55 protein-coding genes and 1 riboswitch (1 of these 56 running past the window's edge) are annotated in these 56,810 nt (G+C 67.8%); of the genes, 28 read left to right on the plus strand and 27 right to left on the minus strand.

What is annotated here, in order from left to right; translation table 11 throughout:
- Positions 1-91, minus strand: the start of a protein-coding gene (gene thiC, locus ABZ532_RS10850; protein ID WP_361281003.1) for a phosphomethylpyrimidine synthase ThiC. It extends 1,694 nt beyond the left edge of the window; only the first 91 of its 1,785 coding nucleotides appear in the window; it begins with the start codon at positions 89-91; its stop codon lies off the left edge, out of view.
- Positions 85-197, minus strand: a riboswitch (TPP riboswitch). It overlaps the preceding gene by 7 nt.
- A 71-nt stretch (positions 198-268) precedes the next feature.
- On the opposite strand from thiC, the gene ABZ532_RS10855 reads away from it, so the two are divergent.
- A complete protein-coding gene (locus tag ABZ532_RS10855) occupies positions 269-1,630 on the plus strand; it encodes a YibE/F family protein (protein ID WP_361281004.1) in 1,362 nt (453 codons plus the stop codon).
- A 14-nt stretch (positions 1,631-1,644) separates the two neighbouring features.
- Here the strand turns inward: ABZ532_RS10855 and ABZ532_RS10860 are convergent, their stop codons facing one another.
- The 3 genes from ABZ532_RS10860 to ABZ532_RS10870 all read right to left on the minus strand — a co-directional run bounded on the left by ABZ532_RS10860 (position 1,645) and on the right by ABZ532_RS10870 (position 2,981).
- The gene (locus tag ABZ532_RS10860; protein WP_361281005.1) at positions 1,645-2,079 is read right to left on the minus strand and encodes an SsgA family sporulation/cell division regulator; all 435 of its coding nucleotides are present in this window, start codon (positions 2,077-2,079) and stop codon (positions 1,645-1,647) included.
- Between the two features lie 238 nt (positions 2,080-2,317).
- Positions 2,318-2,533 (minus strand): DUF5326 family protein, encoded by a 216-nt coding sequence (locus tag ABZ532_RS10865; RefSeq protein ID WP_361281169.1) that lies wholly within the window; start codon positions 2,531-2,533, stop codon positions 2,318-2,320.
- 130 nt (positions 2,534-2,663) lie between these two features.
- Positions 2,664-2,981, minus strand: a complete 318-nt coding sequence (locus ABZ532_RS10870; RefSeq protein ID WP_361281006.1) for a cupin domain-containing protein — start codon at positions 2,979-2,981, stop codon at positions 2,664-2,666.
- Between the two features lie 60 nt (positions 2,982-3,041).
- On the opposite strand from ABZ532_RS10870, the gene ABZ532_RS10875 reads away from it, so the two are divergent.
- The 7 genes from ABZ532_RS10875 (at position 3,042) to ABZ532_RS10905 (ending at position 8,799) form a co-directional block, all read left to right on the plus strand.
- Positions 3,042-3,419: a phage holin family protein gene (locus ABZ532_RS10875; RefSeq protein WP_361281007.1), complete on the plus strand. Its 378-nt coding sequence runs from the start codon at positions 3,042-3,044 to the stop codon at positions 3,417-3,419.
- A gap of 51 nt (positions 3,420-3,470) precedes the next feature.
- The gene (locus ABZ532_RS10880) at positions 3,471-4,610 is read left to right on the plus strand and encodes a cystathionine gamma-lyase (RefSeq protein ID WP_361281172.1); all 1,140 of its coding nucleotides are present in this window, start codon (positions 3,471-3,473) and stop codon (positions 4,608-4,610) included.
- Positions 4,611-4,692: 82 nt separating this feature from the next.
- Positions 4,693-5,082, plus strand: coding sequence for a hypothetical protein (locus ABZ532_RS10885; RefSeq protein WP_361281008.1), 390 nt, complete (start codon positions 4,693-4,695; stop codon positions 5,080-5,082).
- A gap of 114 nt (positions 5,083-5,196) precedes the next feature.
- Positions 5,197-6,654, plus strand: a complete 1,458-nt coding sequence (locus tag ABZ532_RS10890) for a hypothetical protein (RefSeq protein WP_361281009.1) — start codon at positions 5,197-5,199, stop codon at positions 6,652-6,654.
- Complete coding sequence (locus ABZ532_RS10895; protein WP_361281010.1) at positions 6,654-7,160, plus strand: hypothetical protein; 507 nt, start codon at positions 6,654-6,656, stop codon at positions 7,158-7,160. Before ABZ532_RS10890 ends, ABZ532_RS10895 begins: the two co-directional genes overlap by 1 nt.
- Positions 7,161-7,326: 166 nt before the next feature.
- Entirely contained in the window at positions 7,327-8,235 is a 909-nt protein-coding gene (locus ABZ532_RS10900) for a LysR family transcriptional regulator (protein WP_361281011.1), read from the plus strand.
- Between the two features lie 84 nt (positions 8,236-8,319).
- Positions 8,320-8,799 carry an NUDIX hydrolase gene (locus ABZ532_RS10905; protein WP_361281013.1) on the plus strand — a complete coding sequence of 160 codons (480 nt, stop codon included), beginning with the start codon at positions 8,320-8,322 and terminating at the stop codon, positions 8,797-8,799.
- A 35-nt stretch (positions 8,800-8,834) separates the two neighbouring features.
- On the opposite strand, the gene ABZ532_RS10910 is transcribed toward ABZ532_RS10905, so the two are convergent.
- A complete protein-coding gene (locus ABZ532_RS10910) occupies positions 8,835-10,403 on the minus strand; it encodes a globin domain-containing protein (RefSeq protein WP_361281014.1) in 1,569 nt (522 codons plus the stop codon).
- Positions 10,404-10,767: 364 nt separating this feature from the next.
- On the opposite strand from ABZ532_RS10910, the gene ABZ532_RS10915 reads away from it, so the two are divergent.
- The gene (locus ABZ532_RS10915; RefSeq protein WP_361281015.1) at positions 10,768-11,640 is read left to right on the plus strand and encodes a GNAT family N-acetyltransferase; all 873 of its coding nucleotides are present in this window, start codon (positions 10,768-10,770) and stop codon (positions 11,638-11,640) included.
- A 47-nt stretch (positions 11,641-11,687) separates the two neighbouring features.
- Here the strand turns inward: ABZ532_RS10915 and ABZ532_RS10920 are convergent, their stop codons facing one another.
- Positions 11,688-12,950, minus strand: coding sequence for an MFS transporter (locus ABZ532_RS10920; protein ID WP_361281016.1), 1,263 nt, complete (start codon positions 12,948-12,950; stop codon positions 11,688-11,690).
- Positions 12,951-13,104: 154 nt separating this feature from the next.
- Here ABZ532_RS10920 and ABZ532_RS10925 point away from each other — a divergent pair, with 154 nt between their 5' ends.
- A complete protein-coding gene (locus tag ABZ532_RS10925; protein WP_361281017.1) occupies positions 13,105-13,572 on the plus strand; it encodes a MarR family transcriptional regulator in 468 nt (155 codons plus the stop codon).
- A 20-nt stretch (positions 13,573-13,592) separates the two neighbouring features.
- The gene (locus ABZ532_RS10930) at positions 13,593-14,045 is read left to right on the plus strand and encodes a GNAT family N-acetyltransferase (protein WP_361281018.1); all 453 of its coding nucleotides are present in this window, start codon (positions 13,593-13,595) and stop codon (positions 14,043-14,045) included.
- A 95-nt stretch (positions 14,046-14,140) separates the two neighbouring features.
- On the opposite strand, the gene ABZ532_RS10935 is transcribed toward ABZ532_RS10930, so the two are convergent.
- Positions 14,141-15,526 (minus strand): serine hydrolase domain-containing protein, encoded by a 1,386-nt coding sequence (locus ABZ532_RS10935; RefSeq protein WP_361281019.1) that lies wholly within the window; start codon positions 15,524-15,526, stop codon positions 14,141-14,143.
- A gap of 122 nt (positions 15,527-15,648) precedes the next feature.
- Between ABZ532_RS10935 and ABZ532_RS10940 the strand changes: the two genes are divergently transcribed.
- Positions 15,649-16,482 (plus strand): alpha/beta hydrolase, encoded by an 834-nt coding sequence (locus tag ABZ532_RS10940; protein ID WP_361281020.1) that lies wholly within the window; start codon positions 15,649-15,651, stop codon positions 16,480-16,482.
- 189 nt (positions 16,483-16,671) lie between these two features.
- On the opposite strand, the gene ABZ532_RS10945 is transcribed toward ABZ532_RS10940, so the two are convergent.
- From ABZ532_RS10945 to dnaB, 4 genes are all read right to left on the minus strand, one after another.
- Positions 16,672-16,869 (minus strand): hypothetical protein, encoded by a 198-nt coding sequence (locus tag ABZ532_RS10945; RefSeq protein ID WP_361281021.1) that lies wholly within the window; start codon positions 16,867-16,869, stop codon positions 16,672-16,674.
- 152 nt (positions 16,870-17,021) lie between these two features.
- Positions 17,022-17,357: a hypothetical protein gene (locus ABZ532_RS10950; RefSeq protein ID WP_361281175.1), complete on the minus strand. Its 336-nt coding sequence runs from the start codon at positions 17,355-17,357 to the stop codon at positions 17,022-17,024.
- Between the two features lie 196 nt (positions 17,358-17,553).
- Positions 17,554-17,970, minus strand: a complete 417-nt coding sequence (locus tag ABZ532_RS10955; RefSeq protein WP_361281022.1) for a hypothetical protein — start codon at positions 17,968-17,970, stop codon at positions 17,554-17,556.
- Positions 17,971-18,095: 125 nt separating this feature from the next.
- Complete coding sequence (gene dnaB / locus ABZ532_RS10960) at positions 18,096-19,583, minus strand: replicative DNA helicase (protein ID WP_361281023.1); 1,488 nt, start codon at positions 19,581-19,583, stop codon at positions 18,096-18,098.
- Positions 19,584-20,006: 423 nt separating this feature from the next.
- On the opposite strand from dnaB, the gene ABZ532_RS10965 reads away from it, so the two are divergent.
- The gene (locus tag ABZ532_RS10965) at positions 20,007-21,344 is read left to right on the plus strand and encodes an MATE family efflux transporter (protein ID WP_361281024.1); all 1,338 of its coding nucleotides are present in this window, start codon (positions 20,007-20,009) and stop codon (positions 21,342-21,344) included.
- Positions 21,345-21,484: 140 nt separating this feature from the next.
- Here ABZ532_RS10965 and rplI read toward each other — a convergent pair whose 3' ends face one another.
- From rplI to rpsF, 4 genes are all read right to left on the minus strand, one after another.
- Positions 21,485-21,931, minus strand: coding sequence for a 50S ribosomal protein L9 (gene rplI, locus ABZ532_RS10970; RefSeq protein ID WP_361281025.1), 447 nt, complete (start codon positions 21,929-21,931; stop codon positions 21,485-21,487).
- An 18-nt stretch (positions 21,932-21,949) separates the two neighbouring features.
- Complete coding sequence (gene rpsR, locus ABZ532_RS10975) at positions 21,950-22,186, minus strand: 30S ribosomal protein S18 (protein WP_003956534.1); 237 nt, start codon at positions 22,184-22,186, stop codon at positions 21,950-21,952.
- A 73-nt stretch (positions 22,187-22,259) separates the two neighbouring features.
- On the minus strand, positions 22,260-22,832 hold the full coding sequence (locus tag ABZ532_RS10980) for a single-stranded DNA-binding protein (protein WP_361281026.1): 573 nt from the start codon (positions 22,830-22,832) through the stop codon (positions 22,260-22,262).
- Between the two features lie 73 nt (positions 22,833-22,905).
- Positions 22,906-23,196, minus strand: a complete 291-nt coding sequence (gene rpsF, locus ABZ532_RS10985) for a 30S ribosomal protein S6 (protein WP_004950685.1) — start codon at positions 23,194-23,196, stop codon at positions 22,906-22,908.
- A gap of 297 nt (positions 23,197-23,493) precedes the next feature.
- Here rpsF and ABZ532_RS10990 point away from each other — a divergent pair, with 297 nt between their 5' ends.
- The 3 genes from ABZ532_RS10990 (at position 23,494) to ABZ532_RS11000 (ending at position 26,203) form a co-directional block, all read left to right on the plus strand.
- Complete coding sequence (locus ABZ532_RS10990) at positions 23,494-23,811, plus strand: hypothetical protein (protein WP_361281027.1); 318 nt, start codon at positions 23,494-23,496, stop codon at positions 23,809-23,811.
- A gap of 126 nt (positions 23,812-23,937) precedes the next feature.
- Positions 23,938-25,056, plus strand: coding sequence for a peptidoglycan bridge formation glycyltransferase FemA/FemB family protein (locus ABZ532_RS10995; RefSeq protein WP_361281028.1), 1,119 nt, complete (start codon positions 23,938-23,940; stop codon positions 25,054-25,056).
- 115 nt (positions 25,057-25,171) lie between these two features.
- Positions 25,172-26,203 carry an alanine racemase gene (locus tag ABZ532_RS11000; protein WP_361281029.1) on the plus strand — a complete coding sequence of 344 codons (1,032 nt, stop codon included), beginning with the start codon at positions 25,172-25,174 and terminating at the stop codon, positions 26,201-26,203.
- 28 nt (positions 26,204-26,231) lie between these two features.
- On the opposite strand, the gene ABZ532_RS11005 is transcribed toward ABZ532_RS11000, so the two are convergent.
- On the minus strand, positions 26,232-27,728 hold the full coding sequence (locus ABZ532_RS11005) for a glycosyltransferase 87 family protein (protein ID WP_361281031.1): 1,497 nt from the start codon (positions 27,726-27,728) through the stop codon (positions 26,232-26,234).
- Positions 27,729-27,899: 171 nt separating this feature from the next.
- Complete coding sequence (locus ABZ532_RS11010; protein ID WP_361281033.1) at positions 27,900-30,629, minus strand: transglycosylase domain-containing protein; 2,730 nt, start codon at positions 30,627-30,629, stop codon at positions 27,900-27,902.
- 381 nt (positions 30,630-31,010) lie between these two features.
- On the opposite strand from ABZ532_RS11010, the gene ABZ532_RS11015 reads away from it, so the two are divergent.
- The 3 genes from ABZ532_RS11015 (at position 31,011) to ABZ532_RS11025 (ending at position 34,215) form a co-directional block, all read left to right on the plus strand.
- Positions 31,011-31,733, plus strand: a complete 723-nt coding sequence (locus tag ABZ532_RS11015; RefSeq protein ID WP_361281034.1) for a PadR family transcriptional regulator — start codon at positions 31,011-31,013, stop codon at positions 31,731-31,733.
- 50 nt (positions 31,734-31,783) lie between these two features.
- On the plus strand, positions 31,784-32,866 hold the full coding sequence (locus ABZ532_RS11020) for an inositol-3-phosphate synthase (RefSeq protein ID WP_361281035.1): 1,083 nt from the start codon (positions 31,784-31,786) through the stop codon (positions 32,864-32,866).
- A gap of 86 nt (positions 32,867-32,952) precedes the next feature.
- Positions 32,953-34,215 carry an MFS transporter gene (locus ABZ532_RS11025; RefSeq protein WP_361281037.1) on the plus strand — a complete coding sequence of 421 codons (1,263 nt, stop codon included), beginning with the start codon at positions 32,953-32,955 and terminating at the stop codon, positions 34,213-34,215.
- 82 nt (positions 34,216-34,297) lie between these two features.
- Here the strand turns inward: ABZ532_RS11025 and ABZ532_RS11030 are convergent, their stop codons facing one another.
- The gene (locus tag ABZ532_RS11030) at positions 34,298-35,764 is read right to left on the minus strand and encodes a CCA tRNA nucleotidyltransferase (protein WP_361281038.1); all 1,467 of its coding nucleotides are present in this window, start codon (positions 35,762-35,764) and stop codon (positions 34,298-34,300) included.
- Between the two features lie 220 nt (positions 35,765-35,984).
- Between ABZ532_RS11030 and ABZ532_RS11035 the strand changes: the two genes are divergently transcribed.
- From ABZ532_RS11035 to trxA, 7 genes are all read left to right on the plus strand, one after another.
- Positions 35,985-38,345: a DUF6049 family protein gene (locus tag ABZ532_RS11035; RefSeq protein ID WP_361281039.1), complete on the plus strand. Its 2,361-nt coding sequence runs from the start codon at positions 35,985-35,987 to the stop codon at positions 38,343-38,345.
- Between the two features lie 46 nt (positions 38,346-38,391).
- Entirely contained in the window at positions 38,392-40,605 is a 2,214-nt protein-coding gene (murJ, locus tag ABZ532_RS11040) for a murein biosynthesis integral membrane protein MurJ (protein WP_361281041.1), read from the plus strand.
- Positions 40,606-40,735: 130 nt separating this feature from the next.
- On the plus strand, positions 40,736-42,463 hold the full coding sequence (locus ABZ532_RS11045; RefSeq protein WP_361281043.1) for a protein kinase family protein: 1,728 nt from the start codon (positions 40,736-40,738) through the stop codon (positions 42,461-42,463).
- Between the two features lie 32 nt (positions 42,464-42,495).
- Positions 42,496-43,221, plus strand: coding sequence for an RNA polymerase sigma factor SigM (gene sigM, locus ABZ532_RS11050; protein ID WP_361281044.1), 726 nt, complete (start codon positions 42,496-42,498; stop codon positions 43,219-43,221).
- Between the two features lie 452 nt (positions 43,222-43,673).
- Positions 43,674-44,114, plus strand: a complete 441-nt coding sequence (locus ABZ532_RS11055; protein ID WP_361281045.1) for a hypothetical protein — start codon at positions 43,674-43,676, stop codon at positions 44,112-44,114.
- Between the two features lie 140 nt (positions 44,115-44,254).
- Positions 44,255-45,220 (plus strand): thioredoxin-disulfide reductase, encoded by a 966-nt coding sequence (trxB, locus tag ABZ532_RS11060; RefSeq protein WP_361281046.1) that lies wholly within the window; start codon positions 44,255-44,257, stop codon positions 45,218-45,220.
- A gap of 62 nt (positions 45,221-45,282) precedes the next feature.
- On the plus strand, positions 45,283-45,624 hold the full coding sequence (trxA, locus tag ABZ532_RS11065) for a thioredoxin (RefSeq protein ID WP_361281048.1): 342 nt from the start codon (positions 45,283-45,285) through the stop codon (positions 45,622-45,624).
- A 77-nt stretch (positions 45,625-45,701) separates the two neighbouring features.
- Here trxA and ABZ532_RS11070 read toward each other — a convergent pair whose 3' ends face one another.
- The 9 genes from ABZ532_RS11070 to rpmH all read right to left on the minus strand — a co-directional run bounded on the left by ABZ532_RS11070 (position 45,702) and on the right by rpmH (position 52,421).
- Positions 45,702-46,319 carry a GNAT family N-acetyltransferase gene (locus ABZ532_RS11070; RefSeq protein ID WP_361281049.1) on the minus strand — a complete coding sequence of 206 codons (618 nt, stop codon included), beginning with the start codon at positions 46,317-46,319 and terminating at the stop codon, positions 45,702-45,704.
- Positions 46,320-46,618: 299 nt separating this feature from the next.
- Positions 46,619-47,632 carry a ParB/RepB/Spo0J family partition protein gene (locus ABZ532_RS11075; RefSeq protein ID WP_361281050.1) on the minus strand — a complete coding sequence of 338 codons (1,014 nt, stop codon included), beginning with the start codon at positions 47,630-47,632 and terminating at the stop codon, positions 46,619-46,621.
- Positions 47,629-48,708, minus strand: a complete 1,080-nt coding sequence (locus tag ABZ532_RS11080) for a ParA family protein (protein ID WP_361281177.1) — start codon at positions 48,706-48,708, stop codon at positions 47,629-47,631. Before ABZ532_RS11080 ends, ABZ532_RS11075 begins: the two co-directional genes overlap by 4 nt.
- A 263-nt stretch (positions 48,709-48,971) precedes the next feature.
- Positions 48,972-49,688 (minus strand): 16S rRNA (guanine(527)-N(7))-methyltransferase RsmG, encoded by a 717-nt coding sequence (gene rsmG / locus ABZ532_RS11085; protein ID WP_361281051.1) that lies wholly within the window; start codon positions 49,686-49,688, stop codon positions 48,972-48,974.
- A gap of 104 nt (positions 49,689-49,792) precedes the next feature.
- Positions 49,793-50,305 carry a R3H domain-containing nucleic acid-binding protein gene (locus ABZ532_RS11090; protein WP_361281052.1) on the minus strand — a complete coding sequence of 171 codons (513 nt, stop codon included), beginning with the start codon at positions 50,303-50,305 and terminating at the stop codon, positions 49,793-49,795.
- 14 nt (positions 50,306-50,319) lie between these two features.
- Positions 50,320-51,567, minus strand: a complete 1,248-nt coding sequence (yidC, locus tag ABZ532_RS11095) for a membrane protein insertase YidC (protein WP_361281053.1) — start codon at positions 51,565-51,567, stop codon at positions 50,320-50,322.
- A 3-nt stretch (positions 51,568-51,570) separates the two neighbouring features.
- On the minus strand, positions 51,571-51,897 hold the full coding sequence (gene yidD / locus ABZ532_RS11100; RefSeq protein WP_361281054.1) for a membrane protein insertion efficiency factor YidD: 327 nt from the start codon (positions 51,895-51,897) through the stop codon (positions 51,571-51,573).
- Entirely contained in the window at positions 51,894-52,265 is a 372-nt protein-coding gene (rnpA, locus tag ABZ532_RS11105; protein WP_361281055.1) for a ribonuclease P protein component, read from the minus strand. Before rnpA ends, yidD begins: the two co-directional genes overlap by 4 nt.
- An 18-nt stretch (positions 52,266-52,283) precedes the next feature.
- Complete coding sequence (rpmH, locus tag ABZ532_RS11110) at positions 52,284-52,421, minus strand: 50S ribosomal protein L34 (protein ID WP_006348049.1); 138 nt, start codon at positions 52,419-52,421, stop codon at positions 52,284-52,286.
- Positions 52,422-52,843: 422 nt separating this feature from the next.
- Between rpmH and dnaA the strand changes: the two genes are divergently transcribed.
- Both dnaA and dnaN read left to right on the plus strand, forming a co-directional pair.
- A complete protein-coding gene (dnaA, locus tag ABZ532_RS11115) occupies positions 52,844-54,628 on the plus strand; it encodes a chromosomal replication initiator protein DnaA (protein ID WP_361281056.1) in 1,785 nt (594 codons plus the stop codon).
- A gap of 974 nt (positions 54,629-55,602) precedes the next feature.
- Positions 55,603-56,733, plus strand: a complete 1,131-nt coding sequence (dnaN, locus tag ABZ532_RS11120) for a DNA polymerase III subunit beta (protein ID WP_361281179.1) — start codon at positions 55,603-55,605, stop codon at positions 56,731-56,733.
- The last annotated feature ends 77 nt before the right edge of the window (positions 56,734-56,810 follow it).

A 56,810-nucleotide genomic window follows, 5' to 3' on the forward strand; every position in this document is an offset into this window, starting at 1 on the left:
TGTATCCCTTGTGCCAGCCGATGGACCTCCCGCTCCCGTTTTCGCCCTCGTTCGGGCCGGGGGCGGGCATGCGTGTGTCCTGAACGGTCATCGTGACCTACTCCCTACGCCGGCATTACCCGGTAACAGGTTCGGCGGTCGGCGCAGCTGCTCAGCGCCCTCTCAGCCCGGTGCTCCGAGCTCCCGCGTGTGCAAAGGTGTCACCACGCTAGCGCCCCGTCTGGCGTGCTGAACAGTGGGCCCCCTCCAGGGTTGGGATGATCGGGCGGTGACTTCCTCGCCGCAGCCCCACGATCCCGACGACGAGCCGCCCGGCGTCCACGGCCCTGCGCATGCCCCCGCCCACGGGCACGCGCACAGCCATGCGCACGGCCCCGCCGCGCCCGTCTCCCGTCATCTGCGGCGGGTCATCGCCGCGGTGGTTATCCCCTTCGCCGCCGCCGTCGCGATGGGTCTGGTCGTCCTGTGGCCGGGCGGTACGCCGGAGCACGAACGCACCGGTGTCGGCTTCGACCGGCAGACCGAGCAGGGCCGCGTCGTGAAGGTCGAGCGGGTCGACTGCGGGGACGTGAACGCCGCACAGGTCCCGCCGACGGGGGACACCACCACCCCAGAGGGGCGTGAGTCGGCCGACTCGCGGCAGGGCACCTGCGGAAAGGCCACCGTCGAGGTCACGACCGGCAAGGACAAGGGCCGCACGTTCATCGAGGTCGTGCAGCCCGACGCATCTCGGCAACTACGCGCCGACCAGGGCGTGGTGGTGGCGTACGCGCCCGACGCGCCGCGCGATCTCCAGTATTCGGTCACCGATGTGGACCGGGGAGTCCCGATGGCGCTGCTCGCCGGGCTGTTCGCGCTCGCCGTCGTTCTGGTGGGACGGCTGCGCGGGGTGATGGCGCTGATCGCGCTGGCCGCAAGCTTCGCGGTGCTCACCCTGTTCATCCTGCCCGCGATCCTGCAGGGCTCCAATCCGCTGGCCGTGGCGGTGGTCGGGGCGAGCGCGATCATGTTGATCGCGCTCTATATGTGCCACGGTATCTCCGCCCGAACCTCGGTGGCGGTGCTGGGCACCCTGATCTCGCTGCTGCTGATCGGGCTGCTCGGCTCGCTGTTCATCGGCTGGGCGGTGCTCGGTGGGAACACGGACGACAACACCGGCCTGATCCACGGCCTCTACCCGGAGATCGACATGTCCGGCCTGCTGCTCGCGGGCGTGATCATCGGTTCGCTGGGTGTGCTGGACGATGTGACGGTGACCCAGACCTCGGCGGTGTGGGAACTGCACCAGGCGGATCCCACGATGGGTCCGCGCAGGCTGTACCAGTCAGCGATCAGGATCGGCCGGGACCATATCGCCTCGGTGGTCAACACACTCGTACTCGCTTACGCGGGCGCGTCACTGCCCTTGCTGCTGCTCTTCTCGATCGCGCAGTCCAGCGTGGGGACCGTCGCCAACAGCGAGCTGGTGGCCGAGGAGATCGTACGCACGCTGGTGGGGTCGATCGGCCTGGTCGCCTCGGTGCCGCTGACCACCGCGCTGGCCGCCCTGGTCGTCTCCGCCGACCGCTCGGGGGCCACCACCGGAGCAGCACCGGCGCGCGGCGGGAGGGGCCGCAGGCGCCGCGTCTGACGGCGGCCGCGTCCTCAGCCGGCGTTCTCCTCAGCGAGGATGCGCCCGAGCGTCTCCTCCAGATGCTCCTCGAAGTCGCCGAGCCTGTGCTCCTGCCCGAGCGGTACCAGCGTGTCCGTGCGGTCCAGGAAGGCCAACAGGGGCGCTGCGCTCACCCGGAACAGAGCCCGCTCGGTGCCGACCTGAAGCCGGATGCCGACCTCGGAGACCGCTTCCGCGTCGGTCGGGGCGATGCGCACATCGCCGTCACCGCTGGGAGCGCCGATGCCGTCCCGGAGCAAGTCACGTGCGAAGGCCCAGGTCACAGGAGCGTCGCCGGGCAGATGGAAGGTCATCCGGACGGCATACGGATCCTCGGTGTCATATCGGAGTTCCACCGGGATCCGGAAAGAGAGCTCCTCGGATACCAGGAAGCTCATCAGGACCTCGGCCCGAACAGACTCGCGCATCAGTACCCCGCAGTAGATGAAAACGGCCAAGGAATGCTTTGCCTTGGCCCTCTTGCCCGACATCGTGCTGCACATGCCTGGAGATCACAAGGAGTGATTTTTCAGATACTGACAGAGAACACCCGCGGGGTGGGTGCCGCGCGCCGGACGGACAATGCGCACCACTGCTCACACAGCCCGCATTCGACCGTATGCCTGCCCGTTCACCCTCCCCCGGGCGGGCTAACGCTCGTACGCGCTACCACTCGCTGCGCGACGCCGAGGAGGAGCCCATGAACTTCCGTACGACGTAAACGAGTCCACCGACCAGAGCCGCGAACAGCAGCACCTTGAAGAGCAGTCCTATGACGAACCCGATCACGGACGCGATGAGCCCACCGAATACCACGATGGCGATCAAGGGGATCGCGACCCACTTCACCCACCAGGGCATCCCCGAAAGCACTTCCTGCACCGCCATCGTCCCTACCTCGCTTCTATGAGTTGTCCTGACTCAGATGCTAGGACGGGAGAGAGGCGCCGCGGGGCCCCGGCAGCCCTTGGACTCCCCTGAACCGCCCCCTAGGGAATCCAGGGGCGACAGGTCAGCTCTCAGGCGGAGAGAAGACCACCAGGACCCGCAGATCCTCGGTGACGTGGTGGAACTTGTGCGCCACTCCGGCCGGAACGTAGACCACGCTCCCCCGCCCGACCTGCGTGGTCTCCATCCCGACCGTGATCGAAGCCCGGCCACTGACCACGAAGTAGATCTCGTCCTGACCGTGCGGACTCTGAGGGTCGCGCTCGCCGGCGTCCAGCGCGTACAGCCCGGCCGACATGTTGCGTTCGCGCAGAAACTGCAAATACGCCCCGTCGTTGGCGGCTCGCTCCGCCTCCAGCTCATCCAGTCGGAATGCCTTCATCGCAGTCTGTACCTACCTGCCCCTGCACTTGGTCCCATCGCGTCTGCCACGATCAGACACATGATGAATTTCCTCGTCAAGACGATCGCCAACGCCGGAGCCCTGGCCGTGGCGATCTGGCTTATCCAGGACATAACGCTCACAGGTGACAGCACAGGACAGAAAACCCTGACGCTTGTACTCGTCGCCCTGCTCTTCGGCCTGGTGAACTTCTTCGTCAAGCCGGTCGCCAATCTGCTGACGTTCCCGCTCTTCGTACTCACACTGGGGCTCTTCACCCTGGTGATCAACGCCCTGATGCTGCTGCTGACCTCCTGGCTTGCCGACAAGCTGGACCTCGGCTTCCATGTCGAGGGCTTCTGGACCGCCGTCTTGGGAGGTCTCATCATCTCAATCGTGTCGTGGGCGCTGAACGTCGTGCTTCCCGAGAAAGACTGAACCTCTCCATGAACGGCATCAACGGCATCGACGGTCAACGGCATGGGTGACATGGGCGACATGGGCGAGGGCACCCGGGCCGTACGGGCGGGTCTTCCCGAGGCGAGGAAGTACGAGCCGGCACTCCCAGGCCCGGTGTTCGCCGCCCACTACCACCTGCCCGGTGAGCCGACCGGTCCGTACACCTACGGACGGGACGAGAACCCGACCTGGACCCTGCTGGAACGAGCCATCGGCGAGCTCGAAGCACCCGCCGACGATGCCGAGACCGTCGTCTTCGCCTCCGGTATGGCGGCTATCTCCGCGGTGCTGCTGTCCCACGCACGGGCGGGCGACACCGTAGTGCTCCCGGACGACGGCTACCAGGCCCTGCCTCTCGTACGCCAGCAGCTCGAGGCCTACGGCGTCGAGGTCCGCACGGCCCCGACGGGCGGCGACGCGCAGCTCTCCGTACTCGACGGGGCGAAGCTGCTGTGGATCGAGACACCGTCCAACCCGGGGCTCGACGTGTGCGACGTACGGCGCCTCGTGGAGGCGGCACACGCCGGAGGGACCCTGGTCGCGGTCGACAACACCCTCGCCACCCCGCTCGGCCAGCGCCCGCTGGAGCTCGGCGCCGACTTCTCCGTGGCCAGCGGCACCAAGGGCCTCACCGGCCACGGGGATCTCCTGCTCGGCTATGTCGTCTGCCGCGACGCCGAGTCGGCGGCCCGGGTACGGCGGTGGCGCAAGATCGTCGGTGCCATCCCCGGCCCGATGGAAGCCTGGCTCGCGCACCGGTCCCTCGCCACGCTGCATCTGCGGACCGACCGCCAGTGCGCGAACGCACTCGCCGTCGCCGGGGCACTGACCGGCCGTTCGGAGGTGACCGGGCTGCGCTACCCGGGGCTTCCCGACGACCCCTCGCACCCGGTCGCGGCGGCCCAGATGCACCGCTTCGGCTCCGTGCTCTCCTTCACCCTCCCCGACCGCGCGCACGCCGAACGGTTCCTGGCCGGTCTGCGGCTCGTCGACGACGCGACCAGCTTCGGCAGCGTCCGCTCCAGCGCCGAACGCCGTGGCCGCTGGGGCGGTGACGCCGTGCCCGAGGGTTTCATCCGCTTCTCGGCCGGTGCGGAGGACACCGCCGATCTGGTGGCGGACCTACTGCGCGCCCTGGATACCGCCTCTTCCCCGCCGCGTTTCTCGTAGTGTTGCCGGAAGAACGGTCGCACTCGGGGGAGGAATCGTGGCCGAAAGTGTGGTGCCGCCGGAAGCGGCTGAACCTGCGCGGATGCGCCTGAACCACGTGCCTCCTGACGGGGGCGGTGGTGGAGGCGGCGGTTTCGAAGGCGGCAAGGACTTCGCCTCCACTCCGGCGCAGAAGAAGAAGGCGGCCGAGTTCATCGAGAAGCACTTGGAGCCGGACACCCGCAAGGCCGGGGCCACGGCCCACGAGAGCACGGGCGGGGCGGCCAGGGAGTTCGGACCGCACGACGGCGAGGGCTGGCTCACCGGGACGGCGTTGAAGGCCGCAGGCAAGACCTGGGGTGAGCAGCTCACGACGCTGATGAACCGCCTCGGGGCGGAGAAGGCGGCGCTGCGGGCCACGCACACGCTCTTCCAGAGCACTGACGCAGGCGTCATGGGCGTACGGAAGCCCTCCGCGATGGACTCGTACTGACGGACCGGCTCTCCGCCTCGATCTGGCCGACCTGAACGATCTGGCACGATCTGGCCCCGGCCGATACACCCGGACCCCCTTCCGGACCGCGCACCCGCCGAGAGGAGTTGAGCTGTGGCGACGTACTACGAAATCATGCGCACCGATCTGTCGAAGCTCACCACGGCCGCTTCCGACTGGGACAGCATGGCCGACGGCTTCCACAAGCTCGCCGAGAGCTACAAGAAGGAAGTACGCGGCATCTCCATGGGCGACTCCTGGGTGGGGCTGAGCGCGCAGGCGGGATCCGCCCGTTTCGCTGTCACACTCAAGGAATACCAGGGCGCGGAGAGCGAAGCGAAAGCCGTCGCCCAGCTCATCCGCGACGCCCACGCCGAGTTCGGCAGACTGCGCAAGAAGATCGAGGACACCCGGGACGACGCCGTGAAGGCCGGCATGCGGGTGTCGGAGCGCGGTGTCGTCCACTTCGACACCTCGAAGCTCGACCGCGGCGAGCACGTCGCCTACGTGCACGACCCCGAGTACCAGGAGAGCGCCCGCAAGGCGGCAGCCGGCTGGGGCGAGCAGATCGACATGGCCGTACGGGCGGTGAACGACGCGGACGAAGGCTTCAAGGTCGCCCTCGCCACTCTGACGCGGGACTCGGATGTCTCGGACGGCACCATCGGCGGCTTCAACCGGGAAGCAAAGCCCAGCCCTTACCCGTCACTGGAAGAGGCGGGTAAAGCGCAGCGCATCCCCAAGGACAGGCGCGCGGTCGCCGAGTGGTGGCGCGATCTCGACCCGGTCACCCGTGCTGTCCTGCTTCACGAGCGTGGGGACGAGCTGCGGGAGGCCGGCATCATGAGCCCGCTGTACAAGTGGCACAGCCCGGACGCGGGCTCGGGAGCGTACGACACCGAGGATCCGACCGGCGAGGACCTGTGGTTCCTGGCGCGTGCGCAGGCCATCGCGGCCGGCGGCGACTTCACCGGCGAGAACGCCGCGTCGCGCAACATGGAGCACTATCTGGGCAAGACCGGTGATCCGCTGGATCTGGACGTGGACCGCATCCTGAAGGATGACTCCGGCTTTCGCGACGATGTCAGCACCCACATCGCCCAGAATCAGGATGCCTGGCGCCGGCAAGGGCTTGATGCCTTCGAGAAGGCGGGCGGCCACACGACCGTCGTCGTACCGGTGGAAAGCCATGCGGAGGGTCGCACGTTCAAGAGTGACGAGTGGTTCCACGCGGTCGGCTCCCACCAGCAGAACGTGTCGGGGATGGTCACCGTCAGTCCGGGGGAGGACGGCAGGCCCAAGGTCTCCCTCGACTACCAGGCCAACGTCTGGGACCGGTACAACTGGGACGAAGGCAAGTCGACGACGTTTCCCGGGGGCGTGGAAATCCCCGACTCGGAGATGGGCCGTCTGCACAAGGTCGGCTTTGCCCAGGAGTTCGACATGCGCGGCAGCAGTTCGACCTACAGCTACGACTTGGGCAGTGGTGCGGACGCGGCGGTGAACCCGCCGGACCAGGGCCGCGAAGGTACCCGCGCGGACGTCTCACGTGGTGACGAGGAGAACAGGTGATGCTCCGACATGGTGCCCGGCTCTGCGTGACCGCGGCAGCCGTCCTTCTCCTCGCCTCGTGCTCCGGGCCGGACGAGGACGACGGTCGCGTTGTCGAGGGACGGGACTGGCACTGGGACACGAAGGCGGGTGCATCCGAGGCGTCCGCGTTCATGAACATCGCTGTGCCCGGGGACGCGACACAGACCAAGGGTGCCGTCCAGGTCAATCCGCAGGAGGACGTCTACCTCCTCTCCTTCGTCACCAGCGAGAAGAACGCCGAAGGCATTGCGGAGGATCTGCGCCCGGAAGAACCCTTGAAGGCGCGGGCGAGGGACTTCGCCCCGGAGGGAGAGCGGTTCGGGCACCTCGGACTGCCCGAACCGCAGACGTTGAAAGGCGCGCGCTGGGCAGGCGTGTGTCCCCCGTGCGTGGACGATGACCGCCGGAAGAAGGTCCAGTGGATCGAGATCCACGTCCAGCGGCTCAAGGGCGACCAGTCCCGGGTCTACCTGCAGGCGTTCTGAGGAACAGCACCGCCGGCGGGGAACACGGACGGTCCGAGCCTCCCCCCTCGTGGCTCGGACCGTCCGGTTCCGCTGCGGTGATCCGCGCGAACAAGGCTAGTTGACTCTGCGTCAGTGTCCAATCACACCAACGACAGCGAGCTATCGACTTATTTATAGTTGGACGATGGACTTGGCCTTGTTGCGCACATTCGTCACGGTGCACCGGGCCGGCTCGTTCACCCGCGCCGCCACACTGCTCGGTCTCTCCCAGCCTGCGGTGACCAGCCAGATACGCACTCTGGAGCGACAGCTGGGACGGCCGCTCTTCCTGAGGCGGCCGCGCGGTGTCACGCCCACCACCATGGGCGACGAGCTCGCCCACCGGGCCGCCCCGCATCTGGACGCCCTCGTGGAGATCGCCGAGGCAGGGCTCGACCTCGACGAGGAGTCAGGCGTCGTCCGTACGCTGCATCTGGCCGGACCGCCCGAGTTCACCTCACTCCGGGTGCTTCCGGCGCTCACCCCGCTGATAGGGCAGGGCCTTGCGTTACGGACCTCCTTCGCCGGCAATGCCGGGGAGACCCTGGAAGGACTCGCGGCCGGGCATCACGATCTGGCCATCGCGACGGCCCGCCCGCGCGGGGGACTGCTCACCGCCACTCCGCTCTGCGACGAGGAGCACGTCCTGGTCGCCGCACCGGGCTGGGCGGCGAGGCTCGCGCCCCAGCTGCGCCGCGGGAGGCACTCCCGTGTGCTGGAGCAGCTGCCGGTGGTCGAGGTCCATGAATCCCTGCCCTTTGTCACGCGCTACTGGTCCGCCGTCTTCGACAGCCCTCCGGCAGCGGCGGCGACCGTCATCGCGCCGGACCTGCGGGCGGTACGGGACTCCACGGCGGCCGGCGCCGGGCTCGCCGTGCTACCCCGGTATCTGTGCGAGCGGGATCTGGCGAGCGGCCGGATCGTGGCCCTGCTGGAACCCGACGTACCACCGCTGCGCACGTATTTCCTCGTCGTCCGCGCCGGGACGCTCGCGCTGCCGCACATCGCACGCGCGCACGAGGAACTGCTGCGCGCCGCCGCGGCCGACTGGTGACGTCCGCGTGATCGGAAACCGACAGCGAGCGACCACAGGGTGGACACGCGTTTCAGACCGGGTATCGCGGGCCACTCTCTTGCCATGACCGAACGGCCAGTGGTCAAGCGCACCGCACGCGCCATCCTGCTCGACGGCGACGATCTCGTCCTGATCAAGCGCACCAAGCCGGGCATCAATCCGTACTGGGTCACCCCGGGAGGCGGAGTCGAGCCCACGGACGCCACCGTCGTGGAAGCCCTGCACCGCGAAGTGGACGAGGAACTGGGCGCCAAGATCGTCGACGTGGTGCCCTGCTTCGTCGACACCGTCGAGCACATCGTGGACGGAGGAGTCGCGGGCGTGAAGGTCCAGCACTTCTTCGTGTGCCGCCTGGTGTCGATGGACACCTCACGGCGCCACGGCCCCGAGGTGGACGAACCTCTCGGCGAGTACGAGATCGTCCGGGTGCCCTTCAGCCGCGTCGGAATCGCGGCCGTGCATCTCGTACCGCTGTCCCTGCGGCACTACCTGGACGGCAACATCGAGGGCGTACGGGCCATGCACGCACCCGACCTGGGCTGACGCCGGGCGGCGGCCGCGCCGATCGGGCCCAGGCGCTATTTCGCCGCGGCCACCAGGTCCTCCAGCGAGTCATGGCGGATCCGCTCGAAGGGGATGCCGATCCCCCTGAGCGTGTGCACTCCATTGCGGATCATGCCGATCGGTCCCGACAGGTACGCGTCGTACTCGTTCCAGGGGCCGTACGCGCGCACGACGTCCGGTAACTGGGCCTTGTCGTCGACGATGGGACGCACGTGAAGCCATGGATGGCTCTGCTGAAGCCGCAGCATCGTGTCGATGTCATAGAGGTCGTGATCGCTGCGCGCGCCGTAGAAGACCTCCACGGGGCGGCGCTCGCCGTGCTTGGCGACATCCTCGACCAGCGCCTTGATCGGGGCGATTCCCGTCCCGCCGCCCAGGCACAGCAGCCCGCTGTCGGAGCTGTGGTCGACGGTCATGGACCCCGCCGGGGCTCCGAGGCGGAGCACGTCGCCGGGGCGGGCGTGGTGCACCAGCGCGTTCGAGACCCAGCCCGCGGGGACGGCCTTGACGTGGAAGGACAGCAGCCCGTCGGTGCGCGGGGCACCGGCGAACGAGTAGTGCCGCCAGACCCGGGGCCACCACGGGGTCTCCAGACTCGTGTACTGACCGGCCAGGAAGGAGTAGGGCTGGTCGGGGCGCACGGTGATGACCGCGATGTCGGGGGTCCTGAGGTCGTGCGAGACCACCTCGGCATGCCACCAGGCCGGAGCGTGCTGCTCGTTCTCCGCGGCGGCGTCGATCATGACCTGGGAGATCGTCGTGTAGGTGCGGACCCAGGCGGCCTCGGTCTCGGCGTTCCAGGTGGTCGTGGCATGGCGGCTGAGGGCGCCGATGAGCGCCTCGCCCACGGCGGGGTAGTGCGCGGGCTGGGTGCCGTACTTGCGGTGGCCGCGGCCGAGATGCGTCAGGTAGTCGATGAGCACCGCGGTGTTGTCCATGTGCTCCGCCGCCGTGAGCAGCGCCCTCAGCAGCCGGTCCCGCTGGGCGTCCATCGCCGCGGGGAAGAGAGCGCGCAGCTCGGGGTGGCGGACGAAGAGCAGCGCGTAGAAGTAGGAGGTGACCTTGTCGGCGACTGGCGCTATCTCCTCCATGGTCCGGCGCACCAGGATGGCGTCGGGTGACGCAGCGGGCCCGGAAGACACAGCAAACGCAGAAAACGAAGAAGACACAGACGCCGCGGAGGACGCAGAGGCCGCCCGTGTAAGGGAGTCGGGCGCAGGGGCGGCCGCCATACGTGCGGTGGGGGCGCCGGGCGGTGGCATCGGCGCGGTGCCGTACGGCGGCATTCCCGGCGCTCCCGCCGGGTGCGTTCCCGGGGCGCCTGTCTGCTCAGGCATCGCCGCGGCCCTCGCTGCCCCGGTTCCGACCGGCCGTATCGCGGCGACAGGGCGGCGCGGCCCGGCTGTCCGTCCTCCGTCACCCGGGTCACCGACGGCACCGCCGTCCGCATGGGGCGCCGATCTGGTCACGGCGCCTCGCTTGCGAGGTATGAACCAGTCGCCGCCGTTCCCCCGGTTCGCGCCGTGCTCGCCGTTCTCGTCCGAAGTGCCGTTGTCCGCCGACGCGGTGGTCGGAGCGTCCATTGTGTGCCTCGCCTAGAGCGTCTTTGGGTCGGTCTACGCACTTCCCACTGCCCCGGAAGGTGCCTCAAATCCCCGCACTGCCTCATGCTTCCAAGAGCACTGCTGGCCCACACTCACTATCGCCAAGCGGGAATCGGGACGAGTGGGACTGAACTGTGACACTGTCCGATTACACCTCCGCCGCAGCATGCCAGGTGGATCCCCCCGTAGGGACGAAGAGCGGAAAGTCCGGGTGTCCGAGGCCGCTCTCCCGTTAGGCTGCATTGCCCCATGCCCGTATCCGGGTTCCGGGAACCCGGACTCCTCTCGGCCAGTTCCGGTAAAGCGCTGGACGAACGATCAGCTGGTCCGACAGCCTGACCCCATGTCAACACCGCTCGTCGAGCTCCCCGTCCGGCGTCTGACCAAGGCAGACGTGCCCCTCTGCGCCGACCTTTCCGAGGACCGCGGTTGGCCCCGCGAGGAGCACAAATGGGGTCTGTTGCTCGCGGCGGGCACGGGATACGGGATCGACGACCCTTCCGGTAAAGGCCTCGTGACCGCCTGCGTCGTGACGCGCTACGCTCCGGGGCCGGAGCAGCGCAGTGAGCTCGTCGCCATCGGCATGGTGCTCGTGGCCGAGCGGTTCGCCCGCCAGGGCGTGGGGCGGCGGCTGATGAAGCACGTCATCGCGGAGGCGGGCGAGGCACCGGTCACCCTGCATGCCACGCCGTACGGCCGGCCGCTGTACGAGGAGCTGGGCTTCGGGACCGTCGGCCGCGCCGAAATGGTCCGGGGATTCTTCCAGCCCACCGGTCCGGCACCACGAGCCGTCACCCGCCCGGCCACCGCCGAGGACCTGCCCGCCATCCTGCGTCTGGACGCCGAGGTCTTCGGCCAGGATCGCACTCATGTGATCACAAGGCTTCCCGCTTTCGCCGACCAGCTCAGGGTCGCGGAGTCCGGCGGTGTCCTCACCGGCTATGCGGCGGCCTGGCCCAACATGGAAACCCATGTGGTGGGCCCGCTCGTCGCCCGTGACACGGACACGGCGAAGTCCCTGGTCGCCTCCTTGGCCGAGGCCAGTGACCGGCCGCTCCGCACGGACATCGACGTGCGCCACGAGGAGCTGCTCGACTGGCTGAGGGCTTGCGGCCTGTCGACGGTGGCCTACAACACCGTGATGCTCCGGGGCGCCGGGGAGCTCCCCGGTGACGCGAGCCGTCGCTTCGCGCCTCTGACGGTCGCCGCGGGCTGAGCAGACGGGCTCCGAGCCGGGCGGTCCCCGGGCCCCCGAGGCCCCGCTCACCGCGCGGACGTGCGGGACGCCTGGGCTTTCTGGAACGACCGGGACACGTCGCTGGACAGGGGCTTTTCCACTGCCCGGCCCTGCGCCCCGGCCACGATCCGGCCTTCCCGGCGACCGTCACGGCGCTCCAGCCCGGATGCGAGTACGGCGAGGCCCAGCGCCGATGCGGCGAGGAGGGCACCCACCCAGTTCGGGGCGGTGAAGCCCAGACCCGCGGCGATCACCACGCCACCCAGCCAGGCAGCGAGCGCGTTGCCGAGGTTGAAGGCTCCGATATTCACGGCGGAAGCCAGTGTCGGGGCGCCGGACGCCTGGTCCAGCACGCGCTTCTGGAGCGGCGGCACCGTGGCGAAGCCCAGCCCGCCGACGAGGACGATGGTGACCGCGGCGGCAATCTTGTTGTGGGCCGTGAGCGTGAACAGCCCGAGCACCAGGGCGAGCGCACCCAGCGACACGTACAGCAGCGGCATCAGGGCCCGGTCGGCGAGCCTCCCGCCGATCAGGTTGCCGCCGACCATGCCGAGACCGAAGAGCACCAGGAGCCAGGTCACCGAGGAGTCGGCGAATCCGGCGACCGAGGTCATCATCGGGGTGATGTAGGTGATCGCGGCGAAGACACCGCCGAAGCCGAGCACGGTCATCGCCATGGCCAGCAGCACCTGCACATTGCGGAACGCGCCGAGCTCATGGCGCAGGTGGACCCCTTCGGGCCTCGGCTGCTCCGGCACCAGCCTGGCCACACCGAGCAGCCCCAGCACCCCGAGACCCGCGACGACGAAGAACGTCGCGCGCCAGCCGATGCTCTGGCCGATGAAGGTGCCGAGGGGGACGCCCACGACATTCGCGACGGTCAGACCAGTGAACATCGTGGCGATGGCGCCGGCCTTCTTCTCCGGGGCGACCAGATCGGCGGCGACCACCGCGCCGATGCCGAAGAAGGCGCCGTGTGCGAGCGAGGCCACGAAACGGCCCGCGAGCATCGCGCCGAAGACAGGGGCGACGGCGGAGAGCACGTTGCCGGCGATGAACAGGCCCATCAGCAGCATCAGCATCCGCTTACGGGAAACCCTGGTGCCGAGGACCGTCATCAGAGGGGCACCGATGACGACTCCGAGTGCGTAGCCGGTGACGAGATAGCCGGCGGTCGGGATGGACACCTGGAAGTCGTCCGCGACCTCGGGGAGCAGCCCCATGATCACGAATTCGGTGGTGCCGATACCGAATGCCCCGATGGCCAGGGCGAGGAGCGCGAGTGGCATGGGTTCTCACCTTCCCAGCAGTTCCCAGAAGATTGCATATGCATGTTACGAGCGTCCACAATAATTGCAGACGCCGTTTAATTGCAAGCGCGGGCTATTGCGGGAGTCGTCTATCCTGGCGGTAGCAGTGATGGCGGCAGTGAAGGAGAGACCTGTGGCAGCGACGGACCCCGCACTCACCGCCCTCGCCCAGGGCTGGTGCGCCCTCTCCCTCCTGCATGGCCGGATCGAGGCCCATGTCGAGCGGGCCCTCCAGGCGAAGCACGATCTGAGCGTGCGCGAGTACTCACTGCTGGATGTCCTCAGCCGCCAGCACAGCGGCCCCGGCGGGCATCTCCAGATGAAACAGGTCGCCGACGCCGTCGTGCTCAGCCAGAGCGCCACCACCCGGCTTGTCAGCCGACTCGAGGACCGTGGACTGCTCGCCCGCTATCTCTGCGTCACCGACCGCCGGGGCATCTACACCGATGTCACCGAGGCGGGTCTTGAGCTGCTGGCCGCGGCGCGGCCGACGAATGACACCGCCCTGCGCGAAGCGCTCGACGAGGCGGCGAAGAACCCTGAGCTGACACCTCTGGTCAGGGCTCTTGAGGCTCTTCCCGTCGCCCAGACCTCTGTATGAAGGTCATAGGCTGGGGGATCATGAGCGATCTCCAGATACGTCCCGCTTCCCCGGCCGATATCCCCGCCATCGTGGCCATGCTCGCGCATGACCCGCTCGGCGCCCAGCGCGAGTCCCCCGACGACCTCACCCCGTACCTCGGCGCGTTCGAGCGGCTGGAGGGCGACCCCAACCAGCATCTGATCGTGGCCGAGCGCAAGGGCAGGGTCATCGGCACGCTGCAACTCACGCTCATCCCCGGCCTCTCCCGGAAGGGCGCCACCCGCTCCATCATCGAAGCGGTGCGTATCCACGCTGATGAGCGCGGCAGCGGCCTCGGCAGCCGGCTCATCGAATGGGCCGTGGATGAATCCCGTCGGCGGGGCTGCCAGTTGGTACAGCTGACGAGCGATGTCAGGCGCACCGACGCCCACCGTTTCTATGAGCGTCTCGGCTTCGAGGCCTCACATGTGGGATTCAAGCGGGGACTCTGACCGGGCGCGGCGACCCGTTTCACGTGAAACACGGACTCCCGATTCCTGGGTCACGACGCGACGGGTCACGCAGTAAGCAGGCCGGAGTCATCCGGTTACTGCGGGAGTCCGCGCCAGCCGCGCGCGTCCACTCCTCCCGGGACGTCCGCCGCCGCGTCATAGGGCTCGCGAGTGAAGACGAAGGACCCCACGTCGAGATGGTCCACCGCGCCGTCAGGCCGCCGCTTCACGGTGAGCGTCTCCCCGGCGAAATAGCCGTCGAGCCCGACCCAGCCGGCACCGCCCTTCTGGGGGAGGAACCGCGCTCCAAGCCTGCTCCCCATGAGCGGATGCAGCTCAAGACCGCGGTCGGCCACCACCTTCAGCCCGAACGCGTGGGTACCCCAGTACCAGGGCCCGGCAAGCTCCAGCAGGGACTCATCCACCGCCGGCATGGGCCGCCAGGGTTCGGGGAACCTCGGCTCGGCGTCGGCCACGATCCGGATGAGATCGCCGGCCACAGCAGCGGTCAGCGGACCCGAGGTGGCGTTGGCGAGCGCGACCCCGATGACACCGTCGTCCACGCTCACCAAAAGGCAGGCGACGAATCCGGGCAGCGAGCCGGAATGGCCGATGAGCGTACGTCCGTCCCTGTGCACCAGCTGAAGACCCAGCCCGTAGCCGCTCTCCCACTCGCCGGACTCCGGCGGCGCGGCAGGCGTACGCATCTCCCGTACGGAATCGGCACTCAGCACCCGATCGTCACCTTCGGCGAGGAGGCCCCCGAAGCGGCAGAGGTCGGACGCGGTGGACCACAACTGCCCCGCAGGGGCCATCAGTCCGAGGTCCTGGGCGGGTTCGGGCATCAGCACATCGGCCCAGGGGTGCACGGCCCAGCCGCCCGCGTGCGGTCCCTGTGGCTGGACACTCGTCCGGTGCATCCCCAACGGTTCGAGGATCTCCTGCCGCAGCACGACCTCCCAGGGCTCCCCGCGAACCTCCTCGACCAGTGAACCCAGCACTGTGTAGCCGGGGTTGGAGTAGTGGTGGCGACGGCCCACAGGATGCAGCAGCGGCTGGTCGCCGAGCACATCCCGCAACTCGGGCCGGATCGTGCCAGGCGTACGCTCCCACCACGGGGGCGGGCTCTCGGCGGCCAGCCCCGCGCTATGGCCGAGGAGCTGAGCAATGGTCACCTCACCGACACCGGTGCCGGGCAGATGCTTCTCGAGCGGGTCGCCCAGCTCCAGCAGCCCCTCGTCCCTCAGCCGCATCACCAGAACCGCGGTGAAGGTCTTGGTGATGGATCCGACGCGGTACTGGGTGTCGGCATCCGGCCCCTGATCCACGAAGCAGCTACGCGCCCCGCTCCACAGGTACCGGCCGTCCCTGCCGACCGCCCCGACGAGCGACGGTGCACGCCCCTCGGCCTGGCCGACGGCAATGCGGTGCAGGAGAGCCCGTTCGGTACTGGGCAGCAATGACGAAGACGATGAAGTCACGTTCAAGCTCTACCAGATGACCTGACCGCCCCCGAACTGGTTTTAGCGCAGGCGGGGCGGTTCCCGGGTAAGCCCCAGGGCGCGCAGCATGATCACTACAGATGAAGACCTGAGGAGACGGCATGCCCGAGATCGAGCTCACCGCAGGAACCATCGCCTACGAGGACACGGGCGGTCCCGGTCCCGTGGTCGTCCTGCTCCATGGACTCGTCCACGACGCGAGCGTCTGGCGCATGGTGATCGCCGATCTGTCCCCGGACCACCGCTGTATCGCCCCGACCCTTCCATACGGCTCGCATCGCACACCCATGCGCCCGGACGTTCCGTTAAGCCCGGACGCCGTCATCGCGCTCATCGCGGAACTCCTTGAACGACTCGATCTGCGGGACGTCACTCTCGTGGAGAACGACTGCGGCCGCGCCCAGTCCGTCGCCGTCCGCCACCCGGAACGACTCGCCCGGCTCGCCCTGGTCTCCTGCGAAGCCTTCGACAACTACCCGCCCGGCCTCCCCGGCAAGATGATCACTCTGGCCTGCCGCATCCCCGGCGCCCTCCCGCTCCTCGTCCGCACCCTGGCCCTGAAGCCCCTGCGCCGACTGCCGGTCGGCATCGGCGCCCTCACCAAACACCCCGTGCCGGATGAGATCGTCGACGCCTGGCTGCGCCCGCTCCTCACCGACAAGGCCATCCAGCACGACTTCCGCCGCTACAACCTCGCCGTGCGCAAGAACGAGCTCCTCGAAGCCGCCGAAGGCCTGCGGCACTTCGACCGCCCCGCCCTCGTGGTGTGGGCGACCGAGGACCGCATGATGCCCCGCGCCCACGGCCGACGGCTCGCCGAGCTCCTCCCCCAGGGAGCTCTCGTGGAGATCGAGGACAGCTGCACCCTGATCGCGGAGGACCAGCCCCATCGGCTCTCCGAAACCCTGCGCACCTTCATCGCGGAATCGGGCTGACAGCCGTGTTAGGGCCCCGGGTCGGCACAGCCGTCCCAGCCACGGCTCAAGCGCAGCGTCATCAGCGTCGGTCAGCCCCAGGCGGGGATCGACACGATGGAGCAGTGCGGACCCCTCGTGGTGTGCGGCGACCCAGGCCCTGTCGGCACTTTGCAACCGGAGCGGCTCAGACTCGGATGATCAAGTCACCTACCCGGTACCTGCTTCGTCCTTGCTCTGGATCCACTCGCAGATGGTCTCGATCGCGTCGACAAGCTCCGCGAAAGTGCGGAGATCACGATGCTGCCGACGAACCTGACTTGTTGCCACGTCCCCGCACTCAAGCTCCGCTTCACCGCTGCTCCAGACGATGAGCACGGCGGCTTGGTCATCCGTTTCGAGCGTCATCCAGGTGCTGGCCTTGGTTCGGCCGTCCTGGGGCGACCCCTGGATGCCACCCGTGATTCCGCATGACCGCAAGTGTTCCTCGTGCTCGGCGAACCAGGTGTGGAGCCTCTGTGACAGCTCGGCCGAGATACCCCCAACTCCTCGGCTTTGTCTCATGGCTGGGGGATGAATCCCACCGATCGATCGAGCTGAAATGGAGAACCGGCCTGCGTTGGATCCCAGCCCTGGATCTGCGCTTCCCGAATGCCTGCTGCAACGTGGGCTGGGCGAATGGGCCCTGCTTCAAGGACCAACCAGTTACTGGGATGAGTCTGCCCGGTGGTGACTACCAACGTCGTGCCCGGCTGGTCGGCGTTGGCGGCCTCGACCGCGTAGGTCATCGGTGTCCAGCAGAGCCCCTGCATGTAGGTGGGCTTCCTGCGGATCCGCCAGCGGTACTCGATCCCGTCAACGATTATGTGCCGGGACCCCTTCTTGTTCAGCGCCATCATTCCCCCTCTCGTGTCTCGAACTGTAGTGCCCTGCCACCGGCCTGTCCCCGGCGCTTCTTTCGTCAGTGCATGGGCGAGCTCGATGTCCGGAGGGCCTCATAGCGGGCGCTGACAGCCCGGCACTCTGGCTCGTTGACACCGAAATGGCCCCGGGCGGGCCGGCTCTACCCTGTCTCACCCCCATCAGGCTTGATCAGTCCCACGACAGTGTCGGATCCCCACCTGCATCGGCGGCCATCCGTTCGACCCACTCGCGCACGGTCACTGCTCGCTCGATGCGGCTGACGATGTGCTTTTTGGACGCCGTGTCCAAGGTCTCCGGAAGTCTGTCGAAGGTGTGGGGAAGGACATCGAGCAGACCCAGGATCTGTTCGCCGGTGCTGACTGTCAGCAGCTGCTGACACCTCCACTGCAGCGGCACCTCGGGGCGGTGCGTGAGCCGCTGCACGAGCGTAGGGAACAGGTAGTGCTTCGCCTCTGTGGCGAGGTGCTCTTGGAGCCAGTCGACCGGCAGACGCTGGCTGAAGCCGTGCATGGCGGCCTCTTGGGCCAGGCCCAGGAGCTGGGCGGTGTCGACGACTCGGACAGTGCGGGGAAGGGTCGGGGGCATGTCGAGATGATGCCAAGAAGCCTCCGCGGGGCCGAGAGGTCGGCTGGACGCCAAGCGAATCCCAGCTTCGGATCCGGAATCGACCGTGAGATTCCGGCACGAAATTTTGAGGCCACCCGCAGGCCTCAGGTCTGCGCCATGTCCACGAACCGCGAGTAGTGGCCCTGGAAGGCCACGGTGATGGTGGCTGTCGGGCCGTTACGGTGCTTGGCGACGATCAGGTCGGCCTCGCCGGCACGGGGGGACTCCTTCTCGTAGGCGTCCTCGCGGTGGAGCAGGATGACCATGTCCGCGTCCTGCTCGATGGAGCCGGACTCACGCAGGTCGGAGACCATCGGCTTCTTGTCCGTGCGCTGTTCTGGGCCACGGTTCAGCTGGGAGAGCGCGATCACCGGGACCTCCAGCTCCTTGGCGAGCAGCTTGAGGTTTCGGGACATGTCCGAGACCTCCTGCTGACGGCTCTCCGCGCGCTTGGAGCCACCTGACTGCATCAGCTGGAGGTAGTCGATCACGACGAGCTTCAGATCGTTTCGCTGCTTGAGGCGGCGGCACTTGGCGCGGATCTCCATCATCGACAGGTTCGGGGAGTCGTCGATGTAGAGCGGGGCCTGGGAGACATCGGGCATGCGTCGGGCCAGGCGGGTCCAGTCCTCGTCGGTCATCGTGCCCGAGCGCATATGGTGCAGGGCAACCCGCGCCTCGGCGGACAGCAGGCGCATCGCGATCTCGTTGCGGCCCATCTCGAGGGAGAAGATGACGCTGGGCAGATTGTTCTTGATCGAAGCGGCTCGCGCGAAGTCCAGCGCCAGTGTGGACTTACCCATGGCGGGACGTGCGGCGATCACGATCATCTGGCCCGGGTGCAGACCGTTGGTGAGCGAGTCGAAGTCGGTGAAGCCCGTCGGCACGCCCGTCATCTCGCCGCTGCGGGAACCGATCGCCTCGATCTCGTCGAGGGCGCCTTCCATGATGTCGGCGAGCGGCAGATAGTCCTCACTGGTGCGCTGCTCCGTGACGGCGTAGATCTCCGCCTGCGCGGAGTTCACGATCTCGTCGACGTCGCCGTCAGCCGCGTATCCCATCTGCGTGATACGCGTGCCCGCTTCGACCAGGCGGCGCAGCACCGCCCGCTCATGGACGATCTCCGCGTAGTACGACGCGTTGGCAGCGGTCGGCACCGACTGCACCAGCGTGTGGAGATACGAGGCCCCGCCGACACGGGTGATCTCGCCGCGCTTGGTCAGCTCGGCCGCGACCGTGATGGGGTCGGCGGGCTCACCCTTGGCGTACAGGTCGAGGATCGCCTGGTAGACGGTCTCGTGCGCGGGCCGGTAGAAGTCATGGCCCTTGAGGATCTCGACGACGTCCGCGATGGCGTCCTTGGACAGCAGCATGCCGCCGAGGACGGACTGCTCGGCGTCGAGGTCCTGCGGAGGGACCCGCTCGAAGCCACCGGGGGCGCCGTCGTCCCACGGTCCGCTCTCATGGCCCCGCTCGTGCTGCTCCTCGCGGCCCCGCCCGCGGCCCTCGCCGCGACGCTGGCGGGAGACGGGCAGCCGAGCGCCCGGACCGACGTCGGCCCAGGGCTCGTCCAGGGGCTCGGGAATGGTCACCGGCCGCCTCCCTCCCGTCCGCTCCGCGGACCTCGCCGTGTCCCATTTCTACGGCACGGCACTGACAAAAACGCATGGCCCGATTCCGTCTCCGGCGCATCGGGCGCCGGTCCACGTTAGGGCTGTCGGCACCGTCAGCCAATCTGGTTATCCACAGGCCATGTGGACGAAGGACGAGATGCTGTGGAGAACTCGGCGGAACCTGTGCACGGACCGGGGGACAGCACTGTGGACAAGTCGGCCACTCCGCCGCCAATTCCGCTCTGACCTGCACGTTTTCCGTCCACTGGCTGTGGGGGAGAAAAACTTTCCCGGCCGGACCAAGATCAGAACAAACGGCGCACAGCCGAAGCCCCGTCTCAGCCCTTGGTAAGGATTCCTCTGGGCTTGTATTCCTTACCTGTGGAAGATTAGATTGCCCGCATGACCCAGGCCGCCGTGGCGCCGCAGAGCAGCCGCCGACAGCATGACCGCGAGATCGTGGCGCTCGCTGTTCCCGCGTTCGGAGCCCTCGTCGCCGAGCCGCTCTTCGTGCTGGTCGACAGCGCAATCGTCGGACACCTCGGCACGCCTCAACTCGCCGGCCTCGGGGTCGCCGCCGCCCTGCTGATGACCGCGGTCAGCGTGTTCGTCTTCCTCGCCTACGCCACCACCGCGGCGGTCGCCCGACGCGTCGGGGCCGGTGAGCTGAGCGGCGCCATCCGTCAGGGGATGGACGGGATCTGGCTCGCCCTGGTGCTGGGCACGGGCGTCGTCGCCGTTGTGCTGCCCGGCGCTCCCTGGCTGGTCGAGCTCTTCGGCGCATCGGACACCGCCGCGCCCTATGCCACGACGTATCTGCGTATATCGAGCCTGGGTATCCCGGCGATGCTCGTCGTCATGGCAGCCACCGGGATTCTGCGGGGCCTCCAGGACACCCGGACCCCTCTCTATGTGGCCGTCGCGGGCTTCGCCGCCAACGCAGCGCTCAACGCCGGGCTGGTCTACGGCGCCGGGCTCGGCATCGCCGGGTCCGCCTGGGGCACTGTGCTCGCCCAGTGCGGAATGGCCGCCGCCTACCTCGTGGTCGTGGTCCGGGGCGCCCGCAGGCACGGCGCCTCCCTGCGGCCCGACCCGGCGGGGATACGCGCCAGCGCCCAGGCCGGTGCTCCCTTGCTGGTGCGGACGCTTTCGCTGCGAGCCGTCCTGCTGATCGCCACGGCTGTGGCTGCGCGCCTGGGCGACACCTCGATCGCCGCACATCAGGTCATCCTGTCCCTCTGGTCCCTGATGGCCTTCGCGCTGGACGCGATCGCCATCGCGGGCCAGGCGATCATCGGCCGCTATCTCGGCGCCGAAGACCCCGACGGCGCGCGGCAGGTCTGCCGTCGCATGGTGCAGTGGGGCATCGTCTCGGGCATGGTGCTGGGTGCTCTGCTCGTCCTGGCCCGGTCGCTGTTCATTCCCCTGTTCACCGGCGACCAGGCGGTGCACAGCACACTGCTGCCGGCGCTGCTGGTGGTGGCCCTTTCCCAGCCCGTGGCCGGGGTGGTGTTCGTCCTGGACGGCGTACTGATGGGCGCCGGTGACGGGCGTTATCTGGCGGTGGCGATGCTGCTGACCCTGGCGGCCTTCGCCCCCGTGGCCCTGCTTGTCCCGGCCCTTGGCGGGGGCCTCACCGCGCTCTGGTGGGCCATGGCGCTGATGATGATCGTGCGCATGCTGACCCTGTGGCTGCGGATGCGCTCGGGCCGCTGGATCGTGACCGGGGCCACCCGCTGACCCGGTGGCTCCCGGCCGATGCTCCGTTTCACGTGAAACGGCGACAGCAGCGCGAAGCTCCGCGTACGGCCAGAACACCAGAACAGCGGAAAGGGCCGCACCCAGCGGGTGCGGCCCTCTCAGGCTCTACGAGCAGTCGCTCAGGCGGCGACGACCTCGATGCCGAGCTTCGCGGCAACCTCGGGGTGCAGACGCACGGACACCTGGTGCGAGCCCAGGGTCTTGATCGGCGAACCGAGCTCAACACGACGCTTGTCGACGTCCGGGCCACCGGCGGACTTGATCGCCGAAGCGATGTCAGCCGGAGTGACGGAGCCGAACAGGCGGCCGGCGTCGCCGGAGCGAACGGCCAGGCGCACCTTGACACCCTCGAGCTTGGCCTTGACCTCGTTGGCCTGCTCGATGGTGGCGATCTCGTGGATCTTGCGGGCGCGGCGGATCTGCGCCACGTCCTTCTCGCCACCCTTGGTCCAGCGGATCGCGAAACCGCGCGGGACCAGGTAGTTGCGAGCGTAGCCGTCCTTGACGTCGACGACGTCGCCAGCGGCACCGAGGCCAGAGACCTCGTGGGTGAGGATGATCTTCATTTCGTAGTCACCCTTCCCTTAGCGCGCGGTGGACGTGTAGGGCAGCAGCGCCATCTCACGGCTGTTCTTGACGGCCGTGGCGACGTCACGCTGGTGCTGCGTGCAGTTGCCGGTGACGCGGCGGGCACGGATCTTGCCGCGGTCGGAAATGAACTTCCGCAGCATGTTCGTGTCCTTGTAGTCCACGTACACGGTCTTGTCCTTGCAGAACGCGCAGACCTTCTTCTTAGGCTTGCGCACAGGCGGCTTCGCCATGGTGTTTCTCCTGTGTGATCAAGAAGTGGGGGTACGAGCTGCCCCGCAGGCCAAGTCCCGATGGGACCGGGCCTTAGAAGGGAGGCTCGTCCGAGTAGCCGCCTCCGGAGCTGCCGCCCCAGTTGCCACCGCCACCCTGCTGCTGGCCACTGGCCGGCGCGCTGCTGGCCCAGGGGTCGTCGGCGGGAGCACCGCCGCCACCCTGCTGGCCACCGCTGGGGCCGCCGCCCCAGTTGCCGCCGCCCTGCTGGCCGCCGCCGTAGCCACCCTGGCCACCACGACCCGTGGTCTTGGTGACCTTGGCCGTGGCGTTCTTGAGACTGGGGCCGACTTCCTCGACGTCCAGCTCGTAGACCGTGCGCTTCACGCCCTCGCGGTCCTCGTACGACCGCTGCTTCAGCCGGCCCTGCACGATGACGCGCATGCCTCGCTGGAGCGACTCGGCGACGTTCTCCGCCGCCTGGCGCCAGACCGAGCAGGTGAGGAAGAGGCTCTCGCCGTCCTTCCACTCGTTGGTCTGGCGGTCGAAGGTACGGGGAGTCGACGCGACACGGAACTTCGCGACCGCCGCACCGGACGGGGTGAAGCGCAGCTCGGGGTCGTCGACGAGATTGCCGACGACCGTGATGACGGTCTCGCCTGCCATGGGTGAACCTCTCGGCGGGATTGCTTCTGGCTGCTTGCTGCTACTCGAACCCGATGACCTCTGAGCTAGGCGCTCAGTGGGTCTCGGGACGGAGGACCTTGGTCCGGAGGACCGACTCGTTCAGGTTCATCTGGCGGTCGAGCTCCTTGACGACCGCAGGCTCAGCCTGGAGGTCGATGACCGAGTAGATGCCCTCGGGCTTCTTCTTGATCTCGTAAGCGAGACGACGACGGCCCCAGGTGTCGACCTTCTCCACCTTTCCGTTGCCCTCACGGACGACGGAGAGGAAGTTCTCGATCAGCGGGGAGACAGCGCGCTCCTCGAGATCGGGGTCGAGGATGACCATCACCTCGTAGTGACGCATGTGGAACCCACCTCCTTTGGACTCAGCGGCCACGGTCGTTCCGTGGCAGGAGGGTCGTGATGCGTAAGCATCGATGTCTACGAGTAAAACAGGCGCCACTGACAATCGGGCTCGAGAACCGAGAATCCGAGTGCTGGCCTGGGCAGACACCGGTGCAGCGGTACACAGTACCCGCACACCCACTTCCGGTTGAAATCCGGCGGTCCCAGGCCGCACCCTGTACACATCGAGTGTGGGCGGCGTCACAGTGCGCCGCCCTCCGGGAACGCGGGACCGCACGACGCCAGGAGGTGCTTCATGGCACAGACAATGCGATCGAATCCCACAGGCTCCCTCTTCGCCACGGACGGGAAATCCCATCCGCTCCAGGACACCCTGATGGTGGCCACTCTGGTGCTGGGTGTGGTGTCGTTCGTGACGGCCCAGTTCGACGGCCTCCATCTGCTCGCTTCATGGACCGGGCTGATCGGGATCCTGACCGGCGGCTACGGTCAGTTCATCTCCGTCACCACCCGCGAGCGCTTCGTCACGATCGTCGGACTGGGTGCCGCAGGCGTCGGCTTCTTCCTCGGGATGGCCCGCGGAGGGCTCTTCGGCGGCCTGATCGGCTACTAGCTCCCCGTTCCACCAGCATGTCCGCCACCCCGCGGCCACGCGGGGCGCCGCCCTGGCCCAGTAGGCTTCCGGCGAGAGCCGGAACCCCTGTACCCATGGGGACACACCTGCCAAGGAGCGCCCCGCATGAGCCTGACCCTGAGGACCATCAGCCGAGAGCAGCATCTGGCGTACATCCAGAGCCTGCCGTCGGCGAGCCACTGCCAGGTCCCCGCATGGGCTGACGTCAAGACGGAGTGGCGCTCCGAGAGCCTCGGCTGGTTCGACAAGAGCGGCGAGCTTGTCGGGGCCGGCCTCGTGCTGTACCGCCAGTTGCCCAAGATCAAGCGGTATCTCGCGTATCTGCCCGAGGGTCCGGTGATCAACTGGTACGCGCCGAACCTGGACGAGTGGCTGACGCCGATGCTGGCCCACCTCAAGAACCAGGGCGCCTTCTCGGTGAAGATGGGCCCGCCGGTGGTCATCCGCCGCTGGGACGCCCCGGCCATCAAGGCCGGCATCCAGGACCCGGATGTGAAGCGCCTGCGCGATGTCCAGGCGACGCACGTCGAGCCGCGCGCCTTCGAGGTGGCGGACCGGCTGCGGAAGATGGGCTGGCAGCAGGGCGAGGACGGGGGCGCCGGCTTCGGTGACGTCCAGCCCCGGTACGTCTACCAGGTGCCGCTGGCCAACCGTTCGCTCGACGATGTCCTCAAGGGCTTCAACCAGTTGTGGCGGCGGAACATCAAGAAGGCCGAGAAGGCCGGCGTCGAGGTCGTCCAGGGCGGCTACGAGGACCTCGCCGAGTGGCAGCGGCTGTACGAGATCACGGCCGTGCGCGACCGCTTCAGGCCCCGTCCGCTCTCGTACTTCCAGCGCATGTGGACCGTCCTCAACAACGAGGACCCCAACCGCATGCGTCTGTACTTCGCGCGGCACGACGGCGTGAACCTCTCCGCCGCGACGATGCTCGTCGTCGGGGGGCACGTCTGGTACTCCTACGGCGCATCCGACAACATCGGCCGTGAGGTTCGTCCCTCGAACGCGATGCAGTGGCGGATGCTGCGCGACGCCTACGCCATGGGGGCCACGGTCTACGACCTGCGTGGCATCAGCGACTCGCTCGACGAGACCGACCACCTCTTCGGTCTCATCCAGTTCAAGGTCGGCACGGGTGGCGAAGCAGTCGAGTACGTCGGCGAGTGGGACTTCCCGCTCAACAAGCTGCTGCACAAGGCGCTAGACATGTACATGTCCCGCCGCTGATCCTTTGATCTTTCCGTAGTCTCAAGCCTCACCCGTACAGCCGAGCTGTCGCTCGTATGTACGACCCCACGTGCACCGACAACACCGACCCCCAAGAAAGGTCCCGGTCCCGGCCATGGCGCTCTCCCTCTATGTAGACACCGCGCGCTGGCGGGCGCACCAGAAGTCGGTGATCGACCAGTTCCCGGGCATCGTCCCGGTCTGCAAGGGCAACGGCTACGGCTTCGGCCACGAGCGGCTGGCCGAGGAGACGACCCGCTTCGGGGCGGACATGCTGGCCGTGGGCACGACCTACGAGGCGGCGCGGATCAAGGACTGGTTCAGTGGTGACCTGCTCGTCCTCACTCCCTTCCGGAGGGGCGAGGAGCCCGTGCCGCTGCCGGACCGGGTCGTCCGCTCCGTGTCATCGGTCGACGGTGTGCATGCCCTGGTGGGCGCACGGGTCGTCATCGAGTGCATGAGCTCCATGAAGCGCCACGGGGTCTCCGAGCAGGACCTGAGCCAGCTGCACGCGGGCATCGATGACGTACGGCTCGAGGGTTTCGCCCTGCATCTGCCGCTCGACCGCACGGATGGCTCGGACGCGGTCGAGGAGGTCATCGGCTGGATGGACCGGCTTCGTGCCGCCAGGCTGCCGTTGCACACCATGTTCGTGAGCCATCTGCGTGCCGATGAACTGGCTCGGTTGCAGCAGCAGTTCCCGCAGACCCGGTTCCGCGCACGGATCGGCACCCGGCTGTGGCTCGGCGACCACGAGGCCACCGAATACCGCGGCTCCGTCCTCGATGTGACGCGTGTGGTCAAGGGTGACCGGTTCGGCTACCGCCAGCAGAAGGCCGCGTCGGACGGATGGCTGGTCGTGGTGGCCGGAGGTACGTCCCACGGTGTCGGCCTGGAGGCACCGAAGGCTTTGCACGGTGTCATGCCGCGCGCCAAGGGTGTGGCCCGGGCCGGCCTGGCCACCGTGAACCGCAACCTCTCGCCGTTCGTCTGGGCGGGCAAGCAGCGCTGGTTCGCGGAACCTCCGCACATGCAGGTCTCGATCCTGTTCGTCCCGGCGGACGCGCAGGAGCCGAAGGTCGGTGACGAGCTGGTCGCCCACCTGCGTCACACGACCACCCAGTACGACCGCCTGGTCGACTGCTAGGCGCTGTCCGGGCGGTAGCCGTCCGGGGTCAGCCCGACGTGGGCTCGCTGGTCCCCCAGTCCACTCGTGGCCCCTCCACCGCCTGGACGGTGTGACGCCCCGGATGCGCCGCGCGGCCCAGCGCGAACACGTCGGGCGCCCGGTCCAGTACACCCCCCGCGGGGTCGTCGGACCCGTCCTGGCGTACCACGTCGCGCTCCGGCATCAGGATGTCCCTGACGACCACGGCGCACAGATACAGCGTCCCCAGCAGATGTGCGGCGATCGCCAGCTGGTAGCCCTCGGGCGGCAGCCCCTGGTGCTTGTCCCCGCTGGTCGTGTAGGCGAGGTACATCCAGATCCCGAGGAAGTACACGACCTCACAGCCCTGCCAGATCAGGAAGTCCCGCCAGCGGGGCCTGGCGAGCGCCGCGAGCGGGATCAGCCACAGCACGTACTGCGGTGAGTAGACCTTGTTGGTGAGGATGAACGCGGCCACGACCAGGAAGGCCAGCTGGCCGACGCGGGGCCGGCGCGGTGCGGTGAGGCTGAGCCACGCGATGCCCGCGCACGCCAGGATCACCAGCAGAGTGGCGTACGTGTTGACGAGCTCCACATCGAGCTCCTCGCCGGTGCGCTGGGTGATGATCAGCCAGAACGAACCGAAGTCGACCTGCCGCTCCTGGCTGAAGGTGTAGAACTTCTTCCAGCCCTCGGGCGCGAGCAGCATCACCGGCACGTTCACCACCAGCCAGGCTCCGGCTGCGCCGAGCAGCGCCGCTCCGTACTCGCGGTACTTGCCCGCCCGCCAGCACAGCACCAGCAGCGGTCCGAGCAGCAGCACGGGGTAGAGCTTGGCCGCGGTGGCCAGCCCGATGAGCACGCCGAAGACCAGCACCCGCCCGCGGGACCACATCAGCATCGCCGCGGCCGTGAGCGCGACAGCCAGCAGGTCCCAGTTGATGGTGGCGGTGAGGGCGAAGGCGGGCGCGAGGGCGACCAGCAGCCCGTCCCAGGGGCGGTTGCGCTGGGTCCGGGTGACACAGACCGCGATGATCACGGCGCAGATCAGCAGCATGCCGGCGTTGACCAGCCAGTACATCTGCTCGCGGTACTGGAGGTCCCCGTCGAAGGGCGCCGTAAGCCAGGCGGCGACCTGCATGAAGAGGCCCGTCAGGACCGGGTACTCGAGGTACTCCATGTCACCGGTCAGTCGGTCGAAGTACGGGACCAGCCCGTCGGCGAAACCGCGCCCGAGAAAGAGGTGGGGGATGTCCGAGTAGCAGGCGTGGGTGTACTGGGAGCTTGAGCCCCGGAACCACGCCCAGTTGTAGCAGGGCAGCTTCTGCACCATGCCAAGGGCGAACATCCCGATCGCGACCAGCGCGATGACCCGCACCGGTGTGAACCAGCTGCTGCCGACCCACGCGGCACGGCCCAGCGGTCCGCCGATCAGCTCGCTGCCGGCGATTGCGACCTCGTCCCGCCGCGTGGGAGGCACCACGGGCTGTTCCTGGTGCACGCTGGTCTTCTGTGGGCTCGGCATAGGGCACATCCTGCCGCACCACCCTGTCAGAGCGGCGCTCCTGTGGACAACGGGGAAGACGCCGTCAACGGCCTGTGGACAAGCACCCTGTGGACGAGCGGCGAGGGCCGCCGCGCCGACTGTCTCGGCACGGCGGCCCTCGTGGCCGTACTCACGGGGTCGGCGGGAGCGTCAGCCGTCCGGCCCCCCAAAGATCCCGCCGTTGTCATTGGCTCCGGCGCCGTTGCCCCCGTTGCCGTTGCTGTCCGGTGGCGGTGACGAGCTGGTGGGTACCCCGCCGTCCGTGCCGTCGGTCGTACCACCCACGTCGTTGCCGGCGTTGTCGCCTCCGCCGTCCTGGCCGCCGACGGGGTCACAGTTCCAGTCGAAGCGCCCGCAGCTCTCGCTGGGCTCCGGCGATTCGGAGGGCGACACGGAGGGGCTCGCCGACGGACTCTCCGAGGGTTCCTCGGAAGGCGAGGTGGACGGAGACGCCGACGGCGAGGAGCAGATCTTGCCGCCTCCGCAGACGGCCTCGGCGTCCAGCGGCTCCGGCTCGGGGAACGGAATCACCTTCTCGCCCTTGAGCGCGTCCGTCATGTAGTCCTTGAAGATCTCGGACGGGAACGACGCACCGTGGATCTTCCGCTGCCCGCCGGTCCCGTACATCTCGAGGAACTTACGGTTCTTGTTCTCCGCGTTGTCGTCCATCCGGTACATGTCGATGGCCGTCACCAGCTGCGGTGTGTAGCCCACGAACCAGGCGGACTTGTTGCCGTCGGTGGTACCGGTCTTGCCGGCGACATCGCGTCCCGGAAGCTGGGCGTTGGTGCCGGTGCCCTTTTTCACGACATCGGCGAGCACGTCGGTCACATTGCTGGCGATGGCGGTCGAGAAGGCCGTCCTGGTCTTGTTCTCGTGCTGGTAGACCGTCTTGCCGCCCTTCTTGACCTCGGTCACGGAGTACGGGTCGTGCTGCTTGCCGTTGGAGGCGAACGTGGCGTACGCACCCGCCATACGGATGGCGCTGGGGCTGGAGATACCGAGCGAGAACGACGGGACTTCGCCCTTGACCAGGCTGTCCTCCCTGAGGCCGGCCTTGACCGCGGTCTGCCGCACGTTGTCGATGCCGATGTCCATGCCCAGCTGGGCATAAGGCGAGTTGGCCGAGTGGATCATGGCTTCGCGGAGGGAGATGTTCTTGTAGGACTCACCGCCGTCGTTGGTCTGGAGCCATTCCTCGTTCTTCTCGTTGCGCCAGACGGTGCCGTCGTACTTCCTGATCTTGAGCTTGTTGAGGCCGCTGTACTTGCTCCGGTCGGGATCGACCAGGGTGCGGGTGTCCGCCGTCTGGCTCTCACCGAGGGAGGGATCGCGCACACCGACGTCCATGGCCGCGGCCAGGACGAAGGGCTTGAAGGTCGATCCGACCTGGGCACCGGTCTCGTCGGCGTTGTTGGTGAAGTGCTTGGTCGCGTCGGCGCCGCCGTAGATGGCGACGATCGCGCCGCTCTCCGGATCCACCGAGGCGCCGCCGAACTGGACGTGGGTGTCCTTGTCCGGGCGCTTCTTGGGATCGATGTTCTTGTCGTAGACCTTCTTGACCGAGTCCTTGAGCGCCTCCACCTTCTTCTTGTCGAAGGTGGTGTAGATCTCGTAGCCGCCCTTGGACAGCTCCTCGGCCGTGACGCCCTGGTCGTTGTTGTTGATGAAGTTGGCCTTGGCCAGGTCCACGAGATAGCCGGTCTGCCCGCTCAGCTGGGCGTCCTTCTTCGGCCTCAGGACCTTGGGAAACTTGGTGAACTCAGCTCGCTTCGCAGCTGTGAGGTGACCGTCCTTGACCATCTCGCCGAGGATCCAGCTCCAGCGCTCGGTGACGCGCCGGGTGTTCTCCTTCTCGGTGGCGGCCGGGTCGATCTCGGTGGCACCGGCCGGGTCGAAGTACGTGGCGCCCTTCAGGAGCGACGCGAGGAAGGCGCACTGGCTGGCGTCGAGGCTCTTCGCGTCCTTGCCGAAGTACGTGCGCGCCGCCGCCTGGACCCCGTAGGCACCGCGCCCGTAGTAGGAGGTGTTCAGGTAGCCCGCCATGATCTCCTCTTTGGAGAGCTCCGTGCCCACCTTCATGGAGATGAAGAGCTCCTTGAACTTTCGGTTCAAGGTCTGTTCCTGGCTCAGCATGGCGTTCTTGACGTACTGCTGGGTGATGGTGGAGCCGCCCTGGGTCTCGCCGCCCCTCGCCATGTTGACGACGGCTCGGGCGATACCCATCGGGTCGATGCCCGAGTCGGTCTTGAACGTCTTGTTCTCCGCGGAGATCACGGCGTTCTTCATGTCCAGCGGAATGTTCTCGGGCGTGAGGATCTGCCGGTTGACCTCGCCGCCCGTGGCGGCCATCTGGGTCTTGTCTTTCCAGTAGTAGACGTTGTTCTGCGCCGAGGCGGCGTCGTCCGCGTTCGGTACCACGACCATCGCGTAGGCGATGGTGCCCGCCGCCATCAGGCTCCCGACGAATCCGAGCGTCAGACCCGTCATGAGCTTCCATGAGGGCACCCAGCGCCGCCAGCCGTACCTGTTGTGGCGCGGGTAGTCGATCAGCCGCCGTTTACCGGGGTCGCCGCCCCGGCCACCGCCGGGACCGCCCTGGCCTCCGCCGCGACCGCCTCGGCGGCCGCCGTGACCTCCGTGGCCCGCTCCGCCCGCCTCGGCGGCTCTTCTGCGCCCACCGCCGCCGTTCTGGGCGGCGCGCCGGGCCTCGGCGCGGCCGCCGTGCGACGACTGCGGTCCGTATCCGTCTGAGGGGGATCCGGTGCCGGCGCCCCCGTGGGGGGCTGCTCGGCGGCCTGTCGGCTGCTGGGCGGCGCGCCTGGCCGCTGCACGTCCGCCACCCTGCGGTTGGGGCGGTTTGCGACGGTGCTCGCTCATCGAACGACTACTCCTCGGGCAGGCATAAACGCCTGGAAGCGGTAGTTGAGATCCGGTCCCCCCGCAATGAATACGGACCAGCCCGTCGCCGGGCTCATCCGTGATGCATCCGGGAGGACGACGTCTGAAGACGTCGCTTGGTTCCCGGTGGTCTGCATCCGCACAGACTACGCAGGGGCAAAACGTGCTTAAGCGGGAAATCCACCCCTAAACCGGCAAGTCCACTGCTGTGAATTGACGGTGTGACGCCGGTCACGAGAGTCCCACTTGTCGACACAGGGCTACCCCTCTATCGTCTGGATGTATCGAGTCGATACATCAGAGCGGCATAACCGCCGGCGCGAGCAGCACCGGAGCCGGGAAGGACGGAGGAGGGGATCGATGAGCAGACGCTCCGGCATCCTCGAGTTCGCCGTCCTCGGCCTGCTCCGTGAGGCTCCGATGCACGGATACGAGCTGCGCAAGCGGCTCAACACGTCGCTGGGGATCTTCCGGGCGTTCAGCTACGGGACGCTCTACCCCTGCCTCAAGACGCTGGTCGCAAACGGCTGGTTGATCGAAGAGCCGGGCAGCGCGCCCGAGGACGCCCTCGCCGCCTCACTGGCGGCGGGACGACGGGCCAAGATCGTCTACCGTCTGACCGCCGAGGGCAAGGAACACTTCGAGGAGCTCCTCTCCCACACCGGCCCCGACACCTGGGAGGACGAGCACTTCGCGGCTCGCTTCGCCTTCTTCGGGCAGACGGAGCGCGAGGTGAGGATGCGTGTGCTGGAAGGCAGACGCAGCAGGCTCGAGGAGCGGCTGGAGAAGATGCGCGCCTCCCTCACCCGTACACGCGAGCGCCTCGACGACTACACGCTTGAGCTCCAGCGCCACGGTATGGAATCCGTGGAGCGCGAGGTGCGCTGGCTGAACGAGCTCATCGAGAGCGAGCGGGCGGGGCGGGACCAGCGCCGGTCCCCTTCCGCCGAGGACAACGCTCGGCAGGACACCACATCTGGAGAAGCGGGCGGCCTACCCCGGCACCGGGGTGCAGCGCCCCCTGAAGGGGGCCCTTCGGGGGCGCCCGACCAGCCGGATCCGTCCGACGACACCACCAAGTGAGACCCGCGGACACGCAGGTCTCGTACGAGAACAAACAGGGAGCAACCGGAATGGGTTCGGTTCGCGTAGCCATCGTCGGCGTGGGCAACTGCGCCGCCTCGCTGGTGCAGGGCGTCGAGTACTACAAGGACGCCGACCCGGCCTCCAAGGTGCCGGGGCTGATGCACGTCCAGTTCGGCGACTACCACGTGCGGGACGTCGAGTTCGTGGCCGCCTTCGACGTCGACGCGAAGAAGGTCGGTCTCGACCTCGCGGACGCCATCGGTGCCAGCGAGAACAACACCATCAAGATCTGCGACGTGCCGACCACGGGTGTGAAGGTCCAGCGCGGCCACACCCTCGACGGTCTGGGCAAGTACTATCGCGAGACCATCGAGGAGTCTGCCGAGGCTCCCGTGGACATCGTCCAGGTCCTCAAGGACCAGCAGGTCGACGTGCTCGTCTGCTACCTGCCGGTGGGCTCCGAGGACGCGGCGAAGTACTACGCGCAGTGCGCCATCGACGCCAAGGTCGGCTTCGTCAACGCGCTCCCGGTCTTCATCGCCGGCACCAAGGAGTGGGCGGACAAGTTCACCGAGGCAGGTGTGCCGATCGTCGGTGACGACATCAAGTCCCAGGTGGGTGCCACCATCACGCACCGTGTCATGGCGAAGCTGTTCGAGGACCGCGGTGTGATCCTGGACCGCACGATGCAGCTGAACGTCGGCGGCAACATGGACTTCAAGAACATGCTCGAGCGCGAGCGCCTGGAGTCCAAGAAGATCTCCAAGACCCAGGCCGTCACGTCCCAGATCCCGGACCGTGACCTCGGCGAGAAGAACGTCCACATCGGCCCGTCGGACTACGTGGCCTGGCTGGACGACCGCAAGTGGGCGTACGTGCGCCTCGAGGGCCGCGCCTTCGGTGACGTCCCGCTGAACCTGGAGTACAAGCTCGAGGTCTGGGACTCCCCGAACTCGGCCGGTGTCATCATCGACGCCGTGCGTGCCGCGAAGATCGCCAAGGACCGCGGCATCGGCGGCCCGATCCTCTCCGCGTCCTCGTACTTCATGAAGTCCCCGCCGGTCCAGTACTTCGACGACGAGGCCCGCGAGAACGTCGAGAAGTTCATCAAGGGCGAGGTCGAGCGCTAAGCACCAGCGCACACCGTCCTGCCGGACACCCGAGGGTCCCCGTGGCATCTGCCCGGGGGCCCTCGTCCTGTGTGACGCTTGCGCACATGCCTGTCGTACGTGATCTGCGCGTACTCCTGCGCTTCTCCGGCTTCCGCCGCCTACTGACCGTGCGTCTCCTGTCCCAGTCTGCTGACGGGGTCTACCAGGTCGCGCTCGCCACCTATGTCGTCTTCTCACCGGAGCGGCAGACCTCGCCGACCGCGATCGCTTCGGCCATGGCCGTGCTGCTGCTGCCGTACTCGCTCGTCGGCCCCTTCGCCGGAGTACTCCTGGACCGCTGGCAGCGGCGCCAGGTGTTCCTCTACGGCAACGTGCTACGTGCCGCACTCGCCGCCCTCACGGCTCTGCTGATCACCGCCGCCCTCCCGGACTGGCTCTTCTATGTCTCGGCCCTCTGTGTGACGGCTGTCAACCGGTTCATCCTGGCGGGGCTGTCCGCCTCCCTGCCACGGGTGGTCGACGAGGACCGGCTGGTGATGGCCAACTCCGTGTCACCGACCGCGGGAACACTCGCCGCTACAGCAGGCGGCGGACTCGCCTTCGCCGTACGTGTGGTCGTGGCCGACTCCGATGCAGCGGTCGTCCTCCTCGGCGCCGTGCTCTACCTCTGCGCCGGACTCGCCTCACTGCGGATGGCGCGCGCACTACTCGGCCCCGATCCAGAGCAGTTGCAGCCACGCCTTGCCGCGGCGCTGGCCTCGACCGCCCGCGGTCTCATCGGCGGACTACGTCACCTCGCCGAACGCCGGAACGCCACCAGAGCCCTCGTATCGATGACCCTGCTCCGCTTCTGCTACGGCGCACTGACCGTCATGGTGCTGACGCTGTGCCGACACGCCTGGTCGACGACCGAGAAGGAAGGGCTGACCCTGCTGGGGCTGACCGTGGGCGTTTCAGGGGCCGGCTTCCTCACCGCGGCCGTCATCACGCCATGGGCGGTGAACCGGCTAGGGCCGTTCGGCTGGATGGCGACATGCGCGGGAGTCGCAGCCGTACTCGAGCCGGCCCTCGGTCTGCCGTTCACGCCCGCGCCGATGCTCGCCGCCGCATTCGTCCTCGGGGTCATCACCCAGGGAGCGAAGATCGCCGCCGACACGGTCGTCCAGACCAGCGTCGATGACGCCTTCCGCGGCCGGGTGTTCTCCCTCTACGACATGCTCTTCAATGTCGCCTTCGTCGCGGCGGTAGGGATGGCCGCACTGATCCTGCCCCCCGACGGCACGTCCGGGCCGCTGGTGGTCCTGGTGGCTCTGCTCTATACGGCCGTCGCGCTCGCCATGGCGCGCTGGCGCTGGAACGGGGCCTGATGTTTCACGTGAAACACAGCCTTCCGGCTATGCCCGAGTGCGGTGTTTCACGTGAAACATGACGGCTGCGCTCCGGACAGGGTCAGCCCTGCGCCGCCCACCACTCCTTGAGTGCGGCCACGGCGGCCTCATGCTCCATCGGCCCGTGCTCCAGACGCAGCTCCAGCAGCGCCTTGTAAGCCTTGCCGACCACCGGCCCCGGACCGACACCGAGAATCTCCATGATCTGGTTGCCATCCAGATCCGGACGGATCGAGTCCAGCTCTTCTTGTTCCTTCAGCTCGGCGATGCGCTCCTCAAGCCCGTCATAGGAGCGAGAGAGCGCGCTCGCCTTCCGCTTGTTCCGGGTCGTGCAGTCCGAGCGGGTCAGCTTGTGAAGGCGCTCCAGCAGGGGTCCTGCGTCCCGTACATAGCGCCGCACCGCCGAGTCGGTCCATTCACCGTCGCCATAGCCATGGAAACGCAGATGCAGTTCCACCAGCCGCGCGATGTCCCTGACCATGTCGTTGGAGTACTTGAGCGCCGTCAGTCGCTTCTTGACCATCTTGGCTCCCACCACCTCGTGGTGATGGAAGGAGACCCGGCCATCCGACTCGAAGCGCCGGGTCCTGGGCTTGCCGATGTCATGCAGCAGCGCGGACAGGCGCAGCACCAGATCCGGACCGTCCTTCTCCAGATCGATCGCCTGGTCCAGCACGGTCAGTGAGTGCTCGTACACATCCTTGTGGCGGTGGTGCTCGTCACTCTCCAGCCGAAGCGCGGGCAGCTCGGGGAGGAAGTGCTCGGCGAGACCTGTGTCGACGAGCTGCGCCAGGCCCTTTCGCGGGTGCCGCGAAAGGATCAGTTTGTTGAGCTCGTCACGGACGCGCTCGGCGGAGACGATCTCGATCCGGTCCGCCATGTCCTTCATCGCGCCGACGACCTCGGGGGCCACCTCGAAGTCGAGCTGAGCGGCGAAACGCGCGGCCCGCAGCATGCGCAGCGGGTCGTCGGAGAACGACTCCTCGGGTGTTCCGGGGGTACGCAGCACCCGGGCAGCCAGATCCTGGCGACCGCCGTGGGGGTCGATGAACTCCTTCTCCGGGAGGGCGAGCGCCATCGCGTTCACCGTGAAGTCCCGGCGGACGAGGTCCTCCTCGATGGAGTCGCCGTAGGACACCTCGGGCTTGCGCGAGGTCCGGTCGTACGCCTCGGATCGATAGGTAGTGACCTCGATCTGGAAGCGCTGGACGGCGTCCCCGACACGGGCGTCCTTCTGGCAGCCCACGGTGCCGAACGCGATCCCCACCTCCCATACCGAGTCCGCCCAAGGCCGGACGATCTTCAGCACGTCCTCAGGACGGGCGTCCGTGGTGAAGTCGAGGTCATTGCCGAGCCGCCCCAGCAGCGCGTCCCGGACCGACCCGCCGACCAGGGCAAGGCGGAACCCCGCCTGCTGGAAGCGGTGAGCAAGCTCATCGGCGACAGGGGACACTCGCAGCAGTTCACTGACCGCGCGATGCTGCGCCTGACTCAGTGCGGTCTGGTTGTCTTCGTTGGCGTTCGGCACAACAGCACAGGGTACGTGCCCGCGCAGACGGGGGCTTCCCTGTTTCCCCTCTGTGCCGGCACAGGTCCCCGGGCCGGGGACGGAACCGATCATGAGGAGCGGTCCGCGGCACTTCGTCATGGCGCACCTCGTTACCATGCCTGGATACGGCCGGTGCGGTCAGGGCACTGATACCACCCACCAACGGCAGCAAACGACGACGACAAGGACGGACGAGCGCGTGGCCGAGGCGGCAGAATTCCAGGGGATGGGTACCTCTCCTGCCCCCCGGTGGCTGCGGCGTACAGCCGCCCTCATCGCGGGAGCACCACTGCTGGCCGCTCTGCTCGGCGGACCGGCGGCGCAGCCTGCGCACGCCGCCCCGAAGGCCGCCGCATCAACAAGCGTCGATGTGTCCTTGGACACCCTGGCCCCGGCCGCTCCGGTGGAGGGCGACACGCTCACCCTGACCGGCACGGTTTCCAACAAGGGCAAGGAAGCGGTCACCGATACCGAGGTCGATCTCTTGATGGGGCCCCGTCTGGACGGTCGCTCCGACATCGACGACGTGGCCAAGCGCGGTGACTACTCCCCCGGAAGCGACGGCGACAAGCTGGGCGCCCCGTACGCCGTCAAGCTCCCGACCGTGGCGGCCGGACTCAGTGAGGACTTCTCCCTGAGTGTCCCGGTCAGCAAGCTCGGCCTCGACGAGGACGAGAGCGGTGTGTACCAGCTCGGGGTGTCCGTCTCGGGCCAGACCTCCAGTGAGCAGTACGAGCAGGTCCTTGGGATCGAGCGGACCTTGCTTCCCTGGCAGCCGGAGCCCGCGGACACGAAGACCCAGGCCGCCTACCTGTGGCCGCTGATCTCCTCGACGCGTCTGTCTGCGGAGACCGACACGGACGATCAGCAGAGCCCGATCTTCAGCGACGACACCCTGGCGGAGGAGCTGGCCCCCGGCGGCAGGCTGGAGCAGCTCGTCTCGCTGGGCAGCGAACTTCCTGTGACCTGGGTCATCGATCCCGATCTGCTCGCCACGGTCGAGGCCATGACCGGCGACTACAAGGTCAGGACCGGGCCCGACACCACGGTTCCCGGCCGGAACCAGGTCGTGGCCAAGAAGTGGCTGAGCTCGCTGGAGAACGCGGTACAGGGGAGCAAGGTCGTCGCGCTGCCGTTCGGCGATCCCGACCTGGCCTCCCTCGCCCATCGCGGCAAGGACGTCTCCGGGTCCCTCAGCCAGCTCCAGCCGGCCACCACGGTCGCCGAGAGCACCGTGGAGACGATTCTCCATGTGAAGCCGTCCATAGACTTCGCCTGGCCGGTGGAGGGCGCGATCGACCCGTCGATCGTCGATGTCGCGACATCAGCCGGCGCCGACAAGATCATCGCCCGCAGTGACAGCTTCCGGGAGACCGGTTCGGTGTCGTACACACCGTCCTCCGCACGGCCCATCGGCGGTGGAACCACGGCGGTCGTCGCGGACGCGCGGCTCTCCACGGCCTTCCAGGGGGACCTCTCCACTGCGGACGGCTCCACCCTCGCGGTCCAGAAGTTCCTCGCGCAGACGCTGTCCCTGACCCTTCAGGCCCCCAGCAAACAGCGCAGCATCGTGGTCGCGCCGCAGCGGACGCCGTCGGCGTCCCAGGCGCAGACGATGGCGAGCGCCCTGCGTGCCCTGTCCGACCAGCGCTGGGCCCAGCCCGTGGACCTCATCGCGGCGGCGGCCGCGAAGCCGGATCCCGATGCGACCACCGACGTTCCGGCCGCCAAGAGCTACCCCGGCCGGCTTCGCGCCCAGGAACTGCCGGTCCAGACCTTCCAGGACATCCGGACCACGCAGGAGACCCTGAACAACTTCAAGGTCATCCTCACTGCGCAGGACCGGGTGGTCACCCCGTTCGGCAACGCGCTCGACCGTGAGATGTCCACGTCCTGGCGGGGCAAGCCCAGTGCGGCGGCCGATTACCGCAGAGGGGTGCAGACCTTCCTGGAGAACCTCAGGGCCGAGGTCCGGCTGATCCAGAAGTCCGCGGTGACGCTCTCGGGCCGCAGTGCCACGATCCCGGTGACAGTGCAGAACAAGCTGCTCCAGGGGGTCGACCACCTGGTCCTCAGGCTGAAGTCCGCCAACCCGACCCGCCTGAAGCTCGATGACCACAGTGATGTGGCAGAACAGCGGATCAAGATCGAGAGCGGGCACAGCCAGTCCGTGAAGTTCGCCGCCGCGGCCAACGCCAACGGCCCGGTCCAGGTGACAGCCCAGCTCTACACCGAGGAGGGGATCCCCTATGGCGACCCGATGACCTTCACGGTCAAGGTCTCCGAGGTCACCCCCACCGTGATGCTCGTCATTGCCGGCGGCGTGCTCCTGCTCGTCCTCGCCGGGGTAAGGATGTACACCCAGCGCAAGCGCGCCGCCGCCCGTGAGGTGCCCACCGAGGCTGACTCCGACACGGCCGACGGCGACGCCGCGAGCGATGACACCGCAGCCGATGACACCGCGGAAGGCGGCGCCGGGCAGCAGCCGAGTGACCCTGCGCCGGACACCCTTCCGGAAAGCGGGGGCGCGTCGGACGCGGGTGAGAAGGTGGAGCATTGAGCGATGGCGCGGCCGGCCGGCCGGGGACGACGAGGTGGGGTAACCAATGAACGCGCCGTACGACGGTGACCGCGGGGAGGGCACGGGCAACGCCGCGCCCACCCCGGGTACCGGGTATCCGTCGCCCGATCCCCGGGCAGCGGAATCCCCGGCTGCGGGCCATGTGCCCCAGCCGGCGCACGAGCCTGCCCTCGAACCCGCCCCCGACCCCTACGTGCAGGACACCTACGCACACGATCCCTACCGGTCCCAGGACCTCTCCGCCCAGGACCCGGTTTCGGAGGCGCTGTACGACCGTGCGGCGCACCCGCCGCCACCGCCCGGTTCCTACCCTCAGCCCCAGCCGCTGTACCAGCAGCCTCCGGTGCAGCAGCACGCCCCCGATCCGCGGATCTGGGCGCAGACCCCGCCACCCGAGCCGGACGGCCCGTCGCGTCACCTGCCGTACGGGGACGACACCCGCACCGTGCAGTTCACGGGTGTGGACGAACTCGTGACCGGCGCGGGCGAGGACGAGACGGAACCGGACGCGTTCGCTCACCTCTACCGCGACCAGCAGCAGAGCGCGTCCCGTACCCAGGTCCAGACGGAGCCGAAGCCCGACCCTGCTCCCGCACCGACGAAGGCCGGAGGCCGGGCGGCCGGTCTGCTCAGGTCCAGCGCGGTGATGGCGGCGGGCACTCTGGTGTCCCGCATCACCGGGTTCGTACGCAGTCTCGTGATCACCGGCGCCCTCGGTGCCGCTCTGCTCGGTGACGCGTTCACCGTCGCCTACACCCTGCCGACAATGATCTACATCCTCACCGTCGGCGGCGGTCTCAACTCGGTCTTCGTGCCTCAGCTGGTCCGCGCCATGAAGAACGACGAGGACGGCGGCGAGGCCTACGCCAACCGGCTGCTGACGCTGGTCATGGTCGCCCTCGGCGTGATCGTCGTCATCGCGGTGTTCGGCGCGCCGCTGCTGATCGCCGCTATGTCACCCACCATCGCGGGCGACCCCCCGGCGAACAGCGTCGCGGTCACCTTCGCCCGCTACTGCCTGCCCACGATCTTCTTCATGGGCGTGCATGTGGTGATGGGTCAGATCCTTAACGCCCGGGGCAAGTTCGGCGCGATGATGTGGACCCCGGTCCTCAACAACATCGTCATGATCGCCACCTTCGGGCTCTTCATCTGGGTCTACGGCACCTCGGCGGAAACGCAGATGAGCGTGCAGACCATCCCGCCGGAGGGAGTGCGCCTCCTGGGCATCGGCACACTTCTGGGTCTGACCGTCCAGGCCCTCGCGATGATTCCCTACCTGCGCGAGACGGGTTTCCGCTTCCGGCCCCGCTTCGACTGGAAGGGCAAGGGACTCGGCAAGACGGTCAAGCTCGCCAAGTGGACCGTGCTGTTCGTCCTGGCGAACCAGGCCGGCGTGCTCGTGGTCACCCAGCTCTCCACCGCGGCGGGTGCGGCGTCCGGGAAGGACGGGGCCGGCTTCCTCGCGTACTCCAACGCCCAGCTCATCTGGGGCATGCCGCAGGCCATCATCACGGTGTCGGTCATGGCGGCTCTGCTGCCCCGGATCTCGCGGGCCGCTCACGACGAGGACTCCGGTGCCGTGCGCGACGACATCTCCCAGGGACTGCGTAACTCCGCCGTCGCGATCGTGCCGGTCGCGTTCGCGTTCCTGGCCCTGGGAGTGCCGATGTGCACCCTGCTGTACGCCTCCGCCGGTCAGGAGGCCGCACGGTCCATGGGCTTCATCCTCATGGCGTTCGGCCTGGGCCTGATCCCGTTCTCGGTGCAGTACGTGGTGCTGCGGGGTTTCTACGCCTATGAGGACACCCGCACGCCCTTCTACAACACCGTCATCGTGGCCGCGGTGAACGCGGCGGCCTCAGCCGTCTGCTACCTGCTCCTCCCTGCCGAGTGGGCCGTGGTGGGCATGGCGGCCTCGTACGGGCTTGCCTACGCGGTGGGGGTCGGGGTCGCCTGGCGCCGGCTGCGCACCCGGCTGGGCGGCGACCTGGACGGGACGCACGTGGTTCGCACCTACGCACGGCTCAGCCTGGCGTCCCTGCCCGGGGCCCTCGCGGCCGGTGCCGTGGGCTTCCTGCTGCTGAGAACGCTCGGTGAAGGGGCCCTGGGGTCGCTGGTGGCACTGATCGCCGGTGGTGTGGTCCTCCTCGGCATCTTCTTCGTCGCAGCGAGGAAGATGCGTATCGAGGAACTCAACGCCATGGTCGGCATGGTGCGCGGTCGACTCGGGCGCTGAACGGCGCACAAACAGCAGTCTCGCGCACAACTATCGTCCACCACCGCGTGTCGTGCATAGCGCCGGACTGTGGGCACAATTGGCATGGCTGTTGGATATGGCGCAACGGATGGGGAGGCAGGGAACGACGGTGGCGGAACGTAGCACGGCTGCCGTCGACGTGGCCGACAACAGCGGTGACGACCCGCTGACCGCCAAGGCGGGCAAGGCCACGACCGACGGGGCGGCGCAAGCCGACGACACGGCGGAGATGAGCGCCGAGGACATGGGCAGCGAGCGCGAGAAGAGCGAGCTGTCCTCCATCAAGACGCCCGAGGTGCACAGCGGCCATAAGCTCGCCGATCGCTACCGGCTCGAAGAATGCGTCACCCGTCTGGACGGATTCAGCAGTTGGCGTGCGGTCGACGAGAAACTGCGCCGCGCGGTCGGCGTCCATATCCTTCCGGCCGACCATCCGCGCGCCCGGTCCGTACTCGCGGCCGCCCGGTCCTCCGCGCTCCTCGGCGACCCCCGTTTCGTGCAGGTCCTCGACGCCGTCGAGGACAGCGACATCGTGTACGTCGTGCATGAGTGGCTGCCCGACGCCACCGAACTCTCGGCACTGCTGAACGCCGGGCCCATGGAGGCGCACGACGCATATCAGATGGTCAGCCAGCTCTCCCAGGCCATGGCCGCCGCCCATCGCGAGGGCCTCGCGCATCTGCGACTCACCCCGAATGCCGTACTGCGCAGCTCGACCGGCCAGTACCGAATCCGCGGTCTGGCGGTGAACGCGGCGCTGCGCGGCATCAGCGCGGCCCGACCGCAGCGCACCGACACCGAGGCCATCGGCGCCCTGCTCTACGCGGCGCTTACCCAGCGGTGGCCCTACGAGACCGACGCCTACGGCCTCTCCGGCCTCCCCAAGGGCGTCGGGATCATGCCCCCCGACCAGGTGCGCGCGGGCGTCCACCGCGGCCTCGCGGAGCTGGCAATGCGGGCACTGGTCAACGACGGAGCAACGGCATCCCGGCAGGAGCAGCCCTGCGCGACCCCGGACGAGCTGGCCAAGGCGGTGGGGGAGATGCCACGCATCCGACCCCCGGCGACGGTCTTCGCCCCGCTTCCTGAGTACCAGCGCACGACATACCAGCAGGGCACCTACAGCCGTCCGGGAGCCCGTCCCGGGGCCGCCCCCGCGCAGCCGGCCCCCGTGCCTCCCGCACCACTGGAGAGTCGCACCGGCAAGGCCCTCAAGTGGACCGTCGCCGCCCTGCTCATCGCCGCGCTCGGGCTCGGCAGCTGGCAGATCGCCGACAAGCTGCTCGACCACGACAAGTCGGCCCCCCAGCCCCCGGGGAGCAGTCAGACCAGCAACGACGGCCAGGACGACAAGTCGAAGACCCCCGTACAACTGAAGATCAAGGACGCCAGGGAATTCGCCCCGGACGGCACCCCTCAGGACTCTGACAGCGTCGACAACACCTTCGACGACGACAGTTCGTCCTTCTGGCGCACGAACAGCTTCCGGGATGGCCCGAAGTTCCACCCCAAGGTCAAGCAGGGCGTGGGAATCGTCTACGACCTCGGCTCCGCAAAGGACGTCAGCACGGCCTCGATAGGGCTGCGCTACGACGGCGACTACACGGAGATCACGCTCTACGCCGCGAACTCGCTCACACCGTCGCAGTCCGTCGACTCCATGAAGAAGATCGCAACGGCCAAGTCCAGTGGCACGTCCATGAAGTTGACGTCGAAGCAGCCAGTGCGCACGCAGTATGTGCTGGTCTGGATGACCGCCGTCCCCCATGCGGATGGGGACGATTTCAGTGATGAGGGATTCAAGCAAGGCATCACGGATGTGAAGATCAAGGGCTGATACACCGGACGAAGAGGGAGGGGGGCTCACCGTTGGACAACACCGCTCTCGGCAGCGCAGACGACCAGGAACTCCTGAAGCGTCATGTCGCCGGCGATCCAGACGCCTTCGGTGAGCTCGTACGGCGGCACCGCGACCGGCTCTGGGCCGTCGCCCTGCGCACGCTGGGCGACCGCGAGGAGGCCGCGGACGCGGTGCAGGACGCGCTTGTCTCCGCGTTCAGAGCGGCTCATACGTTCCGCGGCCAGTCCGCGGTGACGACCTGGCTCCACCGGATCACGGTCAACGCCTGTCTCGACCGGGTACGGAAAGCCACGTCCCGTAGGACTTCCCCCGTCGATGACACCGAGCGTCTAGAGCAGCTGCTCGAGCCCCATGAGTCCGCCGAAGCGCCCGCTGAGCGTGAGGATCTTCACCGTGAGCTCGTGGCGGCCCTGTCCAGGCTCCCTGTGGATCAGCGTGCCGCGCTCGTGCTGGTCGATATGCAGGGTTACCCGGTGGCAGAGGCCGCAGCGATGCTGGATGTGCCCACGGGGACGGTCAAAAGCCGCTGTGCCCGCGGCCGTGCGCGGCTCCTGCCGATGCTCACCCATCTGCGTGCCGACTCAGGACAAACCGCTGGTGACAGCAGGGGTAACGAAGGCCGCAACGGGGGAAGGAACCGGACGGCAGGGACATCCGTCCCACCGGCGATGGGACCGAAGGACGCAGGGCCGAATGATCCTGCCGGTGTGAAGGACGGAGGTAGGCGCGCGTGACCTCGACGACCGGCACGAGTCAGCACCCGGATGCCTCAGAGATCGCCGATCTCACCGAAGGTCTACTGCCCCCTTCCCGCCAGGCCGAGGTCAGAAGCCATCTCGACGGCTGCTCCCTGTGCTCGGAGGTACGCGAATCCCTCGAAGAGATCCGTGGCCTTCTCGGCACCCTTCCGGGAGCCCAGCGAATGCCGGACGACATCGCGGGGCGTATCGACGCCGCCCTGGCCGCTGAGGCACTCCTCAGCGCCAGCACGCCCCACACCGAGCCCCCCGAGCCCGCTGAAGTTTCACGTGAAACAGCGGACCGCCCACAGTCGGCTGAGACCGCTCCAGCAGATCGTCCGGCGGGACGGCCTCGTGCGGCCACGGGGCCAGGCCGGGGCCAAACCGTCCGGCGTCGCCGCCGCACCGCTGTCCTCGGTGCCGCTCTGGGCCTCGCGGCCGCAGGAATGAGCGTTCTCCTTGTCCGGAGCGTCGGGACCGGCACCGACAGCGCCGAGAAGACCCAGACCGGCCTCAGTGCCAGTGACACCGCCAGTGGACTCTCCGAGAGCACCCTGGCGGCCCGCGTTCAGCGACTGCTCGCCTCCGGCGCCACGGCACAGGAGGCTTCGCCAGGCGTCACCAAGCCGGGGCCCCGCATGCAGCCCATGCGCACCCCTGAAGGCATGGATGTGCCTGCCTGTATCCGGAGGGGCACCGGTCGCAGCGAGCCACCGCTGGCCGTGGAGCAGAGCACGTTCGACGGCACCAAGGCCTTCGTCGTGGTGCTTCCGAAACCCGGGGACGACACACAGGTGCAGGCCTATGTCGTCGACGCGTCCTGTGTCGAGGCCGCACCCTCGGGCAAAGGTGAGCTCCTGCTGACGCACGCCTATCCCCGTCCCTGAGTGCCACCGACGGCTCCGGGCCGTGGACGCGCCTGGGACCTCGCGGGAATGCCTGCCCCTTAGGATCCGTTGGGTGGGGTGAGTGGTCGAAGGCGCTCCCCGCAGGCAGTAGGCAGTCCCCAGAGACGAGGAAATTACCCGTGAGCGACGTCCGTAACGTGATCATCATCGGCTCCGGGCCGGCCGGCTACACCGCGGCGCTGTACACCGCGCGCGCCTCGCTGAAGCCGCTGGTGTTCGAAGGCTCTGTCACCGCCGGTGGCGCACTGATGAACACCACGGAGGTGGAGAACTTCCCGGGCTTCCGTGACGGCATCATCGGGCCGGAGCTGATGGACAACATGCGGGCTCAGGCCGAGCGCTTCGGTGCCGAACTCATCCCGGACGACGTCGTCGCCGTGGACCTCACCGGCGACATCAAGACCGTCACCGACACGTCGGGTACCGTCCACCGCGCCAAGGCCGTCATCGCCACCACGGGCTCGCAGCACCGCAAGCTGGGGCTGCCCAACGAGGACGCACTGTCCGGACGCGGTGTCTCCTGGTGCGCCACCTGCGACGGATTCTTCTTCAAGGACCAGGACATCGCCGTGGTCGGCGGCGGCGACACCGCGATGGAGGAGGCCACGTTCCTGTCGCGCTTCGCCAAGTCCGTGACGGTGGTGCACCGCCGTGACAGCCTGCGTGCCTCCAAGGCGATGCAGGAGCGCGCCTTCGCCGACCCGAAGATCTCATTCGCCTGGGACAGTGAGGTCGCCGAGATCCACGGCGACCAGAAGCTCTCCAGCCTGACCCTGCGCAACACCAAGACCGGCGAGACCTCCGAGCTTTCCGTGACCGGGCTGTTCATCGCTGTTGGCCACGACCCCCGCACCGAGCTCTTCAAGGGGCAGCTGGAGCTGGACGGGGAGGGTTACCTGAAGGTCGACGCGCCTTCCACGCGCACCAACCTGACCGGAGTGTTCGGGGCGGGCGACGTGGTGGACCACACCTACCGCCAGGCGATCACCGCAGCGGGCACCGGCTGCTCCGCGGCCCTGGACGCCGAGCGCTACCTCGCCGTCCTGGCGGACGAGGAGAAGGCCGCGGCCGCGGTGACGGTCTGACCGTCCGCTGCCTCAACGACTTCCCACTTCCACACCCCACCCCGCAAGATGAGGAGGCCATCGTGGCCCTGAAGACTGTGACCGACGCCAACTTCGATGAGGAAGTCCTCAAGAGCGAGAAGCCTGTGCTCGTGGACTTCTGGGCCGAGTGGTGCGGTCCGTGCCGCCAGATCGCCCCGTCGCTGGAGGCCATCGCTGCCGAGCACGGTGACAAGCTCGAGATCGTCAAGCTCAACATCGATGAGAACCCGGCCACGGCGGCCAAGTACGGCGTGATGTCGATCCCGACGCTCAACGTCTACCAGAACGGTGAGGTCGCACAGACCATCGTCGGCGCCAAGCCGAAGGCCATGCTTCTCCGTGAGCTCGACGCCTACATCAGCGACGAGGTCTCCCCGGCCTGAGGCGTCACGCTTCGTTTCACGTGAAACATGGACGGCCCAGCCCTGGGAGGGGCTGGGCCGTCCATGTTTGCAGGGACTCACAACGGCCGCAGCGCCGGCTCCTTCTGGACGGCTCCCAGCAGCCGGTCCAATGCCAGTTCCACGTCTTCCTTCCAGGAAAGCGTGGTGCGCAGCTCCAGCCGCAGCCGCGGATGCGCGGGGTGCGGGCGAACGGTCTTGAAGCCGACCGCCAGCAGATGATCGGCGGGAAGCATACAAGCGGGCTCGGACCAGCGTGCGTCCCCGAACGCCTCGATCGCCTTGAAGCCCCGGCGCAGAAGATCCTTGGCGACGGTCTGCACCATCACCCGGCCAAGGCCCTGCCCCTGGTATCCCGGGGTGATCCAGGCAGTCATCAGCTGCACCGCGTCCGGTGAGACAGGGCTCGTGGGAAAAGCCGTGGACCGCGGGACATAGGCGGGCGGAGCGTAGAGCACAAAACCGACTGGTACCTCGTCCACATAGACCACGCGCCCGCAGGAGCCCCACTCCAGCAGAACGGCGGAGATCCAGGCTTCCTTCTCCAGCTCGGGTCTGCCCGCTTTTACCGCCGCTTCTCCGCTGACCGGATCAAGCTCCCAGAAGACACACGCTCGGCAGCGCTTGGGGAGGTCTGAAAGGTTGTCCAGGGTGAGCGGTACGAGCCGACGCCCCATGAAGGCTGCTCCTCACTTCCTTCGAACGCCGCGCCAAGGGCAGCGGACAACGCACTCCGTTCCCGGAGCAAGCTGCCGATGAACCCGCCGACCGCGCCAATGCCCAGGCCGGCTGTCACTAGCTGGCTACGGCTAAGCGATCGCATCGCTCGCCTTCCTCTGAGTTGGGTAAAGGTGGATGCGCCATACCAGAACGCATCGTATCCACCCAGCGAGGACACGCCTACCGTGAGACGGCAAAGGGCGGACCGTGTTCCGCCGACTGCCGGACACGATCCGCCCTGGGGACTGAGTGGAGGCTATGCCTCGCCGTCTTCCCCAGCCTCATCCGTAAGGCTCGCGAGGCTCTTCTCCATGACGCGCCCCTCGCCCGGGGCAAGGGTGCCCAGAATCCGTTCGAGATCCTCCATCGAGGCGAACTCGACGACGATCTTTCCCTTCTTCTGACCGAGGTCCACCTTGACCCGGGTCTCGAAGCGATCCGACAGGCGCGTGGCCAGATCGCTGAGTGCCGGGGAGACCCTGCTGCCCGCCCGAGGGCCGCCCTTGGCCTTCGGGGTGCTCGAGGGGCGCGAGCCCATCAGGGTCACGATTTCCTCGACGGCTCGCACCGACAGCCCTTCGGCCACGATGCGATGCGCCAGTCGGTCCTGCTCCTCGGAGTCCTCCACCGACAGCAGTGCCCGGGCGTGCCCGGCGGAGAGCACACCAGCAGCCACACGGCGCTGGACCGGGGGAGAAAGGCGGAGCAGACGCAGGGTGTTGGACACCTGCGGACGAGAACGACCGATCCGGTCGGCTAGCTGATCATGCGTGCAGTTGAAATCCTTGATCAACTGCTCATAGGCGTGCGCCTCCTCCAACGGGTTCAGCTGAGACCGGTGAAGGTTCTCCAGAAGAGCGTCCAGCAGGAGCTTCTCGTCCTCCGTGGCCCTGACAATCGCAGGAATGCGCTCCCAGCCCGCTTCCCGGCAGGCCCGCCAGCGGCGCTCACCCATGATGAGCTCATAGCGATCCGTGCCCAGCTGCCGTACGACCACGGGCTGAAGGAGGCCGACTTCCTGGATGGACGTGACCAGTTCAGCGAGCGCGTCCTCGTCGAAGACCTCGCGCGGCTGCTGGGGATTGGGCGTGATGGCGTCCAGCGGCAGCTCGGCGAAATGCGCCACCGCGGGCGAGGCGGTCTCGGGCAGTGCCTCGGGCTCGGGCTCGGCAGTGCGCTGCTCGGGAGGCAGGAGTCCCGCGGACGGGGAGTGAGCGGCTGGGATCAGCGCATTGAGCCCACGCCCAAGCCCTCTACGTCGCTCGCTCACTGGATCTCCTCCGACACGCTTTGCTGCTGGTTGTTCTGGCTGACCACATGCGCGGACCGGCCGTCATAGTGGATTCCGACGCCCCGCAGGGCGATCTCGCGCGCCGCCTCGAGATACGACAGCGAGCCGCTGGACCCGGGGTCATAGGTGAGGACCGTCTGCCCATAGCTGGGCGCCTCCGAGATACGCACCGACCGCGGGATGCTCGTGCGGAGCACCTCATCACCGAAGTGAGTGCGTACCTCCTCCGCCACCTGCGAGGCCAGTCTTGTCCGGCCGTCATACATCGTGAGCAGGATCGTGGACACATGCAAGGCCGGATTGAGGTGGCCGCGCACCAGGTCGACATTGCGGAGGAGTTGACCGAGCCCCTCCAGCGCGTAGTACTCGCACTGGATAGGGATCAGCACTTCCGCACCCGCCACCAGGGCGTTCACGGTCAGCAGTCCCAGTGATGGAGGACAGTCGATGAGGATGTAGTCCAGGGGCTGCTCATAGGCCTGGATCGCGCGCTGAAGCCGGCTCTCCCGGGCCACCAGGGATACCAGCTCGATCTCAGCACCGGCGAGATCGATCGTGGCGGGGGCACAGAAGAGACCTTCGACGTCCGGGACCGGCTGGACCACATCGGAGAGGGGCTTGCTCTCGACCAGGACGTCATAGATCGAGGGAACTTCGGCGTGATGATCGATCCCCAGGGCCGTCGAGGCATTTCCCTGCGGATCCAGATCAATCACCAGAACCCGGGCGCCATGCAGCGCGAGCGACGCCGCAAGATTGACGGTTGTGGTGGTCTTACCGACGCCTCCCTTCTGGTTGGCGACCACAATGACGCGTGTCTGCTCAGGTCGGGGAAGACCCTCACCGGCACGCCCCAGAGCCTCCACCGCCAGTTGGGCGGCACGACCAATGGGGGTGTCGTCCATCGGCGGCGGTGTTTCACGTGAAACATCCTCCCCCGCCGACTCGGTACGGGGACCAGGGACCGGATCGGTCATCGGTCCCGCGATGTTGGCGTCGGACCGCAAGGATTCACTCTCCTCGACTTCAGGCTCGCAATGTGCAGAGCCTGCCATGGTTTCGGGGTCGCGAACCAGCGCGCTCGGTGGATCTGTGGAGAATTCCACCTCTGTGGACAAGCCCGTGACCCTAAGGAGGGGCTTGCGGTCGCGCGGCGTAGCGGCACGACCGCGGCTGATGATTCCCTGGAGCAGTGAGCGACGTTTCACGTGAAACACGATGCCCGCGCCACAGGGTCACACCGTTACGACACTCCGAAATGCGTACGTAAGGGGATCCAGGCGGAAGCAAACGCCCGGATCGACGGCAGACGCGAGGATCAGCGGCGGCGGCGGACGCGTCCGGCCCGGGCAGCCTTGGCCCGCTTGGCGGCGAACCGGACCCCACCAGGGCTTTCTCCGACCTCGACCCTCACCACGGTGGACAGCGGATCCACCACACCCTCCCCGACATGGAGGATAGAGGTCTCCACCACACCGAGTTTGGTGAGGGCCGCGCGGGCGCCGCTGATCTCCTCCTCCGCGGTGTCGCCCTTGAGGGCGAGCATCTCCCCATAAGGCCGGAGCAGAGGAACCCCCCACCCCGCGAGCCGGTCCAGCGGAGCCACCGCACGTGCCGTGACCACATGAACAGGCGGCAGCGTGCCGAGCATCTCCTCCGCCCGGCCGCGCGCCACTGTCACATGGTCAAGACCCAGCAGCTCCACCACCTCCTGGAGGAAGGTGGTGCGCCGCAGCAGCGGCTCCAGGAGTGTGATCTTGAGGTCAGGCCGCACAAGAGCCAGCGGGATACCGGGCAGACCGGCCCCGGAGCCAACGTCACAGACGGTGACCCCCTCAGGAACCACCTCGGACAGCACGGCGCAGTTCAAAAGGTGCCGCTCCCACAGCCGCGGCACTTCGCGTGGACCGATCAGGCCGCGCTTGACCCCCGCATCTGCGAGCAGCTCTGCGTAGCGGACGGCCTCGGGGAAGAACTCACCGAATACCGCCCTCGCCTCTTCAGGTGCCTGGGGAAGCTCTGATGCCTCCGTCACCGGAACCGTCCTTCCGTGCCGCGCAACCGCGCAGTGGTGCTGAGTTACAGGCTGACAAAATTCGGCCCCGTCTGCGAACAGACGGGGCCGACGGAGCAGGGAGGTCAGGCAGGGAGTACGACGACGAAGCGCTGAGGCTCCTCGCCCTCGGACTCACTGCGCAGACCGGCTGCGGCCACCGCGTCGTGCACGACCTTGCGCTCGAACGGAGTCATGGGCTCGAGCTTCACCGGCTCACCGCTGCTCTTGACCTCATCCGCCGCCTTTGCACCGAGCTCGGCAAGCTCGGAACGCTTCTGGGCACGGAAGCCGGCGATGTCCAGCATCAGCCTGCTGCGATCCCCGGTCTCCCGGTTGACCGCCAGTCGGGTCAGCTCCTGGAGCGCCTCCAGCACCTCGCCGTCCCGGCCCACGAGCTTCTGGAGATCACGGCTGCCCGCTTCACTGATGATGGAGACCGCGGCCCGGTCCGCCTCGACGTCCATGTCGATGTCACCGTCAAGATCGGCGATATCGAGGAGGCCCTCAAGGTAGTCAGCGGCGATCTCCCCCTCCTGCTCCAGGCGGGTCAGGGTGTCGCCACCCTCGGCGGCAGAGGAGGTGGTGCCTTCCGTCACGGATGGACTCCTTCTTACTTCTTGGACGACGGGTGCTTGGGCCGCTGCTGGCCCTTGCGCTGTCCGGACTTGGCTTGGCGGGCGGAAGAAGCAGAAGCGGCCTTGCCCTCGGGCTTGGCGTCACTCGGCGACCCGTCCTGCTTTTCCAGCGACGGCTTCGTGTCCGTGGCCTGCGCGGTGGCAGCACCGGACTGGCGCTGGGACTTGCTCTGACGCTTGGGCTGCTGACGCCGGGCGCCGGAAGCGCTCTCGGCCTCGGAGGCGACGGTGTCGCCTCCCTTGACCACGGTGCCGTCGGCCTGGGCGGTGTAACCCGCCTTGGCCAGGCCCGCGATGAACCGACGCTCGTTCTCATTGCGGTCCGGGCCCTTGGCCACGATGGCCTGCACGATGTTGCGCCTGCGGCGGCCACGCACCTCGCCATGGGCGCCGACGCTCTTCAGCAGACGCTGGAGGTAGCTGTCCTGAGCCTTCGAGCCCGGGGTCGGGTTCTGGTTGATCACGTACATCTGCTGGCCCATGGTCCACACGTTGGTGGTCAGCCAGTAGACGAGGACACCGACCGGGAAGTTGATGCCCATGACGGCGAAGATCAGGGGGAAGATGTACATCAGCATCTTCTGCTGCTGCATGTACGGCGTCTTGACCGAGAGGTCGACGTTCTTCTGCATCAGCTGGCGCTGCGTGTAGAACTGCGACGCCGACATCAGAATGATCATGATCGCGGTGACCACGCGGACATCGGTCAACGAGGCATGGAGCGCAGCGACCTTCTCCTCGGAGTCGGTGAACTTCGCGGCGATCGGAGCACCGAAGATCTCGGCCTGCCGCGCGCTGTCCACCAGCGTCTGGTTGAGGACGCCGATGGTCTTGCCCGAGGCGATGTTGCTGAGCACGTGGTACAGGGCGAAGAAGAACGGGGACTGCGCCAGGATGGGCAGGCACGAGGAGAGCGGATTGGTGCCCGTCTCCTTGTACAGCTTCATCATCTCTTCGGACTGACGCTGTCGGTCGTTCTTGTAGCGCTCCTGGATCGCCTTCATCTTCGGCTGGAGCGCCTGCATGTTCCGCATCGACTTGATCTGCTTCACAAAGAGCGGGATCAGGCAGATACGGATCAGCACCACCAGGGACACGATGGACAATCCCCATGCCCAGCCCGTGTCCGGGCCGAAGACCGCCCCGTACAACGAGTGGAACTGGACGATGATCCAGGAGACGGGTGTGGTGATAAAGCTGAAGAGACTGGCAATCGTGTCCACTAATCAGGCTCCTTGAGCATTGGGCGAGGTCTCTGCGGCCGGGCTGGTCTCAGGGGGTTGCCCGCCCTTGCCGCTGCGCAGGTAGTCGCGCAGCAGCTCGTGCCAACGAGGTCGTTTTCTTGGAGGGACATGGTCCACGCCGCCGGGCGACCACGGATTGCACCGCAGGATGCGCCAGGCGGTGAGGGCTGTGCCCTTCACCGCGCCATGCCGGTCTATAGCTGTGTATCCGTAGTGAGAACACGACGGGTAGTACCGGCAGACAGGCCCGAGCAGCGGGCTGATCGTCCACTGGTAAAGCTTGATCAGAGCCAGCAGCGGGTACTTCATCGCGCGCCCCCTCCCAGCAGCCGCTGAAGAGCGGCGTCCAGGTCTCGGGCCAGCTGTGCATGATCGGCGTCGCCCGCTCCGGGCAGCGCCCGTACGACCACCAGGCTACCGGGGGGCAGCACGGCGAGTCGTTCGCGTATCAGATGGCGCAGTCTCCGCTTCACCTGGTTGCGTATGACCGCACCACCCACTGCCTTGCTCACGACGAAACCCGCACGCGTCAGGGGAGCGCTCTCCCCAGGCGCGTGCGGGTCCGTTGCACCGCTGCGTAGATGGACGACGAGTAGCGGGCGTCCTGCCCGGCGTCCTCGCCGTACCGCGATCGCGAAGTCCTCGCGCCGCCTCAGCCGATTCTCGGTAGGCAGCACGTCATGACCTGTAAGCGATCAGGCGGACAGGCTGGCGCGACCCTTGCTGCGGCGGGACGCGAGAATCGCGCGGCCGGCACGGGTCCGCATCCGCAGCCGGAAGCCGTGGGTCTTCGCGCGACGACGGTTGTTCGGCTGGAAGGTGCGCTTGCTCACTCGGGGGCTCCAGTAAGAATCGGGTAATGGCGGGGCATCGCCTGGCTGTCACCGTGCGCCCACGAGTAGCTCGCAATACGCCCGAGTGCACCGCTTCACAATCATCGATCATGATCTACTGATCGTGACTTTTGCCCATCGGAGGCAGGCGGCAGCAGCCATCGACAACTCGACCTGGTCACGGTACGCGCGACTACGCCATTCGGTCAAACCAGGGTCATCGCGCGGCGGGCGGTACGCAGACTGGCAGACTGGCTGTACACAGGCTGTGGACAACAACTTGAACGCGCGGGGGCGCCTGACTACCGTGACTGGACTCGAAATCCTTTCGTGCCCGTCCTTCCCATCCTTACCGCCTGCCGGACCTGACCGACCCGTCCCGAGAAGCGCACAATCGTGGGACCTGTGAGAGAGCGTGCCTTGTGGCTGACGTACCTGCCGATCTTGCCGCAGTGTGGCCACGAGTGCTGGACCAACTCCTCGGTGACGGCCAACAGTCCATCGAGCCCAAGGACAAGCAGTGGGTCGAGCGCTGCCAGCCACTCGCGCTGGTGGCCGACACCGCACTCCTGGCCGTCCCCAATGAATGGGGCAAGCGGGTCCTGGAGGGCCGGCTGGCTCCCCTGATCAGCGACACCCTCAGCCGTGAGTGCGGCCGCCCGATCCGTATCGCGATCACCGTGGACGACTCGGTGGCCGAACCCGCGAGCCCGCCGGCCCCCCCAGGTCCTCCCCTCCCGCAGCACCGGTACGAGGACTACGGGCACCGGCCAGGGCCCGACGACGGCCTGCCGACCGTCCGCCCCGCCTACCCCGAGTATCAGCAGCGCCCCGAGACCGGAGCCTGGCCGCGCAGTCAGGAGGACCTGTCCTGGCAGCAGCCGCGGCTCGGCGCCTTCCAGGACCGCGAGGCTCCGGCGGAGCAGTGGCGCGAGCCGTACGCCGCGCCCCACACCCAGCAGCAGCGGCACGACTACCGCTCTCCGGTGTCCGACCGCGGCCCCTATGACCAGCCGCGCGGGGAGCACCGCGAGCGGCCGGAGGCTTCGTCCCCCAGACACGGTGGCCCGGGCGGGACCGGGATCGCGGGAATGCCCGGCACCGGTGTGCCCGGCAGCGGCGCGCCCGGACCGCTGGGCGCCCAGCCGGCCCCGGCGCCCGGCCCCGGCGAGCCGCACGCACGGCTGAACCCGAAGTACCTCTTCGACACCTTCGTCATCGGCGCCTCCAACCGGTTCGCGCACGCCGCGGCCGTCGCGGTGGCCGAGGCGCCAGCGAAGGCGTACAACCCCCTGTTCATCTACGGGGAATCAGGTCTCGGCAAGACCCATCTGCTCCATGCCATCGGGCACTACGCGCGGAGCCTGTACCCGGGCACGCGTGTGCGGTACGTGAGCTCCGAGGAGTTCACCAACGAGTTCATCAACTCCATCCGCGACGGCAAGGGCGACGCCTTCCGCAAGCGCTATCGCGATGTGGACATCCTGCTGGTCGACGACATCCAGTTCCTCGCGAGCAAGGAGTCGACGCAGGAGGAGTTCTTCCACACCTTCAACACGCTCCACAACGCGAACAAGCAGATCGTGCTGTCGTCGGACCGGCCACCCAAGCAGCTGGTGACCCTCGAGGACCGGCTGCGCAACCGCTTCGAGTGGGGTCTGACGACCGATGTGCAGCCTCCGGAGCTGGAGACGCGGATCGCGATCCTCCGCAAGAAGGCCGTCCAGGAGCAGCTCAACGCGCCACCGGAGGTGCTGGAGTTCATCGCGTCCCGGATCTCACGCAACATCCGTGAGCTGGAGGGCGCACTGATCCGGGTGACGGCCTTCGCGAGCCTCAACCGGCAGCCGGTCGATCTCGGGCTCACCGAGATCGTCCTCAAGGACCTCATCCCGGGCGGTGAGGACTCGGCACCGGAGATCACCGCGAGCGCGATCATGGCGGCGACCGCCGACTACTTCGGGCTGACGGTGGAGGACCTGTGCGGCTCCTCGCGAAGCCGGGTACTGGTCACGGCACGCCAGATCGCGATGTATCTGTGCCGCGAGCTCACGGATCTGTCGCTGCCGAAGATCGGGGCGCAGTTCGGCGGGCGGGACCACACCACGGTGATGCACGCGGACCGTAAGATCCGCGCGCTGATGGCGGAACGGCGCTCGATCTACAACCAGGTCACTGAGCTCACCAACCGCATCAAGAACGGCTGACAGCGCCACCGCACCGCCGCTCGGAGGGCGGGCGCACACGGGCGATCGAGGGCGCCCCGGGATCCGTCCCGGGGCGCCCTTCGGCGTTCCCGGGGCAGGACCGGGGACCGGGGTGGGGCCAGGAATGGGGACCGGGTAGGGCCAGTAATGGGCTCCGCCGGTCCGGACGGGAACCTGACCGGGTGCTCCAGAGCGCTCGGCGCGACCAGGCGCTGTTCGAATACGCAACGGTGCAGCCCAGTTCTCCACAGGAGTTGCGAAGATCCACCGTCCACAGGCTGGGGACTCCCAAGTTGTCCAGATTGTGTCCACAGCCGAGATGGCCGACACTCCATCACACCAGGTCAGCTGGTTGTGGAATTGTGGCCAAGTGGCGTCCACAGACTGTGGATTACCCAGACGTCCACAGACCTCGGTCTCGCTTGTCCCCACCCCGCCCACAGGCTGGGCCGGGTTGCCCACAACTTGTGCACAGCCCTGTCCACTGTTCGGCAACGAAACGCCCGAGCTCACCGGACCGAGTGAAAGGCGTCACACCAAGCTGCCGGGTTGGGCTGTGGGGAACCCGGGTAAAGCTGGGGACATCGCTGGGGAGAACTCCCCATGGCCTGTGTATCGGGTGTGCAGAACTTTCGCGCGTCCACAGACGACCCCGGTTGTCCACGGGCTGCACCCACAGGGCCGGTGGACAAAATTCTGGGCCTGACCTGGGCAGACGGGGTTATCCACGGTTTCCACAGGCCCTACTACTACTCCCACTTAGAGTTAGCCCGGAATTCGCTTCGAAGTGGGTGCTGTGCACAACTCGGCGCCGGACCTCTGGCCATCGCTTGTCTCGACTTGACCACGAGCCGCACCGAGTGTCGGTGCGGTGCGTCAGACTGGTCCCCGGCAGCAACCCGGCTCCCCGGCCGGCGACCATGCCGACCACGAAGACCAGCAGGGCGAGCGAGCAACAGCAGGAGGCGGTTCCGGTGAAGATCCGGGTGGAGCGCGATGTACTCGCGGAGGCGGTGGCGTGGGTGGCCCGGAGCCTCCCTGCCCGTCCGCCGGCGCCCGTTCTCGCGGGCCTTCTTCTGAAGGCGGAGGACGGCGCGCTCAGCTTCTCCAGCTTCGACTACGAGGTCTCCGCGAAGGTCTCCGTCGAGGCCGAGGTCGAGGAGGACGGGACGGTCCTCGTCTCCGGCCGGCTCCTCGCCGACATCTGCCGCGCTCTCCCCAACCGCCCTGTCGAGATTTCCACAGACGGTGTACGGGCGACGGTGGTCTGCGGTTCGTCCCGCTTCACCCTCCACACCCTGCCCGTGGAGGAGTACCCGGCGCTGCCGCAGATGCCGACCGCGACCGGCACGGTCCCCGGCGAGGTCTTCGCCTCCGCCGCTGCCCAGGTCGCCATCGCCGCCGGGCGCGACGACACCCTGCCGGTGCTGACGGGTGTGCGGATCGAGATCGAGGGAGACACCGTCACACTGGCGTCCACCGACCGTTACCGCTTCGCGGTCCGTGAGTTCCTGTGGAAGCCCGAGTCCCCCGATGCCTCTGCCGTGGCGCTGGTGCCTGCCAAGACGCTGCTGGACACCGCCAAGGCTCTGACGAGTGGTGACACCGTCACTCTGGCCCTGTCCGGCTCCGGTGCCGGCGAGGGCCTGATCGGTTTCGAGGGCGCCGGGCGCCGTACCACCACCCGGCTGCTCGAGGGCGACCTGCCGAAGTACCGGACGCTCTTCCCGACGGAGTTCAACTCCGTCGCGGTGATCGAGACCGCTCCCTTCGTCGAGGCGGTCAAGCGTGTGGCGCTGGTGGCCGAGCGCAACACCCCGGTGCGGCTCAGCTTCGAGCAGGGCGTGCTGATCCTGGAGGCCGGTTCCAGCGACGACGCACAGGCTGTGGAGCGTGTGGACGCCCGGCTGGACGGCGATGACATCTCGATCGCCTTCAACCCGAACTTCCTGCTGGACGGACTGAGCGCGATCGACTCCCCGGTCGCCCAGCTCTCCTTCACCACCTCCACCAAGCCTGCCCTGCTCAGCGGTAAGCCGGGCGTGGACGCGGAGGCGGACGAGGCGTACAAGTACCTGATCATGCCGGTGCGGCTCAGCGGCTGATCACGGCTGACCTGCGCGGTTTGCCGGAAGATGCCGACTCCTGGGGCCCCTCGTACGAGCGTCTGACCCCACAGGTG

The sequence above is a fragment of the Streptomyces sp. NPDC019396 genome (assembly GCF_040632375.1).
Lineage (GTDB): Bacteria > Actinomycetota > Actinomycetes > Streptomycetales > Streptomycetaceae > Streptomyces.

Bases quoted from the DNA above. Each gene is read 5' to 3' on its own strand.
- ABZ532_RS10860 (WP_361281005.1), bottom strand. From the start codon at position 2,079: ATGCGCGAGTCTGTTCGGGCCGAGGTCCTGATGAGCTTCCTGGTATCC.
- ABZ532_RS10870 (WP_361281006.1), bottom strand. From the start codon at position 2,981: ATGAAGGCATTCCGACTGGATGAGCTGGAGGCGGAGCGAGCCGCCAAC.
- ABZ532_RS10875 (WP_361281007.1), top strand. From the start codon at position 3,042: ATGATGAATTTCCTCGTCAAGACGATCGCCAACGCCGGAGCCCTGGCC.
- ABZ532_RS10880 (WP_361281172.1), top strand. From the start codon at position 3,471: ATGGGCGACATGGGCGAGGGCACCCGGGCCGTACGGGCGGGTCTTCCC.
- ABZ532_RS10885 (WP_361281008.1), top strand. From the start codon at position 4,693: ATGCGCCTGAACCACGTGCCTCCTGACGGGGGCGGTGGTGGAGGCGGC.
- ABZ532_RS10895 (WP_361281010.1), top strand. From the start codon at position 6,654: ATGCTCCGACATGGTGCCCGGCTCTGCGTGACCGCGGCAGCCGTCCTT.
- ABZ532_RS10900 (WP_361281011.1), top strand. From the start codon at position 7,327: ATGGACTTGGCCTTGTTGCGCACATTCGTCACGGTGCACCGGGCCGGC.
- ABZ532_RS10905 (WP_361281013.1), top strand. From the start codon at position 8,320: ATGACCGAACGGCCAGTGGTCAAGCGCACCGCACGCGCCATCCTGCTC.
- ABZ532_RS10910 (WP_361281014.1), bottom strand. From the start codon at position 10,403: ATGGACGCTCCGACCACCGCGTCGGCGGACAACGGCACTTCGGACGAG.
- ABZ532_RS10915 (WP_361281015.1), top strand. From the start codon at position 10,768: ATGTCAACACCGCTCGTCGAGCTCCCCGTCCGGCGTCTGACCAAGGCA.
- ABZ532_RS10920 (WP_361281016.1), bottom strand. From the start codon at position 12,950: ATGCCACTCGCGCTCCTCGCCCTGGCCATCGGGGCATTCGGTATCGGC.
- ABZ532_RS10930 (WP_361281018.1), top strand. From the start codon at position 13,593: ATGAGCGATCTCCAGATACGTCCCGCTTCCCCGGCCGATATCCCCGCC.
- ABZ532_RS10940 (WP_361281020.1), top strand. From the start codon at position 15,649: ATGCCCGAGATCGAGCTCACCGCAGGAACCATCGCCTACGAGGACACG.
- ABZ532_RS10945 (WP_361281021.1), bottom strand. From the start codon at position 16,869: ATGACGCTCGAAACGGATGACCAAGCCGCCGTGCTCATCGTCTGGAGC.
- ABZ532_RS10950 (WP_361281175.1), bottom strand. From the start codon at position 17,357: ATGGCGCTGAACAAGAAGGGGTCCCGGCACATAATCGTTGACGGGATC.
- ABZ532_RS10955 (WP_361281022.1), bottom strand. From the start codon at position 17,970: ATGCCCCCGACCCTTCCCCGCACTGTCCGAGTCGTCGACACCGCCCAG.
- ABZ532_RS10965 (WP_361281024.1), top strand. From the start codon at position 20,007: ATGACCCAGGCCGCCGTGGCGCCGCAGAGCAGCCGCCGACAGCATGAC.
- rplI (WP_361281025.1), bottom strand. From the start codon at position 21,931: ATGAAGATCATCCTCACCCACGAGGTCTCTGGCCTCGGTGCCGCTGGC.
- rpsR (WP_003956534.1), bottom strand. From the start codon at position 22,186: ATGGCGAAGCCGCCTGTGCGCAAGCCTAAGAAGAAGGTCTGCGCGTTC.
- ABZ532_RS10980 (WP_361281026.1), bottom strand. From the start codon at position 22,832: ATGGCAGGCGAGACCGTCATCACGGTCGTCGGCAATCTCGTCGACGAC.
- rpsF (WP_004950685.1), bottom strand. From the start codon at position 23,196: ATGCGTCACTACGAGGTGATGGTCATCCTCGACCCCGATCTCGAGGAG.
- ABZ532_RS10990 (WP_361281027.1), top strand. From the start codon at position 23,494: ATGGCACAGACAATGCGATCGAATCCCACAGGCTCCCTCTTCGCCACG.
- ABZ532_RS10995 (WP_361281028.1), top strand. From the start codon at position 23,938: ATGAGCCTGACCCTGAGGACCATCAGCCGAGAGCAGCATCTGGCGTAC.
- ABZ532_RS11000 (WP_361281029.1), top strand. From the start codon at position 25,172: ATGGCGCTCTCCCTCTATGTAGACACCGCGCGCTGGCGGGCGCACCAG.
- ABZ532_RS11005 (WP_361281031.1), bottom strand. From the start codon at position 27,728: ATGCCGAGCCCACAGAAGACCAGCGTGCACCAGGAACAGCCCGTGGTG.
- ABZ532_RS11010 (WP_361281033.1), bottom strand. From the start codon at position 30,629: ATGAGCGAGCACCGTCGCAAACCGCCCCAACCGCAGGGTGGCGGACGT.
- ABZ532_RS11015 (WP_361281034.1), top strand. From the start codon at position 31,011: ATGAGCAGACGCTCCGGCATCCTCGAGTTCGCCGTCCTCGGCCTGCTC.
- ABZ532_RS11020 (WP_361281035.1), top strand. From the start codon at position 31,784: ATGGGTTCGGTTCGCGTAGCCATCGTCGGCGTGGGCAACTGCGCCGCC.
- ABZ532_RS11025 (WP_361281037.1), top strand. From the start codon at position 32,953: ATGCCTGTCGTACGTGATCTGCGCGTACTCCTGCGCTTCTCCGGCTTC.
- murJ (WP_361281041.1), top strand. From the start codon at position 38,392: ATGAACGCGCCGTACGACGGTGACCGCGGGGAGGGCACGGGCAACGCC.
- ABZ532_RS11055 (WP_361281045.1), top strand. From the start codon at position 43,674: ATGAGCGTTCTCCTTGTCCGGAGCGTCGGGACCGGCACCGACAGCGCC.
- ABZ532_RS11070 (WP_361281049.1), bottom strand. From the start codon at position 46,319: ATGGGGCGTCGGCTCGTACCGCTCACCCTGGACAACCTTTCAGACCTC.
- ABZ532_RS11080 (WP_361281177.1), bottom strand. From the start codon at position 48,708: ATGGCAGGCTCTGCACATTGCGAGCCTGAAGTCGAGGAGAGTGAATCC.
- yidD (WP_361281054.1), bottom strand. From the start codon at position 51,897: ATGAAGTACCCGCTGCTGGCTCTGATCAAGCTTTACCAGTGGACGATC.